46 protein-coding genes and 1 pseudogene (2 of these 47 only partly in view) are annotated in these 57,671 nt (G+C 66.4%); 29 read left to right on the top strand and 18 right to left on the bottom strand.

What is annotated here, in order from left to right; genetic code table 11:
* Positions 1 to 92, bottom strand: partial view of a hypothetical protein gene (locus tag ASF08_RS19150; protein ID WP_018045858.1) — the 5' portion only. 61 nt of this gene lie to the left of the window's left edge; only the first 92 of its 153 coding nucleotides appear in the window; its start codon is at positions 90 to 92; its stop codon lies off the left edge, out of view.
* Between the two features lie 321 nt (positions 93 to 413).
* Here ASF08_RS19150 and ASF08_RS19145 point away from each other — a divergent pair, with 321 nt between their 5' ends.
* From ASF08_RS19145 to ASF08_RS19135, 3 genes are all read left to right on the top strand, one after another.
* Positions 414 to 1,037: a shikimate kinase gene (locus ASF08_RS19145; protein ID WP_018045857.1), complete on the top strand. Its 624-nt coding sequence runs from the start codon at positions 414 to 416 to the stop codon at positions 1,035 to 1,037.
* The gene (gene aroB, locus ASF08_RS19140) at positions 1,034 to 2,152 is read left to right on the top strand and encodes a 3-dehydroquinate synthase (protein ID WP_056148616.1); all 1,119 of its coding nucleotides are present in this window, start codon (positions 1,034 to 1,036) and stop codon (positions 2,150 to 2,152) included. Before ASF08_RS19145 ends, aroB begins: the two co-directional genes overlap by 4 nt.
* Before the next feature lie 199 nt (positions 2,153 to 2,351).
* Positions 2,352 to 3,716 (top strand): HlyC/CorC family transporter, encoded by a 1,365-nt coding sequence (locus ASF08_RS19135; protein WP_056148613.1) that lies wholly within the window; start codon positions 2,352 to 2,354, stop codon positions 3,714 to 3,716.
* Between the two features lie 35 nt (positions 3,717 to 3,751).
* On the opposite strand, the gene ASF08_RS19130 is transcribed toward ASF08_RS19135, so the two are convergent.
* A complete protein-coding gene (locus tag ASF08_RS19130) occupies positions 3,752 to 4,180 on the bottom strand; it encodes a cupin domain-containing protein (protein ID WP_056148611.1) in 429 nt (142 codons plus the stop codon).
* A 25-nt stretch (positions 4,181 to 4,205) separates the two neighbouring features.
* A complete protein-coding gene (locus ASF08_RS19125) occupies positions 4,206 to 4,874 on the bottom strand; it encodes a hypothetical protein (RefSeq protein ID WP_056148608.1) in 669 nt (222 codons plus the stop codon).
* A 502-nt stretch (positions 4,875 to 5,376) separates the two neighbouring features.
* Between ASF08_RS19125 and ASF08_RS19120 the strand changes: the two genes are divergently transcribed.
* Entirely contained in the window at positions 5,377 to 8,268 is a 2,892-nt protein-coding gene (locus ASF08_RS19120) for a phosphoenolpyruvate carboxylase (RefSeq protein ID WP_156629659.1), read from the top strand.
* Between the two features lie 52 nt (positions 8,269 to 8,320).
* Here the strand turns inward: ASF08_RS19120 and ASF08_RS19115 are convergent, their stop codons facing one another.
* Positions 8,321 to 9,040: a YggS family pyridoxal phosphate-dependent enzyme gene (locus tag ASF08_RS19115; RefSeq protein ID WP_056148602.1), complete on the bottom strand. Its 720-nt coding sequence runs from the start codon at positions 9,038 to 9,040 to the stop codon at positions 8,321 to 8,323.
* 192 nt (positions 9,041 to 9,232) lie between these two features.
* On the opposite strand from ASF08_RS19115, the gene leuS reads away from it, so the two are divergent.
* The 7 genes from leuS to ASF08_RS19080 all read left to right on the top strand — a co-directional run bounded on the left by leuS (position 9,233) and on the right by ASF08_RS19080 (position 18,078).
* Positions 9,233 to 11,824 (top strand): leucine--tRNA ligase, encoded by a 2,592-nt coding sequence (leuS, locus tag ASF08_RS19110; protein ID WP_056148600.1) that lies wholly within the window; start codon positions 9,233 to 9,235, stop codon positions 11,822 to 11,824.
* Positions 11,825 to 12,029: 205 nt separating this feature from the next.
* Positions 12,030 to 12,581, top strand: coding sequence for an LPS assembly lipoprotein LptE (gene lptE / locus ASF08_RS19105; RefSeq protein ID WP_056148598.1), 552 nt, complete (start codon positions 12,030 to 12,032; stop codon positions 12,579 to 12,581).
* Positions 12,578 to 13,609 (top strand): DNA polymerase III subunit delta, encoded by a 1,032-nt coding sequence (gene holA, locus ASF08_RS19100; protein WP_056148595.1) that lies wholly within the window; start codon positions 12,578 to 12,580, stop codon positions 13,607 to 13,609. Before lptE ends, holA begins: the two co-directional genes overlap by 4 nt.
* Positions 13,610 to 13,769: 160 nt before the next feature.
* Positions 13,770 to 15,659, top strand: a complete 1,890-nt coding sequence (mnmG, locus tag ASF08_RS19095) for a tRNA uridine-5-carboxymethylaminomethyl(34) synthesis enzyme MnmG (RefSeq protein ID WP_056148592.1) — start codon at positions 13,770 to 13,772, stop codon at positions 15,657 to 15,659.
* Positions 15,649 to 16,290: a 16S rRNA (guanine(527)-N(7))-methyltransferase RsmG gene (rsmG, locus tag ASF08_RS19090; protein ID WP_082473279.1), complete on the top strand. Its 642-nt coding sequence runs from the start codon at positions 15,649 to 15,651 to the stop codon at positions 16,288 to 16,290. The genes mnmG and rsmG overlap by 11 nt, the downstream gene beginning before the upstream one ends.
* The gene (locus ASF08_RS19085) at positions 16,287 to 17,129 is read left to right on the top strand and encodes a ParA family protein (protein WP_018045845.1); all 843 of its coding nucleotides are present in this window, start codon (positions 16,287 to 16,289) and stop codon (positions 17,127 to 17,129) included. The genes rsmG and ASF08_RS19085 overlap by 4 nt, the downstream gene beginning before the upstream one ends.
* Positions 17,130 to 17,184: 55 nt before the next feature.
* On the top strand, positions 17,185 to 18,078 hold the full coding sequence (locus tag ASF08_RS19080) for a ParB/RepB/Spo0J family partition protein (protein ID WP_018045844.1): 894 nt from the start codon (positions 17,185 to 17,187) through the stop codon (positions 18,076 to 18,078).
* A gap of 103 nt (positions 18,079 to 18,181) precedes the next feature.
* Here ASF08_RS19080 and mnmE read toward each other — a convergent pair whose 3' ends face one another.
* The 5 genes from mnmE to ASF08_RS19055 form a co-directional block, all read right to left on the bottom strand.
* Entirely contained in the window at positions 18,182 to 19,489 is a 1,308-nt protein-coding gene (gene mnmE, locus ASF08_RS19075; RefSeq protein WP_056148845.1) for a tRNA uridine-5-carboxymethylaminomethyl(34) synthesis GTPase MnmE, read from the bottom strand.
* Between the two features lie 208 nt (positions 19,490 to 19,697).
* Positions 19,698 to 21,041 carry a transcription termination factor Rho gene (gene rho / locus ASF08_RS19070; RefSeq protein ID WP_056148583.1) on the bottom strand — a complete coding sequence of 448 codons (1,344 nt, stop codon included), beginning with the start codon at positions 21,039 to 21,041 and terminating at the stop codon, positions 19,698 to 19,700.
* Between the two features lie 267 nt (positions 21,042 to 21,308).
* Positions 21,309 to 21,977 (bottom strand): Smr/MutS family protein, encoded by a 669-nt coding sequence (locus ASF08_RS19065; protein ID WP_056148581.1) that lies wholly within the window; start codon positions 21,975 to 21,977, stop codon positions 21,309 to 21,311.
* Positions 21,974 to 23,164, bottom strand: coding sequence for a murein transglycosylase A (gene mltA / locus ASF08_RS19060; RefSeq protein ID WP_200931880.1), 1,191 nt, complete (start codon positions 23,162 to 23,164; stop codon positions 21,974 to 21,976). The genes ASF08_RS19065 and mltA overlap by 4 nt, the downstream gene beginning before the upstream one ends.
* Before the next feature lie 16 nt (positions 23,165 to 23,180).
* Positions 23,181 to 23,906: a Tim44/TimA family putative adaptor protein gene (locus tag ASF08_RS19055; RefSeq protein ID WP_056148841.1), complete on the bottom strand. Its 726-nt coding sequence runs from the start codon at positions 23,904 to 23,906 to the stop codon at positions 23,181 to 23,183.
* Positions 23,907 to 24,342: 436 nt separating this feature from the next.
* On the opposite strand from ASF08_RS19055, the gene secB reads away from it, so the two are divergent.
* The 4 genes from secB (at position 24,343) to ASF08_RS19035 (ending at position 28,060) form a co-directional block, all read left to right on the top strand.
* On the top strand, positions 24,343 to 24,852 hold the full coding sequence (gene secB / locus ASF08_RS19050) for a protein-export chaperone SecB (RefSeq protein ID WP_018045838.1): 510 nt from the start codon (positions 24,343 to 24,345) through the stop codon (positions 24,850 to 24,852).
* Between the two features lie 200 nt (positions 24,853 to 25,052).
* On the top strand, positions 25,053 to 25,538 hold the full coding sequence (locus ASF08_RS19045; RefSeq protein WP_056148578.1) for a DUF3429 domain-containing protein: 486 nt from the start codon (positions 25,053 to 25,055) through the stop codon (positions 25,536 to 25,538).
* Positions 25,539 to 25,637: 99 nt separating this feature from the next.
* Positions 25,638 to 27,176, top strand: coding sequence for a histidine--tRNA ligase (gene hisS, locus ASF08_RS19040; RefSeq protein WP_056148573.1), 1,539 nt, complete (start codon positions 25,638 to 25,640; stop codon positions 27,174 to 27,176).
* Positions 27,177 to 27,463: 287 nt separating this feature from the next.
* Complete coding sequence (locus ASF08_RS19035) at positions 27,464 to 28,060, top strand: HupE/UreJ family protein (protein WP_056148570.1); 597 nt, start codon at positions 27,464 to 27,466, stop codon at positions 28,058 to 28,060.
* Positions 28,061 to 28,070: 10 nt separating this feature from the next.
* Here the strand turns inward: ASF08_RS19035 and ASF08_RS19030 are convergent, their stop codons facing one another.
* Positions 28,071 to 28,694 carry an FMN-dependent NADH-azoreductase gene (locus ASF08_RS19030; RefSeq protein WP_056148566.1) on the bottom strand — a complete coding sequence of 208 codons (624 nt, stop codon included), beginning with the start codon at positions 28,692 to 28,694 and terminating at the stop codon, positions 28,071 to 28,073.
* 154 nt (positions 28,695 to 28,848) lie between these two features.
* Between ASF08_RS19030 and ASF08_RS19025 the strand changes: the two genes are divergently transcribed.
* The 5 genes from ASF08_RS19025 to ASF08_RS19000 all read left to right on the top strand — a co-directional run bounded on the left by ASF08_RS19025 (position 28,849) and on the right by ASF08_RS19000 (position 36,076).
* Positions 28,849 to 29,784: a ring-cleaving dioxygenase gene (locus tag ASF08_RS19025; RefSeq protein WP_056148563.1), complete on the top strand. Its 936-nt coding sequence runs from the start codon at positions 28,849 to 28,851 to the stop codon at positions 29,782 to 29,784.
* A gap of 592 nt (positions 29,785 to 30,376) precedes the next feature.
* Positions 30,377 to 32,029, top strand: coding sequence for a methyl-accepting chemotaxis protein (locus tag ASF08_RS19015; protein WP_373321265.1), 1,653 nt, complete (start codon positions 30,377 to 30,379; stop codon positions 32,027 to 32,029).
* 345 nt (positions 32,030 to 32,374) lie between these two features.
* Positions 32,375 to 33,148, top strand: a complete 774-nt coding sequence (locus tag ASF08_RS19010) for a ferredoxin--NADP reductase (protein ID WP_056148553.1) — start codon at positions 32,375 to 32,377, stop codon at positions 33,146 to 33,148.
* Positions 33,145 to 33,828 carry a dethiobiotin synthase gene (gene bioD / locus ASF08_RS19005; protein ID WP_056148549.1) on the top strand — a complete coding sequence of 228 codons (684 nt, stop codon included), beginning with the start codon at positions 33,145 to 33,147 and terminating at the stop codon, positions 33,826 to 33,828. The genes ASF08_RS19010 and bioD overlap by 4 nt, the downstream gene beginning before the upstream one ends.
* 325 nt (positions 33,829 to 34,153) lie before the next feature.
* Positions 34,154 to 36,076: a potassium transporter Kup gene (locus tag ASF08_RS19000; RefSeq protein ID WP_056148545.1), complete on the top strand. Its 1,923-nt coding sequence runs from the start codon at positions 34,154 to 34,156 to the stop codon at positions 36,074 to 36,076.
* Here the strand turns inward: ASF08_RS19000 and ASF08_RS18995 are convergent, their stop codons facing one another.
* Positions 36,077 to 36,385: a hypothetical protein gene (locus ASF08_RS18995; RefSeq protein WP_056148543.1), complete on the bottom strand. Its 309-nt coding sequence runs from the start codon at positions 36,383 to 36,385 to the stop codon at positions 36,077 to 36,079.
* Positions 36,386 to 36,721: 336 nt separating this feature from the next.
* Between ASF08_RS18995 and ASF08_RS18990 the strand changes: the two genes are divergently transcribed.
* Positions 36,722 to 37,870: a sensor histidine kinase gene (locus tag ASF08_RS18990; protein WP_056148540.1), complete on the top strand. Its 1,149-nt coding sequence runs from the start codon at positions 36,722 to 36,724 to the stop codon at positions 37,868 to 37,870.
* A gap of 131 nt (positions 37,871 to 38,001) precedes the next feature.
* On the opposite strand, the gene ASF08_RS18985 is transcribed toward ASF08_RS18990, so the two are convergent.
* The 4 genes and pseudogenes from ASF08_RS18985 to oxlT all read right to left on the bottom strand — a co-directional run.
* Positions 38,002 to 39,537, bottom strand: coding sequence for an acyl--CoA ligase (locus ASF08_RS18985; RefSeq protein WP_056148537.1), 1,536 nt, complete (start codon positions 39,535 to 39,537; stop codon positions 38,002 to 38,004).
* A gap of 117 nt (positions 39,538 to 39,654) precedes the next feature.
* On the bottom strand, positions 39,655 to 40,665 hold the full coding sequence (locus ASF08_RS18980; RefSeq protein ID WP_056148533.1) for a ketopantoate reductase family protein: 1,011 nt from the start codon (positions 40,663 to 40,665) through the stop codon (positions 39,655 to 39,657).
* A 48-nt stretch (positions 40,666 to 40,713) separates the two neighbouring features.
* Positions 40,714 to 41,490: a fumarylacetoacetate hydrolase family protein gene (locus ASF08_RS18975; RefSeq protein ID WP_056148523.1), complete on the bottom strand. Its 777-nt coding sequence runs from the start codon at positions 41,488 to 41,490 to the stop codon at positions 40,714 to 40,716.
* Positions 41,491 to 41,517: 27 nt separating this feature from the next.
* Positions 41,518 to 42,631: pseudogene (oxlT, locus tag ASF08_RS18970) on the bottom strand (oxalate/formate MFS antiporter); the annotation flags it as partial.
* Positions 42,632 to 43,357: 726 nt separating this feature from the next.
* On the opposite strand from oxlT, the gene ASF08_RS18965 reads away from it, so the two are divergent.
* The 4 genes from ASF08_RS18965 (at position 43,358) to ASF08_RS25410 (ending at position 46,639) form a co-directional block, all read left to right on the top strand.
* Positions 43,358 to 43,780, top strand: coding sequence for a CBS domain-containing protein (locus tag ASF08_RS18965; RefSeq protein WP_056148520.1), 423 nt, complete (start codon positions 43,358 to 43,360; stop codon positions 43,778 to 43,780).
* A gap of 446 nt (positions 43,781 to 44,226) precedes the next feature.
* On the top strand, positions 44,227 to 44,382 hold the full coding sequence (locus tag ASF08_RS25930) for a hypothetical protein (protein ID WP_244474580.1): 156 nt from the start codon (positions 44,227 to 44,229) through the stop codon (positions 44,380 to 44,382).
* Between the two features lie 74 nt (positions 44,383 to 44,456).
* Positions 44,457 to 46,283, top strand: a complete 1,827-nt coding sequence (locus ASF08_RS18955) for a hypothetical protein (RefSeq protein ID WP_056148516.1) — start codon at positions 44,457 to 44,459, stop codon at positions 46,281 to 46,283.
* Between the two features lie 194 nt (positions 46,284 to 46,477).
* Complete coding sequence (locus ASF08_RS25410; protein WP_018044761.1) at positions 46,478 to 46,639, top strand: hypothetical protein; 162 nt, start codon at positions 46,478 to 46,480, stop codon at positions 46,637 to 46,639.
* Between the two features lie 132 nt (positions 46,640 to 46,771).
* Here the strand turns inward: ASF08_RS25410 and frc are convergent, their stop codons facing one another.
* A complete protein-coding gene (gene frc / locus ASF08_RS18950) occupies positions 46,772 to 48,046 on the bottom strand; it encodes a formyl-CoA transferase (protein WP_056148513.1) in 1,275 nt (424 codons plus the stop codon).
* A gap of 91 nt (positions 48,047 to 48,137) precedes the next feature.
* Positions 48,138 to 49,877 carry an oxalyl-CoA decarboxylase gene (gene oxc, locus ASF08_RS18945; protein ID WP_056148510.1) on the bottom strand — a complete coding sequence of 580 codons (1,740 nt, stop codon included), beginning with the start codon at positions 49,875 to 49,877 and terminating at the stop codon, positions 48,138 to 48,140.
* Positions 49,878 to 50,536: 659 nt separating this feature from the next.
* On the opposite strand from oxc, the gene ASF08_RS18940 reads away from it, so the two are divergent.
* On the top strand, positions 50,537 to 51,229 hold the full coding sequence (locus ASF08_RS18940) for a GntR family transcriptional regulator (RefSeq protein ID WP_056148507.1): 693 nt from the start codon (positions 50,537 to 50,539) through the stop codon (positions 51,227 to 51,229).
* Positions 51,230 to 51,645: 416 nt separating this feature from the next.
* Positions 51,646 to 52,383: a transcriptional repressor LexA gene (lexA, locus tag ASF08_RS18935; protein WP_056148504.1), complete on the top strand. Its 738-nt coding sequence runs from the start codon at positions 51,646 to 51,648 to the stop codon at positions 52,381 to 52,383.
* On the opposite strand, the gene ASF08_RS18930 is transcribed toward lexA, so the two are convergent.
* Positions 52,377 to 54,638, bottom strand: a complete 2,262-nt coding sequence (locus tag ASF08_RS18930) for a ComEC/Rec2 family competence protein (protein ID WP_056148501.1) — start codon at positions 54,636 to 54,638, stop codon at positions 52,377 to 52,379. The genes lexA and ASF08_RS18930 overlap by 7 nt on opposite strands.
* 178 nt (positions 54,639 to 54,816) lie before the next feature.
* On the opposite strand from ASF08_RS18930, the gene gltX reads away from it, so the two are divergent.
* Complete coding sequence (gene gltX / locus ASF08_RS18925) at positions 54,817 to 56,244, top strand: glutamate--tRNA ligase (RefSeq protein ID WP_056148496.1); 1,428 nt, start codon at positions 54,817 to 54,819, stop codon at positions 56,242 to 56,244.
* A gap of 229 nt (positions 56,245 to 56,473) precedes the next feature.
* Positions 56,474 to 57,671, top strand: partial view of a citrate synthase gene (gltA, locus tag ASF08_RS18920; RefSeq protein ID WP_027172387.1) — the 5' portion only. It continues 92 nt past the right edge of the window; the window shows 1,198 of its 1,290 coding nt (coding positions 1–1,198); its start codon is at positions 56,474 to 56,476; the stop codon falls past the right edge of the window.

The following is a 57,671-nucleotide window of genomic DNA, read 5'->3' as shown; positions in this document are numbered from 1 at the left end:
GGCTGAACGAAGGTGGCGAGCGAGAACATGCCCGCGAAGACCAGTCCACCGAGGATGGCGAGCGTGGCGAGAAAACGAAACAGGGTCGGCACTCGGACGAACCTCGGTCGGAGGGAACTCTGCGAAAATGAACGGCGTCGGTCGGCCAGCAGATCATTGAGCAGCCAAGCCAAGGGTTTGCACCATGCCGGGCGCGCGATGGCAAGGACTTCGGAGCCACACGGAGCGCCGCAAGGGATTCATGGCCGCCGAGCGGCGATCGGCCTCACCGGTCCGGGAGGCTTCGCGGGAGGAGGAAACCTGCCCGAAAGAAACCCGACCCGGGAAGAATCGCGTCGCGCCTTACGGCCTCGCTTCGCCCGGCGGATGAAACGCGCTAGGATCGCGTGAAGACGTGTATCAAGATTTTAACAATGACCGAGACCGAGACCGAGCCATCGGGAGGCGACATCGCCGCCGATCCCATCGAAGTCAGGCTCCGCCGTGCCCTCGGCGCGCGCTCGATCGTGCTCGTCGGTCTCATGGGCGCCGGCAAGAGCACGGTGGGGCGGCGCTTGGCGACGCGCCTCGGGCTGATGTTCAAGGATGCCGACAACGAGATCGAAGCGGCGGCCCATCTTACGATCCCGGACATCTTCGCCATCTACGGCGAGCCGAGCTTTCGTGAGGGAGAGGAGCGCGTCATCGCCCGGCTCATCCGCGAAGGGCCGCTGGTGCTGGCCACCGGCGGAGGCGCCTTCATGCGCGAGGCGACCCGGGCGCGGATCGCGCAAGGCGGCGTCTCGGTCTGGCTGAAGGCGGAGCTCGACGTGCTGATGCGCCGCGTCCGCAAGCGCGGCAATCGCCCCCTGCTCCAGACCGACGACCCAGAGGAGACGATGCGGCAATTGATGGAGATCCGGCATCCCGTCTATGGCAGTGCCGACGTGATGATCCCCTCGCGCGACGTCTCGCACGACCGCGTGGTGGAGGACGTGATGGAAGCTCTCGATGCCTATCTCAACGGCCCCTCGAACCAAGGCGTCGCCGCGCAGTGAGTGACGGACAGACGGTCCACGTCCCCCTCGACCAAGGCCGGGACTACGACATCCATATCGGCCGCGGCCTCCTCGCCGAGGCAGGCGTCCGCGTGGCCGCCCTCGGCGCCAAAGCCGCCGCCATCGTCACCGACGAGACGGTGTCGGCGCTCTATGGCGAACGCCTGCGCGAGAGCCTGGAGGCGGCGGGCCTGCGCTCCGGCCTCGTCACCGTCGCGCCGGGCGAGGCCTCGAAGAGCTATGCGGTCTACGCCCAGGTCTGCGACGGGCTCCTCGCCCACCGGATCGAGCGCAACGACCTCGTGGTGGCCCTCGGCGGCGGCGTGGTCGGCGATCTCGCGGGCTTTGCGGCGGCGACGCTCCGGCGTGGTGTCCGCTTCGTCCAGGCGCCCACGACCCTGCTCTCGCAGGTCGATTCCTCGGTGGGCGGCAAGACCGGCATCAACTCGCCCCTCGGCAAGAACCTCATCGGCGCCTTCCATCAGCCGCGCCTGGTCCTGGCCGATACCGCCACCCTCGACACCCTGTCCGAGCGCGAGATGCGCGCCGGCTACGCCGAGGTGGCGAAATACGGCCTCATCGCCGATGCGGGCTTCTTCGACTGGTGCGAGGCCAACTGGGCCGGCATCTTCTCCGGCGGCCCGGAGCGTGACGAGGCGGTGGCGATCTGCTGCCGGGCCAAGGCCGGTGTCGTGGTGCGCGACGAGCGCGAGGATGGCGAGCGCGCCCTGCTCAACCTCGGTCACACCTTCGGCCATGCCCTGGAACGGCTCACCGGCTACGAATCCGCCCGCCTCGTCCATGGCGAGGGCGTCGCCATCGGCCTGGCGCTGGCCTTCCGCTTCTCGGCCCGCCTCGGCCTCTGCCCCGGTCAGGATGCCGGCCGCGTGGCCAACCATCTGGCGCTCGCCGGCCTGCCCACCCGGCTCCAGGCCGTCCCCGGCGGATGCGGGGGCGCCGACGCCATCCTCGACGCCATGGCCCAGGACAAGAAGGTCCGCGACGGCGCGCTGACCTTCATCCTCGCCCGCGGGATCGGCCAGAGCTTCATCGCACCGGGCATCGACCGCGCCGAGGTGAAGGCTTTTCTCCAAGACGAGTTACGCGGGGCGTGACCGGATCGCCTCCCTTGCCCTGACCTCGCTTCGGGGACACCACCTGTCTCCGGGCGGCTGGGATCGGGAGCGGCCATGCCGACCTCTCGGCTCAGATCCGGTGCCACGGCATCGCTTCGGTCGCGGGTTGGTATATGAGAGGGGCTCGCCAAGACCGGCACCGTGCCGGTGTGGCACGGCTTGATGCGACGACGGCCTGATGGACACGCATACCGACCTCTGGCTCGCCGCGAGCATCGTGGTGATGTCGCTGCTGCTCTCGGCCTTCTTCGCAGGCGCCGAGACCGCCTTCACCGCGGCGTCGCGGGCGCGGATGCTCTCCCTGGAAGATAGCGGCGACCTGCGGGCACGCGTCGTCAACCGCATCCTCGCCTCGCGCGAGCGGTTCATCGGCGCCATGCTGATCGGCTACAACATCGTCGCCATCGGCGCCTCCGCCTTCACCACCAGCGTGCTGACCACCATCTTCGGCAAGAGCGGGGTGCTCTACGCTACCGGCGTGATGTCGGTCCTCGTCATCGTCTTCGCCGAGGTGCTGCCCAAAACCCTCGCCATCAACAAGCCGGACCAGGCCGCCCTGGTGATGGCGCGGCCCGTCGCCTTCGCGGTGGCGCTCCTCGGCCCGGCGGCCATCGCCATCGAGAAGGTGGTGCGACTGATGCTGCGCCCCTTCGGCATCAGTATCGGGCAGCACCAGTCGATCCTCTCGCCCACCGAGGAAATTCGCGGACAGGTCGCCCTGCTCCACCGCGAGGGCGGCGTCGCCAAGGCCGAGCGCGACATGCTCGGCGGCCTGCTCGACCTTCACGAGTTGTCCGTCTCCGAGGTCATGGTGCACCGCACAAAGATGCGCACCATCAATGCCGATCTCCCCTCGGAGGAGATCGTGCGGGAGGTGCTGTCCTCGCCCTACACCCGCATGCCGCTCTGGCGCGGCACCTCCGAGAACATCATCGGCGTGCTCCACGCCAAGGACCTGTTGCGCGCGCTCGACGCCGCCGGAGGCGACGCCTCCGGTCTCAAGGTCGAGGCCCTGGCCCTCGAGACCTGGTTCGTGCCCGACACGACCAGCCTGCGGGACCAGCTCAAGGCCTTCCTCACCAAGAAGACCCATTTCGCCCTCGTCGTCGACGAGTACGGCGAGGTCATGGGGCTCGTGACCCTGGAGGACATCCTGGAGGAGATCGTCGGCGACATCGCCGACGAGCACGACGTCGCGGTCTCCGGGGTGCGTCCCCAGGGGGACGGCTCGGTGAATGCCGACGGCTCCGTCGCCATCCGCGATCTCAACCGCGCCATGGACTGGAACCTGCCCGACGAGGAGGCGACGACCATCGCCGGCCTCGTCATCCACGAGGCGCGGGCGATCCCCGATACCGGCACCGCCTTCAACTTCCACGGCTTCCGGTTTCAGGTCCTGCGCAAGGCGAAGAACCGCATCACCGCCCTGCGGATCACCCCGAGCGCTCTCCGCCGAAGTGGATGCCGGTTCGGCGAAAAAGAGCGCGGCACAACAAAGGCCTGGAGATGTGCCCCGACCCAACGTGGTCGGGCGCAGCTCTAGGCCCCCGGCAAGGCGAACGGAGAAACGCGCCTTCCTCAGCGGCGCGGCACCGGCCGCCAGCCCGGAGGCGCCATCTCGAACCCTTCGAACCGGAAGGCCGGGGAGACGGTGCAACTCACCAATGTCCACGATCCGAGGCTCGTGGCGGTCTGCCAATGCCCCGCCGGCACCACGATCTGCGGCTGCTGGCCGTGGGCGAGGTCGGGACCGAGATAGGTGGCGGTCGCATCGTGACCGTTCGGACTCGTGGTGATCACCATCGGTGCGCCGGCATGCCAGAACCAGATCTCGGAGGCATCGACCCGATGCCATTCCGAGGTCTCGCCGAGATCGAGCAGGTAGTAGATCGCGCTGCCCACCGAACGGCCATCGACCTCTGTCGGATCGCGAAACGTTTCGCGATAATGGCCGCCCTCCGGGTGGGGTTGAAGCCCCAGCTTGGCGATCACCTCGGCGGCCTTCATGTCGTCCTCCCTCGTCTCGCGATCGTTATTGGCCGGCCGGAATGGCGCCTTGAGGCAATTGAAGGCCGCGAGGAGCCGCGCCCTCCCCTCGCCCAGCTCCCTCGGCGGCGGAGGCCTTGGGCGGGCGCGGTGATTTGGCGACGGGCTTGGGCTTCGCCTTGGCGACGGGCGCCGCCTTCACTTCCGGGGCATCGCCGCAGCGGCGATGATCGAGGCGTGCCAGGACTTCGCCGGCCTCCGAGACGATGTTGAGGAAATCCGGCAGCACCGTGAGCTGCTCGTCCCAGCGGACCGGGCCGCCTATCGTCGCCTCCAGGGCTGCGGGGCTGCCGCCCCGGCGCAGGGCCAGGAGATCGGGGCCGAAGGCGGTGGCGGCCTTGTTGCCGAGGACGACCTGCAGCACGCGCGTCGTCTCCGGCGTCAGCGGGCGAAGCGGGTTGTCGACGGTGATCGTGCCGCTCCGCGTCACCCAGAGCGAGACGGCGCCTTGGCCCTCGTAGAACGCACCCTGGCCGTTGTCGCAGACCACGATGAGCTCGGGCAGTTTCACGGGAGCGAGATTGGCCGCCGGCGTCGGCAGGGGCGCGGCCTGAGGAGCATCGGACGCCTCGGCTGGCTTGGCGACGGGTTTCGGTTTGGGCTTGGGCTTTGGTTTCGGCTTAGGCTTGGGGGCCGGAGCCTCGGCCTCGCCCAATGGCGCGGCGTCCTCTTGTGTGAAACCGGGGGAGACTCCCAGCATCACGCATAAAAGAGCAACGCAGGAGACCAGCGCCAGGCGACTCCCAGTCCGCATCCTCCAAGGCCGAAACGCGGAGTTCGGGTTGCCGGAAGGACAGGACGGGATCGAAGAGATCTGCATGGCTGAGAGGGTTACCCCAGCGAGGGCCGGCTTGCATCCACTTGTGGCGCGCCACAGGAGTGCTTTCGCACAGAGGCAGGCATTGCCGCCCGGGTCGCCCTGGCCGGAACGGTCCTTGCGTCTCGTTTCGGCCCCTTGCGCCGAGGGAACGCGGAGCCGAAACCATGCGGACGGACTAGCCTTGCACGGTGGTGGCGCCGGTTCGCAAAGCGATCCATCGGTGGATGACGGGTCGTCATGCATGCATTGTCGCCGGCGCGACGCCCAACCTGTTCTAAGGCGACTCGGCTTCGGGGCCGTCCTCTTTCTTCTGTCCAGACAAGGTCGATCGATGCGCATGCTTGACCGCAGCCCAGCCAATACGGTGCCCGATCCCGGCAAGCTGGAACAGGATCTCATCGCCCTCATCGAGGATTCTCGCGAACGGTCGAGCGAGGATCCGTTCCGTAATCCCGTCCTGGCGGTGACGCTCGCGATCACCCGCCGCTTCGACCGCGACGAGATCGACGAGGACGACCTCGACGGCCTGTTCACCCGGTTACGCACACAATCCCTGGTAGCCCGGGCCGAGCGCCTGCGCGGCTATGTCGGGCTGGACCGGGACGCGCAGGCATCGGCAGACAGCACGATGCCGGCGCGCCTCGTGGCGGCGATCCCGAAAGGCACAGGGGATTTCGAGACCTTCCGCGATCTCGTGGGCCGTACCGGATTCGCCGTGGTGTTCACCGCCCACCCGACCTTCGGCATGCCGAAGGCCGTGGCGGCCCTCATCGCCGAGGCCGCGTCCCAGGACAGCGAGGCGGCGCGCCGGCCCCTGATGGAGAAGGCCGCCGCCCTCTCGACCCGGCCGGATGCGAAGATCAGCCTGGACGACGAGTTCGAACAGGCCTGCCTCGCGGCCAATCACGGCCGCGCGGCCCTGGACAGCTTCAACGCAGCCCTGCTCGATGCGGCCCGCTCGCGCTGGCCCGACCGCTGGACGGAACTGGTGCTCAAGCCCTTCGCCCTCGCCTCCTGGGTTGGCTGCGACACGGACGGGCGCACCGATATCGGCTGGTGGGACACCCTGCGCTACCGCCTGGAATCGAAGCGCATGCAGCTCGACCGGGTGATGCGCCACCTGCCGAACGTGCCGGCCACCAACGTGGTGCGGGACCTGACGCAGGGCGCGCTGGCGGCCGTCAACCGGCAACTCGCCGTCGCCCCGCGCCTCGGGACCAAGCCTACCCTGGAGGCGGTGCACCGCTTCGCTCTGGCGCTCATCATCGAGCGGGAGCGCGCCCAGACCGATTCCGGGCCGCTCCTGGCGGGCCTCGCCGGAGCCCTGGGCGGCGTCGAGAGCGACGAGGACAAGCGCGCCATCGCTCTCCTGCGCTCCGGCATCGCGACACACGGCCTGTCGAACGCCCTGCCGCATTTCCGGCTCAACGCCAGCCAGATCCACAACGCCGTGCGCCGGGTCATCGACCTCGAAGGGGAGCCGACGGACGCGGCGCAGCGGCGCTCGCACCTCTCGACCATCCACGCCCTCCTCAACGACGTGCATCCGGTGGCCGTGGATTTCGGCGCGCTCGCCGCCGAGCGTGCCTCGGCCGCGCGCCTGATGATGACCATCGCGCAGATCCTGAAGCACGTGGACGGCACCCATCCGGTGCGCTTCCTCATCGCCGAGACGGAGACCGGCTACACCCTTCTCGCCGCCCTCTGGCTCGCCCGGCATTACGGGATCAGCGACAAGGTCGAGATCACGCCGCTGTTCGAGACGGCGAGTGCCCTGGAACAGGGCATCCGCGTCCTCGACGATGCCCTGCGCAACCCGCATTGGCGCGCCTATCTCAAGCGCATCGGCCGGCTGACGGTGCAGTTCGGCTACTCGGATTCGGGCCGCTATGTCGGCCAGCTCGCCGCGAGTTTCTGGATCGAGCGCCTGCGCCTGCGCATCACCGACCTGATGACGCAGAACGGCCTGTCCGGCATCGAACTCGCGATCTTCGATACCCATGGCGAATCGATCGGCCGCGGCGCCCATCCGACCTCCCTGCGGGACCGCCTCGCCTATCTCGCGCCGGAGGATTCACGGCACCGGAACCGCAAGGCCGGCATCAAGGTGCGGCTGGAATCCAGCTTCCAGGGCTCGGACGGTTACCTGATGTTCGGCACGCAAGCGCTCGCCCGCGCCACGGTGGAGCGGATCGCCGAGCACCTCTTCGCCTTCGACATCGCCGACGACGATTCCTTCGCCGACTATGTCCTTTCCGACGCGCCGGGCGCCGACGAGACCGACGACCCGATCTATGGCGAGGCGGATTTCGCCGCCGAGTTCTTCACCGTCGCCCGCCAGGACATGGAAGCCCTGGTGGACGACCCTGGCTACGCCGCATTGCTGGGCACGTTCGGCCCTAGCCTCCTCGACCGCACCGGCTCGCGTCCGGTGGCCCGCCAGACCGATAGCGGCGGCCCCAGCATGATCACCCATCCCCGCCAGATGCGGGCGATTCCCAACAACGCGATCCTGCACCAACTGGGGTACCTCGCGAATTCGCTCCACGGCCTCGGCCGGGCGGCGAGCCGCGCACCGGATCTGTTCCGCGACATGCGCCGCGATTCGGTCCGGTTCTCCCGCGCGTTCCGCCTCGCCCAGCATGCCTCGGCGGTGGGCGACCTCGATGTGCTGCGCGCCTATATCGATACGCTCGACCCGGCCATGTGGCTGGAACGGGCACGGCGCACGCAGCGCGACGACCGGCGCGACGAACTTCTCGTCATCGCCACCGCCCTCGACCGTCTGCGCCTCGCCCCCGACCTGCGCCGCCTGTTCGGTCGCCTCACCAGCGACTGGCTGAGTTTGCAATCCGCCGCCCCGGACCTCGGCAAGATGTCGGTGAGGCTGACGATGCTCCACGCCCTGCGCCTCGCCCTGATCCACCGGATCTGGTTCCTGGCCGTGCACATTCCCGGCTTCCGCCCGCAATCGGGCATCACCCGCGAGCAGCTGATCGAGCGCTTCCTCCGCCTCGACATCGACGGCTGCCTCGCCATGCTCGACGAGATCTTCCCGATCACGCCGGACCCGACCCTCGGCCTCAATTTCGGCGAGCCCGCCGGACCGCGCGATGTCGGCACCTACGAATCGGAGCACAAGACGATCTTCGGCCCGATCCGCCAGTCCTTCGCCCGCGTCCGCGAGCTGTCGGGCATGATCCAGCACGAGGTGGGAGCGTTCGGGTAGGGCACCGTGGATCCCGGGTTCCGCTGCGCGGCCCCGGGACGAGCGGTGCCGCTCAGGCCCCTGCGGCGCGGGGGCGCTCCCCGAAGATCGCTGTGCCGACGCGGATATGGGTGGCGCCCATCTGGATCGCCGCCGGGTAATCCGCGCTCATGCCCATGGAAAGGATGGGCAGGTTGTGGCGCTCGGCGATGCGGGCCAGGAGGGCGAAATGCGCCGATGGCGGGGCTTCGGCCGGCGGGATGCACATGAGCCCGTTGATCGCCAGACCATGGGTCTCACGACACTCGCTGAGGAGGACGTCCACCTGCGAGGGCGAGACCCCGGCCTTCTGCGGCTCGTCACCGGTATTGACCTGGACGAGCAGCTTCGGCGTGCGCCCCGTGCGCTCGATCTCCTTGGCCAGGGCCGCCGCCAGTGACAGCCGGTCGAGGGCATGGATCACATCGAACAATTCCACCGCCTCGCGGGCCTTGTTCGATTGGAGCGGCCCGACGAGATGAAGCTCGACATCGGGAAAGCGCTCGCGCAAAGCCGGCCACTTCGCCTTCGATTCCTGAACGTAGTTCTCGCCGAAAACCCTATGCCCTGCCTCAAGAGCCGGGACGATGCCGTCCGCATCGATGAGCTTCGAGACCGCCACCAGCGAGATCGTGGCCGGGTCCCGCTCGGAATCCTGAGCCGCCTGGACGATCTTATCGCGCACGGCTTCAAGCCCGGCGACGACGGCGGCGGCGTCAGGATGGGCGTATCTCGGCGTGGTGGAGTCGGGCATGATGTCTCGCGGGCGAAGGAGGGGGCGGGTTACGCCTGACCTATCATCCGCAACGCCGGCCGCAAGCGCCGGGCTCCACCGGTGACGGCTCTGTTGACCGGCAAACAAGCCGTGTTAGTCCGGCATCCAACCGTTCCGGCGCCGCGTGAGGCGCCTCGCCAGGCCGTCCTGGCCGTAGTCAGAGCCCGCACCATGACTTCCTCCCCCATGCCCGTTCCAGAGCGCTACAACGCCAAGGATGCCGAGCCGCGCTGGCAGGAGGCCTGGGCCGCCCAGGGTATCTACGCCACGAAGAACGACGACCCGCGCGCGAAATACTACGTGCTCGAGATGTTCCCCTACCCGTCGGGGCGCATTCATATGGGCCACGTCCGCAACTACGCCATGGGCGACGTGGTGGCCCGCTACAAGCGCGCCAAGGGCTTCGCGGTGCTGCACCCTATGGGCTGGGACGCCTTCGGCCTGCCGGCCGAGAACGCGGCGATGGAGCGCAAGGTCAACCCGCGCGACTGGACCTACGCCAACATCGCCACCATGCGCGGCCAGTTGCAGAGCATGGGCCTGTCACTGGACTGGAGCCGGGAGATCGCAACCTGCGATCCCGACTACTACAAGCACCAGCAGCGTATGTTCCTCGACTTCCTCGACAAGGGACTCGTCACCCGCCGCACGGCCAAGGTGAACTGGGACCCGGTGGACCATACCGTGCTGGCCAACGAGCAGGTCATCGACGGGCGCGGCTGGCGCTCGGGCGCGCTGGTGGAGCAGCGCGAGCTGACCCAGTGGTTCTTCAAGATCACCGATTTCGCGCAGGATCTCTACGACGCACTCGACGGCCTGGAGCGTTGGCCGGAGAAGGTCAGGGTCATGCAGAAGAACTGGATCGGCCGCTCGGAAGGGCTTGAGGTCCGCTTCGCCTTCGATTCGCGTGACGGCGAGATCAAGGTCTACACGACCCGTCCCGACACCCTGTTCGGCGCGAAGTTCCTGGCCATTGCCGCCGACCACCCGGTCGCGGCGTCCGTGGCCGTCACGCGTCCCGAACTCCAGACCTTCATCGAGGAATGCCGTCGCACCGGCACGGCGCAGGCCGCGATCGACACGGCGGAGAAGCTCGGCTTCGACACGGGGTTGCGGGTGCGCCACCCCCTCGACCCGTCCTGGCTGCTGCCCGTCTACGTGGCGAATTTCGTCCTGATGGATTACGGCACCGGCGCCGTGTTCGGCTGCCCCGCCCACGACCAGCGCGACCTCGACTTCTCGAACAAATACGGCCTCGGCAATACGCCCGTCGTCTGTCCGGAAGGGCAGGACGCGGCGAGCTTCGTCGTCACCGACACCGCCTATGACGGCGATGGCCGCATGATCAATTCGCGCTTCCTCGACGACATGACGACGGACGAGGCCTTCCACGCCGTGGCGAACCGGCTCGAGGCCGAGATTTTGGACGGGGAGGCGGTGGCGGCGCGCAAGGTCCAGTTCCGTCTGCGAGACTGGGGCGTCTCGCGCCAGCGCTACTGGGGTTGTCCGATCCCGATCATCCATTGCGATGCCTGCGGGCCGGTCTCCGTCCCGGTCGCCGACCTTCCGGTGAAGCTGCCCGACGAGGTCTCCTTCGATACCCCCGGCAATCCGCTGGAGCGTGATCATGCCTGGCGCAACGTGCCCTGCCCGCGTTGCGGCGCTGCGGCCCGGCGTGAGACCGACACGATGGACACCTTCGTGGATTCGTCCTGGTACTACGCCCGCTTCACCGCTCCCTGGCTGCAGGACGCGCCGACCGACCGTTCGGCGGTGGATCACTGGCTGGCCGTGGACCAGTATATCGGCGGTATCGAACACGCGATCCTGCACCTGCTCTATGCCCGCTTCTTCACGCGAGCGATGCAGGCGACGGGCTGGTCCGGGGTTTCCGAGCCTTTTGCCGGGCTCTTCACGCAGGGGATGGTGGTCCACGAGACCTACAAGGACGCAGCGGGTGCATGGGTTCAGCCCGCCGATATCCGCATCGCCGCCGAGGGCGGCGGGCGTCAGGCGTTTCACGTGAAAACAGATGCACCGATCTCGATCGGCTCCATCGAAAAGATGTCGAAGTCCAAGAAGAACGTGGTGGACCCGGACGACATCATCGCGAGCTACGGCGCCGATACGGCTCGCTGGTTCATGCTGTCCGATTCGCCGCCCGAGCGTGACGTGATCTGGACGGAGGATGGCGTCCAGGGCGCGGCCCGCTTCGTTCAGCGGGTCTGGCGCCTGGTCTCTCTCGCTGTGGGCGTGCCGGCAGCGAGCGGAGCGTCGGACGCTGCGCTTCGCAAGGCCGCCCACAAGGCTCTCGCCGCGGTGGAAGAGGATGTGGAGCGCCTCCGCTTCAACCGTTGCGTCGCCCATATCTACACGCTGTCGAACGCTCTCGATGAGGCGATCCGCACGGCCACCGTATCGCGCGACGCGGCGACGGAAGCGGCGGGCATCCTCACGCAGCTCGTTGCGCCGATGATGCCGCATCTGGCCGAAGAATGCTGGTCGGCCCTCGGACGGCAGGGATTGGTCGCTCAGGCCGCGTGGCCGGTGGTCGATCGCGCGCTACTGGTGGAGGACGAGATCACCCTCCCCGTTCAGCTCAACGGCAAGAAGCGTGCGGATGTCACGGTGCCGCGCACGGCCGATACCGCGACAGTGGAAGCTCTCATCCTCGCCGATGAGGCGGTGCAGAAGGCACTCGAAGGCCGTCTCCCCCGCAAGGTCATCGTGGTGCCCGGGCGAATCGTGAATCTCGTGGTGTGAGAGCATCGAGCCTCTCTTGCCGGCCCCGCGTTCCATCGTCAGGAGGCCCATCGGCCCCCGCATTTCAGGATGCGGGGGAATGGTAGGAGGAGGAGCGACGACCATCGTCCCGCCGCAGAGGAATCGTAAAGCTTGCTGCTTATACAGGTGACGCAAGGGGCGGGATCGCCGTAAAGAGCGAGACCGGACGGAGAGCATTGCTGCGATGATGATGCATGGGCTGAGACAGGCGGTACGGTCCCGCGCGGTGAAGGTCGCGTTGGTCTCCCTCATGGCCGTCAACCTGTCGGCCTGCTTTCGTCCGCTCTACGGACCGACCGCGTCCGGCGAGCCCATGGCCGCCCTCCTTGCCTCGGTACAGGTGGACGACGTCTCCACGGCCGCGGGCCAGGAGCGGCTCGGCCATTACCTGCGCAGTGAACTCATCTTCGATCTCGACGGTTCGGGCCAGCCGTCTCCGAAACGCTACCGCCTGAAGATGCAGGGCAGCGAGTCGGTGAAGACCCCCATCGTGTCATCTCAGACCGGACGTGCCGAAGCAGGCACCCTGGTGGGGACCATCCGCTTCTCCCTCGAATCCCTGGACGGAGCGAAGATCATCACCGAGGGTGTGGCGGTGGCCACGACCACCTACGATCGCTCGATCCAGCGCTTCGCCTCCCTGCGTGCGGCCCGCGATGCGGAGATCCGTCTGGCCAAGACCCTGGCCGATCAGATCAAGACGCGGATCGCTTCCGTTCTGGTGACCAAGCCCTGACCGCCGTCAAGGCTGGCGATATCGAGGCGCTGCTGCGGCGCGGACCGGCGTCGCAGATCGCGGTCATCCTCGTCTACGGGCCGGATACCGGCCTCGTTTTCGAACGAGCCAAGCGTCTGGCCGAGAGTTTCGTCACTGACCCGTCCGACCCCTTCGCCCTGGTCAAGATCGACGGCGATGTCCTCGCGTCCGATGCGGGACGCCTCGTGGACGAAGCCGGCACGGTTGGCCTGTTCGGCGGCCAGCGCAGCATTTGGGTAAGGCCAGGAAGCCGCAACTACGCTCCGGCCGTGGACGCGGCGCTTAAGGCCGAGATCGCCGGTGCACGCATCGTGGTGGAGGCGGGAGACCTCGCCAAGAGCGCGCCCCTACGGACGCTCTGCGAAAAGTCGACTCGGGCGCTTGCCCTGCCCTGCTACGCCGATGACGAACGGGCCTTGGCCGAGCTCATCGACCGCACCCTCCAGGAGAATGGCCAGCGCATCGCCCGTGAGGCACGCGATATCCTGGCGATGAGTCTGGGCGGCGACCGGCGAGCGAGCCTGTCCGAGATCGAGAAACTGGCGCTCTATGCCAGGGGCCAGACCGAAATCACCCTGGACGATGTGGAGGCCGTGATCAGCGACGTCGCTGGCAGCGTCCTCAATACGCTGATCGATGCCGCCTTCGTCGGCCGCGGTGAAGAGGTCGAGCGGGATTATCGCCGCTTCCGCCACGAGGGTATGGACCCGTCGATGATGCTCGGCTCGGCCCTGCGCCACGCCCTGACACTCCTCTCCACGCGGATCACGGGGGAGGGGCAAAGTCCGAGCATGATGGTGGGCAATTGGCGCGGCCTGCACTTCCGCCGCAAGGCCATCGTCGAGGCCCAGCTAGGGCGCTGGTCTCCCGTCGCCCTCCGCCATGCGGTTCAGCTGCTCCAGGAGGCCGTGCTCGCCTGCCGCCGCGCCCAGCCCGACCTCGCCCATGCTCATGCTTCGGCGACGCTTCTGCGCATCGCCACGGAGGCCGCCCGTCGGCGCGGCTGATAATCTGCCATCCTGCGCGCGCTTGCCCGCCCATGTCCCATCGCTCGTCAGAGGCGGATCCGAGTTTCGGGAGGTCCATCGCGAAAATCGGATGCGATGGAACGTCGATGGTCGTCGCTCTCCTCGTTGACGACTCGCTCCGGTCGCGCCTAATCACCCTATGTCCCAGACGAGCTCTTCTTTCGACGTGGTCGTGGTTGGCGGCGGCCATGCCGGCGTGGAAGCGGCCGCCGCCGCCGCCCGCACCGGAGCCCGCACCGCCCTGGTCACTCACTCGGCCTCCACGATCGGCGCGATGTCGTGCAATCCGGCCATCGGCGGTCTTGGTAAGGGACATCTCGTCCGTGAGGTCGACGCCCTCGACGGATTGATGGGCCGGGTCGCCGATGCGGCCGGTATCCAGTTTCGTCTGCTCAACCGGCGCAAGGGTCCCGCCGTGCGAGGCCCCCGCACACAGGCCGACCGTAAGCTCTACGCTCGGGCGATGCAGGAGGCGGTGGCCGAGACCGCCAATCTCGTGGTGGTGGAGGGGGAGGTCGCGGATATCCTCGTCGACGCCGCACGGGTGGAAGGCGTGATCCTGGCAGACGGCCAAACCCTGGCCTGCCCGGCGGTCGTATTGACCACCGGCACGTTCTTGCGCGGACTGATCCATATGGGCGAGGTGCAGATCCCCGCCGGGCGTGTAGGGGAGGGGCCGTCCGTCGGCCTCGCTCAGACCCTGGACCGGCTGGGCTTTGCCCTGGGGCGGCTCAAGACCGGTACACCTGCCCGCCTCGATGGCCGCACCATCGACTGGTCCGGGCTCGAGATGCAGTCGGCGGATGACGATCCTGTGCCGTTCTCGACGCTGACGGACCGGATCACCACGCCCCAGATCCAATGCGGAATCACCCGCACCACCCGTGCCGTGCACGATCTCATCCGCGCCAATCTCCACCGCTCCCCGATGTATTCCGGTGGGATCAGCAGCCGTGGTCCGCGCTATTGTCCATCCATCGAGGACAAAGTAGTGCGTTTCGGAGATCGTGAGGGGCACCAGATCTTCCTGGAGCCGGAGGGGCTCGACGACCCGACGGTGTATCCCAACGGGATTTCGACCGCCTTGCCGGAGAGCGTGCAGCGCGATTTGATCGCCCTGATTCCCGGCCTCGAACATGCAACGATCGTGCGTCCGGGCTACGCCATCGAATACGATTACGTCGACCCGCGCGAACTCGACACCGGCCTTCAAGCCAAGCGCCTGTCCGGCCTTTTTCTCGCGGGGCAGATCAACGGCACCACCGGTTACGAAGAAGCGGCGGGGCAGGGGCTGGTGGCCGGGATCAATGCGGCCCGTCTGGCGGGCGGATCGCCCCTCGCCAGTTTCGACCGGGCGGAATCGTATCTCGGCGTGATGATCGACGATCTCGTGACCCATGGGGTCAGTGAGCCCTACCGCATGTTCACGTCGCGCTCGGAATATCGGTTGTCTCTCCGCGTGGACAATGCCGACGAGCGCCTGACCCCACGCGGCGCTGCCCTCGGCTGTGTCGGCTCGGTGAGGGCCGAGCATTTTGCCCGCTCCCAGGGCGAACTCGAAGCGGCGAGAGCACGGCTCGACGGCCTCAGTCTGACACCGGCGGCAGCGGCTCGGCACGGCATCGCCCTCAATCAGGACGGCATCCGCCGCAGTGCCTACCAATTGCTGTCCTATCCCGAGATCGGTTGGGACCGTCTCACCAAGGTCTGGCCCGAACTTCGGAGCGTGTCCCCCCGAGTGGCGGACCGTCTGCGAACGGACGCGACCTATGCCGTCTATCTCGACCGGCAAAGTGCCGATATCGCGGCCTTTCGACGGGACGAGGCCGTGGCCTTGCCGATCAAGCTCGACTATGGGGCGATTCCCGGCCTGTCCAATGAGATGCAGGCCAAGCTCGAAGCGGTCCGTCCCGGCACGCTCGGTCAGGCGGCGCGGATCGAGGGCGTGACCCCCGCTGCCCTCACCCTCCTTGCGGCGCATGCTCGCCGTGCCGACCGCTCCGGCTTGGCCATCGTCCATGGCCGTTAAGCAGGACGACCGGGCTCGGGTGCTCGCCCAGGCAAATGTTTCACGTGAAACAGCCGCGGCGTTGGACATCTATGTCGAGCAATTGCGCCGGTGGCAGAACGTCAAGAATCTCGTCGGACCGGCTACCCTCGCGGAGGTCTGGACACGCCATATTGCCGATGCACTACAACTCCTCGATCTGGCTCCGACCGCCACCACATGGCTCGATCTCGGTTCGGGGGCGGGCATTCCCGGCCTCATCCTCGCCATCGCGGGGCGCGAACGGCCGGGCTTTCAGGTGGATCTGATCGAGAGCAATGCGCGCAAATGTGCCTTCCTCACTGAGGCTGCGCGCCTCATGAAAGCCCCGGCGCGGGTGCGTAACCTTCGCATCGAAGACGCGGTTGCCGACCACGTCGGAATCGATGTCGTCTGCGCCCGCGCTCTGGCCCCGCTTCACCAGCTGCTGGACTGGACCGAACCGCTGTTGACAACCGGCACCACCGCCCTGTTTCCGAAGGGCCGTGATGCACAAGCGGAATTGACCGCTGCAGCGCAACGGTGGAGATTCGTTTACGATCTGGTGACGAGCCGTACTGAGTCGGAAGCGCGGATCGTCCGCGTCACCGCCCTCTCCCGCGTGGATTCATGACCATCGAACCCTCTTCCGCCTCCAGGGCAGTGCCCGAGCGGCCGCTACGCATCCTCGCCTTGGCCAACCAGAAGGGCGGCGTCGGCAAGACGACGACGGCCATTAACCTCGGTACCGCCCTCGCTGCCATTGGCGAACGCGTGCTGGTGATCGACCTCGATCCGCAGGGCAACGCCTCCACAGGACTCGGCATCGATCGTCGCTCGCGCAAGGTTTCGACCTATCACGTGCTCGCCGGGGACTCGTCCCTGGCTCAGGCCGTGGTGCCCACCGCCGTGCCTCGCCTGCTGCTCGCCCCCTCCACGATGGATCTGCTCGGCCTCGAACTCGAGATGGCGAGCTCATCGGACCGCGCCCATCGCCTCCGCAACGCCATGAGCGATATCGGCAAGGCCGGTGCGACGGAGGGCGTCACCTATGTCCTGATCGATTGCCCGCCGTCGCTGAACTTGCTGACGATCAATGCCCTCGCGGCCGCCGATGCGGTGCTCGTGCCGATGCAATGCGAGTTCTTCGCCCTCGAAGGGTTGAGCCAGCTTCTGCGTACCGTGGAGCAGGTACGTACGGCGTTGAACCCCCGGCTGACGATCCAGGGTGTGGTGCTGACCATGGTGGATCCGCGCAACAACCTTTCGAACCAGGTCGCCGCCGACGTGCGGAGCTTTCTTGGCGATAAGGTCTACGAGACCACGATTCCCCGGAACGTGCGTGTGTCGGAGGCCCCGTCGCATGGCAAGCCGGTATTGCTCTACGACCTGAAATGCGCCGGCTCGCAGGCCTATCTGCGCCTGGCTTCGGAGGTGATCCAGCGCGAAGGCCGGCTGCCGGTCGCGGCCTAGGTCTCTCGTTCTTTCCTGTAAATGCGTAGCGTGTCGGAGTTGGAAGCAGGTGGCGATGGCGGATGATGTGGCGCGGCCCCGGCTCGGGCGTGGGCTTGCGGCCCTGATCGGTGACTTCGGCGACGACAACGGCGATGCGGGCAAACCGCAGGCACAGCGTAAGGTCGCCGTCGAGTTTCTCCGTCCCAACCCACGCAATCCGCGCCGACGCTTCCATGACGCCGAACTGGACGAACTCGCCGCGTCCATCAAGCTGCGCGGCATCATCCAACCCATCGTCGTGCGGGCACTTGCGGGCGTCCCGGATACTTTCGAGATCGTCGCCGGTGAGCGCCGCTGGCGCGCGGCGCAGCGCGCCGGTTTGCACGAAGCCCCCATCGTCGTCGTCGAAATCGACGACCGGACGTCCCTCGAATACGCCATTCTCGAGAACGTCCAGCGCAGCGACCTCAACGCCATCGAAGAGGCGGCCGGTTACGAGCGGCTGATGAGCGAATTCCGCTACAGCCAGACGGAGCTCGCCGAGATCATCGGCAAGAGCCGCAGCCATCTCGCCAATACCCTGCGGCTATTGCAATTATCCAGCGCGATCCAGGACCGGGTCGTCGCGGGCGAGATCACGGCCGGTCATGCCCGCGCCTTGCTCGCGGTGAGGGACCCGGAAGGGGTCGCCCGGCGCATCGTCACAGAGGGCCTGTCCGTGCGTGAGGTCGAGGCCCTCGCCTCGGCGGAAGTGCCGGAGGGCGACGCACCCCGCCCAGGACGCCCTCGCAAGCCCGAGCGCGATATTCAGGTGCGCAGCCTCGAACAGGCCATGGCTCGCGCGCTCGGCGTCTCGGTCTCCCTGAAGGCCAAGGGTCAGGCCAGTGGCGAGATCCGAATCCGCTACGAGACGGCGGAGGAACTCGATGCCCTATGCAAGCGGTTCGAGGTATCCGATGGAGCGTGAAGCTCGTTCGGCACCGTCATCCACACCTTCGCGGAACGCTTGATGCATCGGCACAAGGCGATTTCGGACGGGAAAGGAATCCCGGCTCGGTCTGTCTGCATCCCTATTTGCCGATACAGAATCCTGAGAACAGGCGGTCGAGCATGTCCTCGACGCCAACCCGGCCGGCAACCTCGCCCAGGGCGCGAACGGCGAGGCGTAGATCCTCGGCCAGAAGTTCCGGAAGGGCAGGGCCCGACAATACCCTGTCCAGGTGATCGCGGCAGCGGGTCAGCCCGTCGCGGTGGCGTTCGCGGGTGACGAGGGCATCGCCACCGCCGAGGGCGGCCTCCGCCCGTGCCTCGATGAGGTCGAGCAGGCGATCGATGCCCTGCCCGGTCAGCGCCGAGACTGCTATGTCGCCGCCCCCATCGCTTCCGAGATCCGCTTTCGTGCTCACGAGAATGCTGCGATCGGGTAGGGGGAGCGCTTCATCGGTCGAATAGTCGCCTGCGCGGAGAGCGAGGACGAGGTCGGCCTGCTCCATCCGCTTACGGGTGCGGCGAATGCCTTCGGATTCCACGGGATCGGCGGTGTCACGCAGTCCCGCCGTATCGACGATGATGACCGGCAATCCGCCGAGATCGCAGCGGATCTCGATGAGGTCCCGCGTCGTGCCGGGAATCGCCGAGACGATGGCGGCATCGCGTCGGCTCAGGGCGTTGAGCAGGGTCGATTTGCCAGCATTCGGCGGGCCGGACAGCACCACCACGAAACCTTCCCTCAGGCGCTCTCCCCGCCGGGCATCGGCAAGAGCCACGTCGATCTCGTCGCGGATCGCGCGGGCCTTCACATGCAGCGCAGCGTCGAGCGCCGCTTCATCGACATCGCCTTCATCGGAGAAATCGAGGGCGGCCTCGGCTCCGGCCAGGAGATCGATCAGGCGGTCCCGCCAATCGGCGACCTTGCGACCAAGGACGCCGTCGAGTTGGCGCAGGGCCTGGCGCCGTTGGGAATCGGTTTCCGCGTCGATCAGGTCTGCTGCGCCCTCGGCGGCGGTGAGATCCATCCGCCCGTTCTCCACTGCACGGCGGCTGAAGGCCCCCGGTTCGGCGAGGCGGCATCCGGCCTGTGCGGCGAGGGAAGCCAGGACGGCGGACCGAACGGCGAGACCGCCATGGAGGTGGAGTTCGGCCATGTCCTCGCCGGTGAACGTGGCGGGTCCTGGCATCCAAACGATGAGGGCTGAGTCGAGCACGTCACCGCTTGCAGGGTCGCGCAGCGTGCGGAGCGACAACCGTCGGGGCGGCGGCAGGCGCCCGGCCATCGCCCCAAGGAGAAACGAGGAAGCCGGACCGCTGATGCGGATCACGGCAACAGCGGCCCGGCCGAAGCCGCTTGCCGGCGCGAAGATAGTAGTGCCGTCGCTCATGGCCGACATGCTGCCAAGTCTCGATGCAGCGGGGCGAATGCCCCCACTCGACGACTACATTCGCCGCCCGTCATGTTGTGTTCTCCGTGATCGACCTCTCTCCAAGCTCCCGGCAGGAGATGACACGAGGTCGAGAACAAGCATCCTCCCTCGCCAGGAAACACCCGTCGTCTATCGACGGGCGTCCGAGCTGGAGGGAGGACCGTTCTCAGGTGTTCATGGAATCGAAGAAGTCATTGTTGCTCTTGGTCTGGCGCAGCTTGTCCATGAGGAACTCGATCGCGTCGGTGACGCCCATCGGGTTGAGGATGCGGCGCAGCACGTAGGTCTTCTTGAGCGAATCCGGCGGGACCAGGAGCTCTTCCTTGCGGGTGCCCGAGCGGGTGATGTCGATGGCCGGGAAGATCCGCTTGTCCGAGACCTTGCGGTCGAGAATGATCTCGGAGTTGCCGGTGCCCTTGAACTCCTCGAAGATCACCTCGTCCATGCGCGAGCCGGTGTCGATGAGGGCGGTGGCGATGATCGAGAGCGAGCCGCCTTCCTCGATGTTGCGCGCCGCGCCGAAGAAGCGCTTGGGGCGCTGGAGCGCGTTGGCGTCGACACCGCCGGTGAGTACCTTGCCGGAAGACGGCACCACGGTGTTGTAGGCGCGTCCGAGGCGGGTGATCGAATCGAGCAGGATGACCACGTCCCGGCCATGCTCCACGAGGCGCTTGGCCTTCTCGATCACCATTTCGGCGACCTGAACGTGGCGGGTGGCGGGCTCGTCGAAGGTAGAGGCGATGACCTCGCCCTTCACCGAGCGAATCATGTCGGTGACTTCCTCGGGGCGCTCGTCGATGAGCAGCACGATGAGGTAGCATTCCGGGTGGTTGATGGTGATGGACTGCGCGATGTTCTGCATCAGCACGGTCTTGCCGGTGCGCGGCGGCGCCACGATCAGGGCGCGCTGGCCCTTACCGATGGGGGCCACGATGTCGATGATGCGCGGGCTGAAGTCCTTCTTCGGCGGCGCATCGAGTTCGAGCTTGAAGCGCTGGGTCGGAAACAGCGGCGTCAGATTGTCGAAATGGACCTTGTGCTTGATCTTCTCCGGGTTCTCGAAGTTGATCGTGTTCACCTTGAGCAGGGCGAAGTAGCGTTCACCGTCCTTGGGACCGCGGATCGGTCCCTCGACGGTATCGCCGGTCCGCAGGCCGAAACGGCGGATCTGAGTGGGTGAAATATAGATGTCGTCGGGGCCCGGCAGGTAGTTCGATTCCGAAGAGCGAAGGAAGCCGAACCCATCCTGCAGCACTTCCACCGTGCCGGCGCCGATGATCTCGACCTCCTTGGCAGCGAGCTGCTTCAGGATGGAGAACATCAGCTCCTGCTTGCGCATGGTGGAGGCGTTCTCGACCTCGACCTCCTCCGCGAAGGCGATCAGGTCGGTGGGGGTCTTCGACTTCAGATCCTGAAGCTTGACCTCGCGATGCTGACTGAGATCGGCCGCGACCAACCCGACTTCGGCCGGCGGATCAACGGGAATGAGGGAGTCGTTCTGTGACGTCATGGGAGAATGAGAACCGACGATGGACGAGGGTTGATCGGGCGGGACAGTCGGAGAAGCGCCGGATGCCTTGTCGGCACCTATGTCGAAGCGTCGGTAAAGACCGGCTCCGCGCATCGTCTTGAGGGAGCCTGTGGCTCTCGGATGCAACACGGCGTAAAAGGAGGGACTTCCCGCATATCGCGTTTTCGCATCCGGCTCAAGTCCCACTCGCGCGAGCGCAGGGCGAGCCGGCTGTGGCCTTCGCGAGACGCGGTGGGGACAGACGCCTCAGCGACGCCTCAGACGCACATACAGCGCGCCCGCGCCACCGTGGTGGCGTGCCGCCTCCTCGAAGCCGATGACGATGCTGCGCAGTTCCGGCGAGCGCAGCCAGTGGGGAACCTGACGGCGCAGGACGCCGCGCTCCGAGAACGCCTCGTCATAGCCCGCCCCGCCTCCCTTGCCGGTGACGACGAGGACATGGGCGTGGCCCGCCGAGCGGCAGCGCATGAGGAAGCCGACCAGGGCGCCATGAGCCTCGGCCTGATACATTCCGTGAAGGTCGATCCGCGCCTCGACCTTGAGCGATCCGCGCCGCAAGGCGAGGCGCGCCTTGCGTTCGAGACCGGGCAGAGGCGGCGCCGTGACGACGGTCGCCGGGGCCGCGACCGGGGAGGGCGCGGGGATCGGCTTCACGATGCGTTTCGCCGGGGCCTGCCGGCCGCTGGGCGAGGCGGTCTTATCCGTGACCGGCTTCGTCACGGGTTTGGCGGCGAGCCCCGGCGCTTCCGGCCTCTTCTTCGGAAGAGGCGGACCTCCCGCAGCCGGAACCTCGGACATCGGAGTCTTGGCCATCGGCACGGCACGGCCGCGCAGCGGGGTGATCAGCCGCGCGATCTCGCCCCAGAGGAACGCATCCTCGCCCGACAGGCCGCGGGGTCTGCGCGGCAACCTCATGGAACGGGCGCCATACGCGGCTTGGGCAGCAGGACCACGAAGCCGACCGCATCGCGCAGGTTGCCGGCGGCGACCCCCGCCGCTTCGCCCGTGCCGAGATAGAGGTCGCCCCGCGCGGGACCGACGATGGCCGAGCCGGTATCGGCGGCGACCACCAGACGCCCCGGCGCATCCTCCCCCGCGATCCGTCCCTCGAGCCAGAACGGCGTTCCATAGCGCCACAGGGTGGAATCGACCGCGAGGCTGCGGCCCGGAGTCAACGGTACGCCGGCCGCTCCGGGAGGACCGAGGCCGGCATCCTCCACCTCGGCGAGGCGGAAGAAGATGTAGGAGGCATTGGCCTGCATCAACGGCTTGGCGAGGGCCGGATGGGCGCGGAGCCAGCCGGTCCAGCGGGCCAGCGTCAGGCCTTCGAGGGGCAGGTGTCCTGCCTGGACGATGAGCTTGGCCACCGAGGTGTAGGGACGGCCGTTGCGGCCGTCATAGAGCACGCGCACGGCCCGCCCATCGGGAAGACGCACGCGTCCCGAACCCTGGACCTGGAGCACGAAGAGGTCGACCGGATCGCGCAGGTAGAGGAGCGGTCGGGCCCGCTCCCCGATCCCGCCCGCCTCGATGGACGCCCGGTCGGGATAGGGCTCGAACCCGGTCCCCGTCGCCCGTGCCGCCCGCAAGGCCGGGTCGAGGCCGGGCTTCGTCTCGCCGGGGGCGAGACTCACGAGATCGTCCGGCCGGGCGAGGGCAGGGGTGGTGAAGCCGGGACGGGCGACGAGGGCGCCGGTGAGTTCAGGCTCGAAATAGCCGGTGAGGAAGCCCGTCCGGCGCGGCGGACCACCCGCCTCGCCCGGCCTGACGATGCGATAGGCATCGAAATTCCGCGCGAAGAAGGCCCCGGCCTCCTGAGGCTCGACCGACGCGGCACGGCTGCAGGCGGCGGCGAGATCTTCCGCCGCGCCGGCGACGGTCGAGGCGATTTCCACCGGGGGGGCGGCGCAGGTCCGGCGGAACGCGTCGAGGGAGGCGACCGGGTCGGGGCCGGGAAATCCCGGCAGCGTCACGAGGTCCACCGGCTCCAGAATCGCCTCTCCCACGCGAAGCGGCCCGGCCGCGAGAGCGACCGGGCCGGGGAGACAGCCAGCGACGAGAGCCAGGGCGACGGCGGACGCCCGATTGAAAAACCCACTCACGACAAACCCTGGATCCTCAGGCGCCGGCTTCCGTGGCCACCAGCTGCCAGTTCGGATCGCGGCTGCCCAGCGTGCGGGCGAAGGTCCACACGTCCGGCACTTCGGCCACGGCCTCGGCATTGCCGTCGATGACCTGACCTTCGGCGTTGCGGGTGGCGGTGATGAGGTGTGAGAGGAACCGCACCGTCACCTGCGCCACCTTGTTGCGGACGTCCACGGCGACGATCTCCGCCTTGTCGAGGGAGACGAAGGTGGTCTCGACCGTCTCACGGCGCGATTCGCGGGCGGTGATCTCGCGCTCGAACCCTTCGCAGACCTCCCGCGAGAGCAGGCTACGGAGGGTCTTGCGGTCGCCCTTGGCGAAGGCGATCACGATGGCTTCATAGGCGCCCTTCGCGCCCTCCACGAAGGCACGGGGGTCGAAGCTCGGCTCCGCCTGGACGATGGCTTCGAGCCCTTGGGCGACGGCCGAGCCGGGCTCGGCGATGCCCCGCCAGTCACGGACCTCGGCGATTGCGGCGGGTGCCGAATCGCTCTGCGGCTGGCCGCGGTCCGCGCCCGGCAGGCGCACCACGTTGTCGCCGTCCGACCGCGCCGGCGGCGGATTGCGGCTCCGGTCCACCGGTTTGAACGGCGAGCGCTCGGTTCCGGTCTTCTGCCCGAGCACCGACCGGAGCCGCCAGATGACGAACACCGCGAGCGCCAAAAAGATCAGGGTCGTCAAATCGAAGGAATCCTGCATCACCGATCCGATCGTGGCCGTCGCACGATATGTGTGTTCGAGGGGGCTCCCGAAAATCCCACCGCTACGCCCTTTATCGGAGCGCCGCGCAAGGATCGAGCCGGAGAATCCAAGGATCCCGCCCTGGATGAGGAGGACGCGACCCACGATCTCAGCCCGCATATGGGACTCGCCGCGCGCCGTATCCAGCCAAGGAGTGGCCATGCCGGAGGGTTCAGGGTCAAGTGCGGATCGCCGAGTTCGGAGACGGCTTCGTTTCACGGGCCGAACTCCCGGCACTCGCGCCTCGCCTGCTCCTGCCGCTCGTCTTGTCCGAGGTGGCCCATCGTGTTAGCGCGCTGTCGCTCGGACCCGGCCCTGCGACGATCAGACGATACGCCGCGCAGCGGATCGCCGAGGTGCCCCGAAAGACCCCGCGAAAGAGGACGAGAACGCCATGGCCGACACCCCGGCACCGAACGGCAACGGCGCGGCTCCCGCCGAAGACCAGTCGCCCGCCATCAACGCCCTGGCGCAATACGCCAAGGATCTCTCCTTCGAGAACCCGAACGCGCCGCGCTCGCTCCAGCCGCAGGAAAGCGGCCCGCAGATCAACATTCAGGTCAACGTCAATGCCAAGCAGTTGGCCGAGGCCGATTTCGAGGTCGAGCTGACCCTGGAAGGCGATGCCAAGATCAACAACGAAGTGCTGTTCGCCTTCGAGTTGAACTATGCCGGCATCTTCCGCATGCGCAACATCCCGCAGGATCAGCTGCATCCGGCCGTGATGATCGAGTGCCCGCGCCTGCTCTTCCCCTTCGCGCGCCAGATCATCGCCGAGGCCGTGCGCAACGGTGGCTTCCCGCCCCTGTATATCGACCCGATCGATTTCGTCGGCCTCTACCGCCAGAAGGCCTTCGAGGCCCAGAACCAGCAGGCCGGGCAGACCGGACCGCTGGCTTCCTGATTCGGCGAGACATCGTCGATCCCGGAAACGCCTCGGCCGCTCTGCGCGTCGGGGCGTTTTCCGTTTCGGGATGCGAGCTGCGTGTTGCACGTGAAAACAGCCGCGCTTGGACTCCGACGCCGATCGATGCGCAGTGCATGCCGGAACCCCGCTCCGGTGGGAGGGTTGCCCGGCGAAGCACAGCGAGAAGCGGTGACGGAATGGGTCGGGACGACAAGCGTACGTTCACCGTGAGCGAACCCCGTGCCGTGCCCTGGCTCGGCATCGTCTTCGGTTACGGCCCGATGCTGCCCTTTACCATCGGCGCGGCACTGGCTTGGTGGCGGCGCGACGATCTCGGGGATGCGATCCTCTACCTCACCATCCTCTGGGGCTGCGCCATCCTGCTGTTCCTGTCGGGCGTGCGACGCGGCGTCAGCTTCCGCACCGAGGGCGGCCCCACCTTCATCCAGATCGCCACCATGCTCGGACTGTTCGGCCTCGGCTTCGTCGCCCTGGTCTCCGCTTCCCTCGGCCTGACGGTGGTGGCCATCGCCCTCCTGATTGCCGGCTTCACCACCGTGGCGATCCTCGATCCCATCGCCGCCCGCACCGGGGAGGCGCCGCTTTTCTTCGCACGCCTGCGCCCGACGCAGATCCCCATCGCCATCCTCAGCCTGTGTGCGCTGCTGGCCCTGAAGCTCTGACGACGACATCCCTTGCCACGCCCGACGCGCTTGCCGCTCGGGAGCGCGCGGGATAGAGCCCGGCTGACACCGACAGACCGAACGCAAAGCGAAGACACCATGGCCAAGGCCGATCCCAAGAAGGCCGATTCCACGAAGGCCGACACGCTGAAGGCGCGCCTGCCGCGCGGCTTCGTGGACCGCCGCGCCGACGAGATCGCCGCGCAGCACCGGATGCTGGAGACGATCCGCCAGAGCTTCGAGCTCTACGGGTTCGAGGCGCTGGAGACCCCCTTCGTCGAATACACCGAGTCCCTCGGCAAGTTCCTGCCCGATCTCGACCGCCCCAACGAGGGCGTGTTCTCGTTCCAGGACGACGATGAATCCTGGCTGTCCCTTCGCTACGATCTCACCGCGCCGCTCGCCCGCCACGTGGCCGAGCATTTCGACGCGATCCCCAAACCCTATCGCAGCTTCCGCGCCGGCTACGTCTTCCGCAACGAGAAGCCGGGCCCGGGCCGCTTCCGCCAGTTCATGCAATGCGATGCCGACATCGTCGGCGCGGGCTCCGTCGCGGCGGATGCCGAGATCTGCATGCTGATGGCCGACACGCTCGAAAAACTCGGCCTGTCTGGCCGGTACGTCATCAAGGTCAACAACCGGAAGGTGCTCGACGGCGTCATGGAGGCGATCGGCCTCTCGGGCGAGGACAAGGCCGGGCAGCGCCTCACCGTATTGCGCGCCATCGACAAGCTCGACCGCCTGGGCGTCGAGGGCGTGCGCCAACTCCTCGGCGAGGGGCGCAAGGACGAGAGCGGTGATTTCGCGAAGGGGGCAGGGCTCGCGCCCGACGCCATCGAGCGAATCCTCGCCTACGTCTCGTTCCAGGCCGCTCCCGACGCAGAGGGCGACCGGATGGCGTTCTGGGAGCAGTTCTTCGGCTCCTGGAGCGATGTGGTCGGCTCGTCCGAGACCGGCCGCGAAGGCATCGCCGAACTGCACGCCATCATGCGCCTCTGTGCGGCGGCGGGCTATGGCCACGACCGCATCCGGGCCGACCCCTCGGTGGTGCGCGGCCTCGAATACTATACCGGCCCGGTCTACGAGGCCGAGCTGACCTTCCCGGTCACCAACGAAGACGGCCAGACCGTGCGCTTCGGATCGGTGGCGGGCGGCGGTCGCTATGACGGCCTCGTCGGGCGCTTCCGCGCCGAGCCCGTGCCGGCCACCGGCTTCTCCATCGGCGTGTCGCGGCTGTTCTCGGCGCTACAGCTCACCGGAAGCCCGCTTCTCGAAGGCACCGCGAAGCCCGGCCCGGTGGTGGTGCTGGTCCTCGACCGCGACAACATCGCCGATTACCAGCGCCTCGTGGCGCGCCTGCGTGAGGCCGGCATCCGCGCCGAACTCTATCTCGGCGGCTCGGGCATGAAGGCGCAGATGAAATACGCCGACCGGCGCGGCAGCCCCTGCGCGATCATCCAGGGCTCCAACGAGCGCGAGGCCGGCGAAGTGCAGGTCAAGGATCTGATCGAGGGCGCCAAGGCGGCGGGTGCCATCGCCAGCAACGCCGAATGGAAGGCGGCGCGCCCGGCCCAGTTCTCGGTGAAGGAAGACGAGATGGTCGAGCGCGTCCGCGAGGTGCTGGCGCGGCATTTCTGAGGACGGCTCCGCCCGATCTTTGCGCTCGTTCCCGGCGACCTTCCGCTTCGCTGCAGGTGGCCGGGAAAGGGGCGGGGTCATCCGCCCCGTCGCTGCGATGGGACAGGCCGTGCCGGGCTCGCCATCCCTCGGCCCTCTGTCTTTCCTGGCCGCTTGGACCACAACGGAAGGCGAGCCGGGACCCGCGGAAGAAGGCCCTCGCCATCGTCGGCACGACCGTTGCCAGGACCGGTCACGTCCGGCATTCAGGGCGCGTGACGGCCTCTAGGGCTTCGGGGAGAGTGGGAATGAGACGCTGCGTTCGAATTCTGCCGGGTCTGGCGCTCGGTCTCATGGCCGGTCCTGCCCTCGCCCATACCGGGCAGGGCGATGCGTCGGGCCTCGCCCATGGGTTCCTGCATCCCCTGACCGGTCTCGACCACATGCTCGCCATGGTGGCGGTGGGCCTCGTCGCCGCGCAGGTCGGCGGCCGGGCGATGGTCCTCGTCCCGCTGTCGTTCATCGGCATGATGATGGTGGGCGGCGCTCTCGGCGCGGCCGGCGTGGCGCTCCCGCATGTGGAGACCGCCATCGCCCTGTCCGTGGCCGTGCTCGGTGCCGCCGTCGCCCTGCGGCTGACGATGCCGGTCGCGGCGGCCATGGCCCTCGTGGGTGTCTTTGCGGTGTTCCACGGCCATGCGCACGGCGCCGAAATGCCGGAGGCGGCCTCCGGTCTCGCCTATGGCGCCGGCTTCGTGGCCGCCACCGCCCTGCTTCACGCCGCGGGCCTCGGTCTCGGCCTCGGCATGGGGCGTCTCGGTGAGGGGAATGGGCGTCCGGCCCTGCGTGTCGCCGGCGCCGCTTTCGCCGCCGCCGGCCTCGGTCTCCTGGCCGGCGCTTTCTGAAGCCGGGGCCCTACAGCGTTCGCGCCAGGGCTCCGGCCTCGGCGCGGGCCTGCTCGCGGGATTCCCGGTCGAGATCGGCTCCCATCAGACCCTTCTCCACCGCGATCTGGTGGACATCGGTGATGCCGACCATGCGCAGCCAGGTCGCCATGTAGGTCGATTGGTGATCGTAGATCTCGGCGGGGAAATCCTCGCCGATGGCGACGCCCCGCGCATTGACGACGACCGCCTTCGCCTCGAGCATTCCGTTCTGGCCGCGCTCGTCGAAGGTGAAGAGCAGGTCCTTCTGGGAGACCAGATCGAACAGGTGCTTGAGCTTGTAGGGGATGGTGTAGTTCCACATCGGCACCGCGAACAGGATCAGGTCGGCGGCCTGGAACCTGGCCGCCAGGGCGCGGATGGCGACCCAGGCCTCCTCCTGCGCCGGGCTCAGGACGTCACCCGCCAGCGCCGCGTATTTGCCGGCCAGCGCCTCCCCGTCGAAATCCGGAAGCGGTGTGGTCCAGACGTCGAGTACGTCCACAGTGCCCTCCGGATGCGTCTCTCCCCAGGCATCCAGGAAGGCGCGGGCGACTTCGATCGACGCCGAGCGCTCCTTGCGCGGTGACGCTTCGACGTAGAGCAGATGGGGCATGCACAGGGCTCCAATGGCGGTGAGCGGAGGGATGTATCGCGCATCCCGCTCCGGCCCAGGGGCGGGCCGCTTTCCCGGATGATGCGTGGGGCCATCGCATTCCGTGGACGGACGACCCATGTCAGCGGGACATCGTCATTCGCAGGACAGGCCGATGCACCTCACCGGACTTCACCACCTCACCGCCATCACCGCGCGCGCCGCCGACAACGCGGCCTTCTACACGCGGATTCTCGGGCTGCGTCTCGTGAAGAAGACGGTGAACCAGGACGACGTCTCGGCCTACCACCTGTTCTACGCCGACGGCATCGCCGCGCCCGGCACCGACATGACGTTCTTCGACTGGCCGGCGCCCCCCGAGCGCCGCGGCACCGACAGTATCGTCCGGACGGCGTTCCGCGTCTCGGGCGAGGGGACGATCGCCTGGTGGCACGAGCATCTCGCCCGCGAGGGGGTGACCCACGAAGAGCCGATCCTGCGCGACGGCCGCCTCACCTTGGATTTCGAGGATGCGGAGGGCCAGCGTCTGATGCTGGTGGATGACGGCGGCGCAGGCGAAGCCCATCCCTGGCCCGCCGGCCCGGTGCCGGTGGAGCGCCAGATCCGGGGCCTCGGACCGATCCGCCTCAGCCTCGCGCGGATCGGGGCGACGGAGGCCGTGCTCGCCGAGGTGCTCGGCATGAGCCACGCCCGGAGCTATGACATGCTGGAGGGCGAGGTTCGCGTCTGGCAGATGGGCGAGGGGGGCGCGGGGGCTGAGCTCCACCTCTTGGAAGAACCCGGCCTGCCGCCCGCGCGGCAGGGAGCGGGGGCGGTCCACCACGTCGCCTTCCGCATCCCCGATGCGGATTACGGCAGTTGGGCCGACCGGCTGAGGCAGCGCCGCATGCCTTCCAGCGGGCCGGTGGACCGCTATTACTTCCGCAGCCTCTATTTTCGCGAACCCAACGGCATCCTGTTCGAGATCGCCACCGACGGTCCCGGCTTCACCGCCGACGAGCCATTGGAGACTCTGGGCGAGCGCTTGTCCCTGCCGCCCTTCCTCGAAGGTCGACGCGCCGAGATCGAAGCGGGTCTGAAGCCCCTGTGATCGCAAGGTCACCGGACCAGGCAGGTTTCACGAGATGACGAGCGCCGACCCGGATCGGCTGCGGCGGAGCGGCCGATGGAACGGGAGGCGGGCGCTCGGGCCGCCATCACCTGCCTCGTCGGCGCGATGTCGCTCGAACGAAGCCGCGAACGGGCCATTCGACGCGCCCGCTGCATTCCAAAGGAAAGCATCGCCCCGATGGGCGATGATCCCCTCGTCTGCATGCAGCCCCTGGCAGGTAGATCGGGCCGGCTCTGCCGGTGATCGTGCCCACCCCCAGACAACTGCACCATGCTAGCGATACGATCTTACTCCCCTATAGCGGCTGATTCTGAAGATGGTGGAGCCGGGATTCGGACAGGAAGAGAATTGGACTAGAATATAGCTTGAATCTTACAGATTACACTATTGAATGTAGTTTTCACTCGAAATCGATTCCAATTAACGAATGTTTAGTTTGTATTCGTGATAATGGACAACGGAGGCGAAACCTCCCGTCGGCAAGAGCAGTAAACAGGCCCCCGACACCCTCCCGTCCTATCGAAATCCAGGCTGAACGATGTCGAAGTTATCGATCGCAAAGAAGTTGGGATTGTTCTCAGGTCTCGGAATTCTACTGGCGGTTGGATTGGTCGCCAACCAGTGGATGGGCAACCAAAGGATCACTCAATCGATCGAAGCCGTCAGTCGGGAGCAGACGATCCTCGACGGCATCAAGAACGCGCAGCTCGCCTTGTCCCAGATCCAGGTCGCCGTCCGCGACGCGCGCCTGTCCGAAGCGGAGGAGACCTACAAGGAGGCCGTCGGCCGGATCCGGACGAGCTTCGATTCAGCCCATGAGGGACTCAAGGCACCGATCCGTATCGCCCTGAAGCCCGACGTCCTCAAGGACATCGATGCCGGGCTGGCGCAGTTCACGGAACTCGCCCTCAAGTCGGCGGCCACCATCACGTACGACCAGGGTCGCAAGAGGATCGACGAGGCGGCCCTGGCGGTGGCGGGGGAACAGCGGAATGGCGCCCGCAGGAAGGCGCTCCTCGCCATCGAACAATCGCTGTCCAATGCGCAGCGCTTCACGGACGAGGCTCGGCTGTCGTCGATGGGCGCCGTGGAAACCGCGAGCGTGCTGGGCCTCGTGATCGGAGCCGTGGCGATCCTCCTTCAGGGCGGGTCGGCCCTCTTCTCCATGCTGACGGTCGCCCGTCCGATCCGCGGAATGACGGACGCTATGAACCGGCTCGCCGCTGGCGATGTCGAAGTCTCGATCCCGGACCGGACACGCACGGACGAACTCGGTGCCATGGCGGGCGCGGTGCAGGTGTTCAAGGACGGCATGATCCGCAACCGCGCCCTCGAGATCGAAACCGAGCGCCTGCGCCTCGCCGCGGAGACGGAACGCAAGGTCGGCATGCATACCCTGGCCGACGAGTTCGAGGCGGCGGTCGGTGGGATCGTGAGCATGGTGTCCGCGGCGGCCACCGAGATGCAGGCCACGGCCTCGCAGCTGACGGCCTCCGCCGAGGAGACGTCGGCGCAGTCCAGCGCGGTCCTGACGGCAGCGGAGGAAGCCTCGGCCAACGTCACCGCCGTGGCCGGTTCGGCCGAGGAGCTCGGTGCCTCTGTGGCGGAGATCGGCCGACAGGTCGCACGTTCGGCGGAGATGACGGCCGCCGCCGTCCGCGAGGCGGAGCAGACCGCACTTGCGGTCGCGGAGCTCCGTGAAGTCGCCGCCAGCATCGGCGACGTCGTGAACCTCATCTCCAACCTCGCCGGCCAGACAAACCTCCTCGCTCTCAATGCGACGATCGAGGCGGCGCGGGCCGGAGAGGCGGGCCGGGGCTTCGCGGTGGTCGCCTCAGAGGTGAAGGAACTCGCCAACCAGACCGCCAAGGCGACGACGGAAATCTCCGCGAAGATCGCGGCGATCCAATCCTCGACCCGCCAGGCGACCAGCGCCATCGACGGGATCTCCTCGACGATCCACGGGATCGACGAGACGGCCGCCGTCATCTCCGCATCGGTCTCGCAGCAGGGTGCCGCGACCCGGGAGATCGCGGGCTCGGTGGCGCAAGCCTCCATCGGCACCGGCGAGGTCAGCGCCAACATCACCGGCGTCGCCCGAGCGGCGCAGGAGACTGGCGCCAGCGCCGGCCAGGTGTTCTCCGCCTCATCGGAACTGGCACGGCAGGCCGAACGCCTGAGCTTGGAGGTGCAGAAGTTCCTCCACACGGTCCGCGCCGCCTGAGCCGAAGCCCATCGCACCTGCCCCGTCCGGAGCCATGAGCGCCGCCCGCCTCGCGTTGAGGCGGGCGGCGTCACCCTGGCCGGCCCCCGACCGCTCCATCCCGGCGGACGCTCACCGGAATGCGCGCCGAACCCCACTTCCTGCGTTTCTTGCCGCATCGTCACGAGCCAGAATCGGCACGAGGTCGCATCCCCCGTGGCGGCGATGCCTCAAGTCAGAGCGATTCCAGACAGTTGGCGGTTTCGCTGCCTGCGCGCCTGCTATGCCTTGACGGGCGCGCCGCAGGTGCGAGAAGACCCGGCTGAAAGCCGAGATTCGCAAGCGAAGTTTGAGACGGACCCGTCGATGAGCAAGTTCAACGAGGAGCGTGTGTTGAGCGTCCACCATTGGACCGACACGCTGTTCTCCTTCCGCACGACCCGCGATCCCGCGTTCCGCTTCCGCAACGGCGAGTTCGTGATGATGGGCATCGAAGTCGAGGGCCGGCCCCTCCTTCGCGCCTACAGCGTGGTCTCGGCCAATTACGAGGAGGAACTCGAGTTCTTCTCGATCAAGGTCGAGAACGGTCCGCTCACCTCGCGGCTGCAGCACCTCAAGGTCGGCGATCCGATCATGGTCGGCAAGAAGCCCACCGGCACTCTGGTGCTCGACAACCTCCTGCCGGGCAAGAACCTCTACCTTCTCGGCACCGGCACGGGCCTGGCCCCGTTCATGTCGATCATCAAGGACCCGGAGACCTACGAGCGTTTCGAGAAGGTCGTCCTCGTCCATGGCTGCCGCCAGGTCTCCGAGCTCGCCTATGGCGAGACGATCACGCAGGACCTGCCGAATCACGAGTTCCTCGGCGAGGTCATCACAGCCGGCCTGATCTATTACCCCACCGTCACCCGCGAGCCCTTCCGCAACCGAGGCCGGATCACCGACCTGATGACCTCCGGCAAGCTGTTCGAGGATATCGGTCTGCCGCCGATGTCCGTCGAGAACGACCGCTTCATGCTGTGCGGCTCGCCGGACATGATCCGCGACACCCGCCAGCTCCTCACCGATGGGGGCTACGAGGAGGGTAATCACGGCGAGGCCGGCCACTACGTCATCGAGAAGGCCTTCGTCGAGAAGTGAGCACGCGTGCCCGCGCCGTCTTCGTCGCCGGCGCCGGGACCGAGATCGGCAAGACCTACGTCACCGCTTCCCTGACGCGCGCCCTGAGCCGCCGGGGGAACGACGTTTCGACCCTGAAGCCGCTGGCGAGCGGTGTGCCGCCTTTCGGCGAACCGTCGTTTCGCGAGAGCGACACGGCGATCCTTCTGGAAGCCCAGGGATTGCCGGTGACGCCCGAGACGGTGGAGGCCTGCTCGCCCTGGCGCTTTCTCGCACCGCTCGGCCCCGATCTCGCCGCCGCGCGCGAAGGGCGGAGCCTGCACCTCTGCGACCTCGTCGGCTGGTGCGAGGACCGGATCCAGGATGCCGATCCGGAGACGATCCTCGTCTTCGAGGGCGTCGGCGGCCTGATGAGCCCGGTGACGGCGGCAGCGACCGGTCTCGACTGGCTCAGGGCCCTGGCCCTGCCGACGATCCTCGTCTCCGGCAGCTATCTCGGGGCGATCAGCCACGCGCTCACAGCGGCGGAGACCCTGCGCTGTCACGGGCAGACGCTGCTCGGTGTCGTCGTCTGCGAAAGCCTCGGCGCGCCGACGTCGCCAGAGACGGTGGCGGCCGCCATCGCCCGTCATGTGCCGGCTCCGGTCCACTGCATCGCCCGCGACGGCGAATGCCCGGAGGCCTTGGTGCGGCTGGTCTAGGCCTTACGACAGGACGCAGCGAGAGAAACCTCGATGACGAATCCGGCCATCGACGTCTCCTAAAAATCTGGAATTCCCGCCGATCGTGACGATCGAACAAGGCGTTCATCGCCAAGACGTTGTACGGAGTTCGGTCTCACCTTTGCCGATCTCTGTTGCCGATATGGCAGGCGAGCGGGCAGGCGTCATCGATGCGAGGGGGCAAGGCTTCCTCACCTCTCCGTGACTCATGAAATCCCTCCCTGGACGGTGGAGCCGCCACCGCTAGGTTCGGTCAGGCGGTGACCCGAGCGCATCCGGGCTGCCCGTGGAAGGAAACGCCCCTTTGGCCCAACACGTATCCGCCCATGGGGCTTCGGCGGAGCGCCCGGATCCTCCGCGCGCCGGCCTGCCTCTTCTCCTCGGGGCGCTCGGCATCGTCTATGGCGATATCGGCACCAGCCCGCTCTACGCCTTCAAGGAAGCCGTGCGGGCGGCCTCCGGCGGCGGCCCGCCCCAGGCCATCGCCGTGGTCGGTGCGGTGTCGCTGATCTTCTGGGCCCTGATCCTCATCGTCTCGCTGAAATACGCGGTGCTGATCCTGCGTGCCGACAACAGGGGCGAGGGCGGCATCGTCGCCATGCTGGCACTGCTCGGCGCCCGTCATGCCAGGCCCGGCACGCGTCAGGCCGCGCTCCTCGTGGTCGGCCTCGTCGGCGCGGCCCTGCTCTACGGCGACGGCGCGATCACCCCGGCGATCTCGGTTTTGAGCGCGGTGGAGGGGCTCAAGGTGGCGGCCCCCGGCCTCGACCATGCCGTCCTGCCCATCACCATCGCCATCCTGGTCGGGCTGTTTCTGGTGCAGAGCAAGGGTGTCGCCTTCATCGGCCGCATCTTCGGCCCGGTGATGGTGGTGTGGTTCGTCGTCCTGGCGCTCCTTGGCCTCGGTGGCATCTGGCACGCGCCTCAGATCCTGGGTGCCCTCAACCCCTGGCGCGCGGTGGATTTCCTGGTCCATGCCGGCTGGCACGTGAGCTTCGCCATGCTGGGCGCGGCCTTCCTCGCGGTCACCGGGGGCGAGGCGATGTATGCCGATCTCGGCCATTTCGGCGCCAGACCCATCCGCCTCGCCTGGTTCGGCCTCGTCCTGCCGGCCCTCGTCATCCACTATTTCGGCCAGGGCGGCCTGCTGCTGGTGGAGCCCGACGCGATCGAGAACCCGTTCTACCGCCTCAGCCCGGACTGGGCCTATTACCCGCTGATCGCTCTCGCGACGCTGGCCACCGTCATCGCCTCTCAGGCCATCGTGTCGGGCGTGTTCTCGCTCACCCAGCAATCGATCCAGCTCGGCTTCCTGCCGCCCATGCGGGTGATCCACACGGCGCGCGAGGAGCGTGGGCAGATCTACGTGCCGGTGATCAACTGGCTGATGGCGGCCGCGACTCTCACGGCCGTCCTCACCTTCGGTTCCTCCGACAAGCTGGCCGGCGCCTATGGCATCGCCGTGTCGTCGCTCATGGCGATCACCACCCTGCTCGCCGCCCTGGTGGCGTTGAAATGGGGCTACAACCCCGTCGCGGTCTTCGCGGTCAACGGCTTCTTCCTCGCCATCGATCTCGTCTTCCTCGGCGCCAACAGCGTGAAGCTGTTCGAGGGCGGCTGGTTTCCCCTGGTGCTGGCCGGCTTCGTCGCCTTCCTGATGCTCACCTGGCGCAAGGGCAACCTCCTGGTGGAGGAGGCCCGCGCGTCGTTGCGGCAGCCCGAGGCGGAGTTCATCGAGCAACTGCGCCGCGCGCCGCCGATCACCCTGCCGGGCAACGCGGCCTTCCTGTCCTCGGCCACGAGCGGCATTCCGCTCCACCTGTCGCGTTTCGTCGAGCGCAGCCGTGCCCTGCACAAGCGCATCCTGCTCGTCACCGCGCTCTACGAGGAGGCGCCGAGCGTGCCTCGGACCGAGCGCGCCGAGGTGACCGAGATCACCCCGGACATCTTCCGCCTCGTCCTGCATTACGGCTTCATGGAGGACGCCTCGATCCCCGACGGACTGCGATGCGCCGTCGAATGCGGGACCCTGCCGAAGGAGTTCCTCGACGACCTGACGATCTTCATCGGCCACGAGACCATCATCCCGAAGAGCGACGACCGGGGCATGGCGACATGGCGTGAGACCATCTTCGCCTTCCTCCTACGCAACGCCGAGACCACCGGCGCGCAATTCTGCATCCCCACTCGCCAGCTCGTGGAGGTCGGCACCGAGATCGAGATCTGACTATTCGGCGTCCGGGCTGCGCGGTATCCGCGCGGCCACGCATTCGCGCATGGCGTCCTCGATCCTGGCGGCCTTGGCGTTGCCGTAGGCGGCCACGTCATCGATGCATTTCAGGAAGTAGCCGGCGGTGAAACTCTCGCTAAGGCTGTTGAACGACTTGCCGAGACGCGAGGCGATCTGCATGCGGTCCATGGCCGTGCCCTTGGTCCATTCCGTGAGCGGGTCGTTCATCGACAGGGCCTGTGCCGGGGCGGATGCCAGGAGCGTCGTCGCCACGAGGACGGCACGGGCAGCTCTCTCGTCGATCATCTCGTATCCTTACCCCCGATCACGCCGGCTGATCCGCCGATCCTTCGCCTCCGGCTTGCCGGGGAATAGCGAAAGCTTCGCGATCAGGCAATAATCTCAAGTCACTGACGCGTTTTGTCGCGTTTTTCATTATAATTACTTATTATGTAATCTATCGTCCGCCCCTGATATTCTCCTCCCGCTTGGGCTGTTGCTGGAGCGTCGCCGCCGATCCGGTCCGCCCCGTGCCGTCCTCAGGCACGTTGCGCTCGTCACCCTTGCATCCGGCCTCCCGGCACCGCACAGACGCAGACGGCGTCCTTCTCATCTATCCAGCCGGTCGCAGGACCATTTTCCATGACCGACGTCTCACCCGCCCTGGCCTTGCGTCTGCGTCAGCAGGCCCTGCTCTCGGATTTCGGCGTCGAGGCCCTGCGTGCCACCGAGCTGCTGCCCCTGCTGCATCGTGCCGTAGAACTCTGCGCGGAAGGCATGAAGGCTCAGTTCTGCAAGGCGCTGGAATATTCCAGAGAGCAGGACTGCCTGCTGATCTGCGCCGGTGTGGGCTGGAAGGACGATGTCGTCGGCAAGGCCATCATAGGGGCCGATCTCGCGTCCCCGGCGGGCTTTGCCCTCAAGACCGGCCAGCCGGTGATCTCCAATCACCTTCAGGTGGAGACCCGGTTTCGCACGCCGCAGATCATGGCCGACCACGGCATCAAGCGGGCCATCAACGTGCTCATCGCCAACCGCGACGGGCATTACGGCGTGCTCGAAGTGGACGACACCCGCGAGGGCAAGTTCGAGGAGGCGGACATTGCCTTCATGCAGGGCTTCGCCAATCTCCTCGGCGGCGCCATCGAGCGTCAGCGCGGCGAGGCGCGGCTGAAGGCGGCGCTGGAACGGCAGGACCTCCTCTCCCGCGAGATGAGCCACCGGGTCAAGAACAGCCTCGCGGTGGTCGCCGGGTTCCTGGCCCTCCAGGCTCGCGGCTCTGACGACGAGAAGGTGAGGGAGGCCCTGGTCGATGCGCGCACCCGCGTCGAGGCCGTGGCCGCGGTCCACGATCAGCTCTGGCGCCAGCCGACCCTCGGTGCCATCGATGTCTCGGGCTTCCTGGAAGCGCTCTGCGGCAAGCTTCAGGAAAGCGCCCGGCGCAACGTCATTCGCTGCGAGGCGGTCCGTCTCGACATTCCGGCCGATCTCGCGATTCCGCTCGGGCTCTTCGTCAACGAGCTCGTCACCAACGCGATCAAATACGCCTATCCCGACGGCGAGGGTGAAATCCGGGTCACCGCCCGTCCGCATGAGGAGGGGGGCCTCGTCATCGGCGTCGCCGACGATGGCGCAGGCCTGCCGGACGGGTTCGACCCGACCCAGGCCCGGAGTACGAGCCTCGGCATGCGCATCATCAACAATCTCGGCCGCCAGCTCGGCGGCCCGCTCACCGTGGCGCCCGACGTGAAGGGCGCGCATTTCTCGCTGAGGATGCTCCTGCCCTCATAGCGGAACGCGAACGACGCCCGTCCACTCGAAGCGCCGTTACGATCGATGGAAACGGGCCATGTGAGGCAAGGCCGTCCCCGGATCTGCTTCCGAGGACGTCTTTCCCAGTGCGGGCGCGAATGCCCCCGCTGTCACGCCAGTCCGAGTTTCTGGGCGAGGCCGATGCGCTGGAGCTTGCCGGTGGCGCCCTTCGGGATCTCCTCGAGGAAGATGATCTTGGCCGGCACCTTGAAGGGTGCGAGGCGCTCCGAGGCGAAGCCGCGCAGCTCCTTCTCCGACAGGGCGTCGTGGCCCTCGCGCAGGACGATGGCCGCCACCACGTCCTCGCCGAGCTTGTCGTGCGGCATCGCGAAGGTGATGCACTGGGACACGGCCGGGTGATCCATCAGGATTTCGTCCACCTCGCGCGGGGAGATCTTCTCGCCGCCGCGGTTGATGATCTCCTTCAGGCGCCCGGTGATCGAAAGGTAGCCCTCCGGGGTCAGCGTGCCCTGGTCGCCGGTGCGGAACCAGCCCTGCTTGGTGAAGGCTTCGGCATTGGCCTTCTCGTTGTTCTCGTAACCGGTCATCACGTTGTCGCCGCGGATCACGATCTCGCCGGTCTCGCCGGCGGGCAGGGGCTCGCCGTCATGGTCGACGATGGCGATCTCGGGGCCGGCGGCGAGGCCCACCGAGCCGGCGTAATGCGGCCGGGGCGGCAGCGGGTTCGAGGCCATCTGATGGGCGGCCTCGGTCATGCCGTAGGCTTCCAGCAGCGGCGCGCCGAACACCTCCTCGATCTCCTTCATCACCTGCGGCGGCATGGAGGAGGAGGACGAGCGGATGAAGCGCAGCGGGTTGGCGGCGATGACCTCCTTGTTGCGGGCGGCGCGGCCCAGGATCGCCTGGTGCATGGTCGGCACCGCCGTGTACCAGGTCGGGCGGACCTCCCCCATCCAGCCGAAGAACTTCAGGGCGTTGAAGCCCGGCGTGCAGCAGACCTGCCCGCCCGCCGAGAGCGGCGCCAGAATGCCGGCGATCAGGCCGTGGATGTGGAACAGCGGCATGATGTTGAGCCCGCGATCCTCGTCCGTGAAGGCGAGGGTGGTGCGGATGTTGCGGGCCGAGGCGCAGACGTTCGACTGTTTCAGCGGGACGATCTTCGGACGCGACGTGGTGCCCGACGTGTGGAGCACGAGGCCGATATCGTCGGGATGGGCCGGGCCGGAATTGGCGGCCGGCGTCACGGTTCCGGCGGGGAAGGCGAGGGTGAAGCTGCCCGCGCCCTGCTCGGGCGTCGGGGTCAGGCGCACCACCGGCACCCCGAGCTTCTCGGCCACCGCCACCGCCGGGCTCTGCGAGCCTTCCGCCGCCACCAGCAGCTTGGCGTTGAGATCGGTCAGGTAGAATTCGAACTCGTCGGCCTTGTAGGCGGGGTTCAGCGGCGCCGAGGTGGTGCCCGCCGCGATGGCGATGAAGGCGGCGGCCATTTCCGGGCCGTTGTCGAGCACGATGGCGACCCGGTCGCCACGGCCGATACCCTGCGCGTTGAGGGAAGCGATGGTGCTCTCCGTGAGCGCCCGCAGGGTCCCGAAGGTCAGGGGAACGCCGCCGGGGCTCGACAGGGCGGTGGCCTCGTCGGCGCCCGCCTGGATCAGGGCGTGCAGGGTGGTTGCGGTCTCGGCCATGGTAGCTGTGTCCTCATCGTCAGTTGCCTTCGGGGAGGAGAAGGCGGTCCGCCGCATGGGGAGCGGCACATGTTCATGCGGATCGGCGGTCGCGGGCGACCGCCGGGGAAACGGTGGTCAGGCCGTCGCGATGGACAGGCGCCCCTGCGCCCGTTCGAGGCTCTGGGACAGCAGCCGCATCAGGGCATAGACGGTGCCGATATGCGGGGTCGGGGTGTCGGTGAGGCGACCGAGTTCGATGATCGAGCCGACGAGGGCTTCGAGTTCGATCGGCCGCCCGGCCTCCACGTCCTGTAGCATCGAGGTCTTGTGCGCGCCGACCTTCTCGGCCCCGGCGATGCGCCGCTCGATCCCGAGCTTGAAGGTGATGCCGAGCTTGTTCGCGATGGTCTCCGCCTCGCGCATCATGTCGGCGGCGAGCGCCCGCGTCTCCGGGAACTGGCAGATATCCACCAGGGTGGCGTGCGCGAGCGCCGAGATCGGGTTGAAGCTGAGATTGCCCCAGAGCTTGAGCCAGATCTCCGCGCGGATGTCGCTGGTGACGGGTGCACGGAAACCTGCCTTGATGAGGAGCTGAGCCAGGGCCTGGACCCGCGGGCTCATGCTGCCGTCGAGTTCGCCGAGACCGAAACGGTGGCCCTCGATCACCTGGACCACGCCGGGTTCGGTGAGAACGGCCGCCGGATAGACCACCGAGCCGATCACATGCTTCGGGTCCAGATACTCCGCGATGAGCCGGCCCGGATCGGCGGTTTCCAGGTGCGTCCCGGCGAGTTCGCCGCCATGGCCACCCGAAAAATACCACCACGGGATGCCGTTCTGCATGGTCACGACGATGGTGTCGGGGCCGATGAGGTGGTGCAGGTCGGCCGCGATCGGCCCGACCTGATGCGCCTTCACGGTGAGGAGCACCACGTCGTGGACGCCGGCCTCCTCCATGGACTTGGTGGCCGTGAGGTTCTTCACGTGGATCTCGGAGCCGTTCTCCTCGATCAGGCGCATGCCGTTGGAGCGGATGGCATCGAGATTGGCCCCGCGTGCGATGAAGGTGACGTCCTCGCCGATATTCGCGAGGCGAACCCCCAGAAATCCGCCGATGGCGCCTGCGCCGACGATCGCGATGCTCATGCTGGTATCCTCATTGTCCGGATGTCGTGTCGGTCTGGTCTGTACGGCTCAGGAGAAGCGGTTCGACAGGATTCCGATCCCCTCGATCTCCACCTCGACGGTGGCGCCTTTCGGGATCGGGCCGGAACCGTTGGAGGTGCCGCAGGCGATGACGTCGCCGGGCTCCAGCGTCATGCCCCGCGAGATCATGGCGACGATCTCGTGCGGGCGGAAGATCATGTCCGAGAGGGGATAGGTCTGGCGCTCGCGCCCGTTCACCCGCACCTTCACCGAGAGCGCCTCGGGGTCGAGATCGGTGGCGATGGCCGGGCCGAAGGGACCGAACCCGTCCAGTCCCTTGGAGCGCGTCCATTGGGCGAAGCTCGGATCGGCCTTCAAGATTTCCAGCGCGGTCACGTCGTTGACGCAGGTGTAACCGAAGATGTGGCCGGCCGCCTCCTCCGGTGTGAGGTCGCGCGCGCTTCGGCCCGCCACCTTGCCGATGACGATGCCGAGCTCGCCCTCGAACAGGATACGACCGGCGCAATCCGGCACCGCGATCTCGGCGCCGCTCGGGCGATAGGTATTGGCCGGCTTCAAGAGGAACAGCGGGGCGACGGGCGGGGTCAGCCCCTGCTTCTCGGCCATGGCGGAGAAGTTGTTCCACAGCGCGATGACCTTGCTCGGCCGGCAGGGCAGGTCGAGGACCACCTCGGCGAGGGGCAGGATCTCTCCCGTCGCCCGGGGCGCGTCGAACAGGTCGCCCTCGTGGACAGTGACCTGCTCTCCGTCGAGGCGGCCGAAACCGGCGCGTCCGTCGTGGGTGTATCCGATCCAGCGGGCCATGGTTCAGATGCTCCGGGCAACGATATTTGTGGCCTGCTGGAGGTAGTTGGCCACGGGCACGAGAAGCGCGGCGGTGCCCTTGGCGGTGTAGAGCAGGCCGGCATTGGTGGCGGCGAACTTGGTGCCGAAGGTGTCGGTGCAGGTGGAGGGGAAGAGGGAGTAGATCTCGCCCCAGGCGAAGAACACGAACCCTGAGAGCAGGACGAACCACAGGGGATCGTGGCCCCAGAGGTAGAGCATGTAGATGCCGAAGCCTTCCATGGCGAAGGCGATGAACATGGTGTTCTCGCGGCCGATCTTGTCGGAGACCCATCCGAAGAAGGGGCGGGTCAGGCCGTTGAGGACGCGGTCGATGGTGGCCGCGAAGGTGATGGCCACCATGGTGATGCCCATGATGGTGACSGGCACCTTGTCGACGCCGATRTCGGAGGCGATGGGCTTGAGGTTGGCGGTGATCATCAGGCCGCCGGCGCCGACGATGACGAACATGAAGTACATGAGCCAGAAGATCGGCTGGCGGGCGACTTCGCCGGGGGTGTAGTTGCGCCGGGTCTGGATGATGTTGGCGTTGGCSACGACCTCCGGSACCTGGCCCTTCTTGGGCGAGGTGAAGAAGAAGGCGAGCGCGCAGACGACGAGGCCCTGGCCGATGCCGAAGTTGAAGAAGGCGGCCTGGAAGCCRTGGTCGGCGATCATCCACTGGATCGGGGCGACGGTCAGGGCGGAGCCGGCGCCGAAGCCGGCGGCGATGATGCCGGCGGCSAGCCCGCGCTTGTCGGGGAACCACTTCAGGGCCGAGCCGACGCAGGTGCCGTAGACGGCGCCGGCGCCGATGCCGGCCACGACCTGGCCGAGATAGAACATGTTGAGCGAGGCGGCGTAGGAGTTGATGACCCAGCCGATGCCGCAGAGCGCGCCGCCGAACAGCACGACCACGCGCGGGCCGTACTTGTCCACGAACCAGCCCTCGATCGGGACCAGCCAGGTCTCGAACAGCACGAACAGGGTGAAGGCCCACTGGATCGCCGCCCGGTCGAAGCCGAACTTCTTCTGGATGTCGGGGACGAAGAACGTCCAGCCGTATTGCAGGTTGGCGATCATCACCATGCAGATCACGCCGATCACCAGCTGACCCCAGCGCNGAACTTCTTCTGGATGTCGGGGACGAAGAACGTCCAGCCGTATTGCAGGTTGGCGATCATCACCATGCAGATCACGCCGATCACCAGCTGACCCCAGCGGTATCCATCGGATACTCGCCCGGTCGTTGTTTCCGCCCTCGTCATCGCGTCCTCCACGTTGTTCTATTGTGCATCATTCGAGGCATTGGAGCCGGTTGACCGGCATCCGATCCAAAAGAAAGCCGGCCATTGGCGCTGCCGACATTCTGGTATGTGGAATACCAGCCTCTCTCGGACGTGTCGGCTCGTCAAGAGCGAGATACAGAAAAATCGATTCCGCAACGCAGCAAACAGGGATTATTTTCAAGATGTCATCAAATCGAACAAAGTTCGATGTGAGCCATGCAATAGAAACAACACTAATGGTCGAACACCAATTCGCCATGCTCGTTCGTGCATATTACGTTACACGCGAACGGAAACCGCCCGGATCTCAAATCGGAGACAGGCAGACACGTCATTAGCTGGAAACGACGATCCGTGCGGTGGGTCCGTCCGTACGCCTAGATCCTGCCCCTGGGGATTCCCCACGCCACGGTCATCAGGCGACACCCATCGGTGGAATCGAGGGTGGCGCTCTTCCCGGTCCAGGCACCGGCACCATAGTTCTATTTCTTTCATTGACAATAGGTATTCTGCATACCAGAGTCTTCCTCCAACAAGCGATCCCTGAGGGAGGCGACGCCATGGAAGCCAGCCAGTGGACCGGCAATGGCGCGGCCCGACTCCAGTATATCCGCATGGATCGGTCGGCGAGGGACGCATTGCGGTTGCTGCGCAGTCCTGGGGTCGAGGCCCTCGTCGTGATCGACGGTGATCGTCCGACAGATGGAGCCATCATCGGGATCGTCACCGAGCGTGAGATCTTCCGCGCCATGGCGGCGCGCGGTCTCGAAGCGCTGGACAACCTCGTTTGGATGCTGGCGAAAGAGGATTTCACCTCCGTCGACGTCGGAATGTCCCGTGCCGACAGGCTGAAGCAGTTCTGCGCCCACAAAACCGATCATCTCGCGGTGACGGATGGTTTCGTCCTCACAGAGGTCCAGAGCATCTGGAACTGCGTCGATGAGATGTCCGCAGGCGGTGGACCGGCCGAGGCCGGAGCATGAACGCGTATTCAGTGCCGGGATCGTAACCAACCCACAATTGTAGCCCCTGGTGCCGCAGACTAGGTTATGCGCAATCGATCTTCGCATTGTAGTATTGCAGCGCAAAACAAACGTATCGCAACCGCAGGACAAGATATCCTGCGCATGATCATTGACCCACACCCGTTTTGCATTCAAAATTTATCCAAGGTGCCCAGGCATTTCGGCCTTCGAACGAGGCGCGATTCAGACTGGGTATCGAGGCAGGGAGACGCTACGGGATCGTGCCGGTCGGCAACAGACCGGCCCTGCGCATCTCGTGGACAACAGGGTTAGCAGCGATGCGTTACTTGGCCATTCTTGAATGTCCCGTCATCTTCGGTGGTGAATCTCCCAATGGGATGACCAGCATGGACATGTGTCCCTCGGCTGGCATCACACGCGGTCTTATCAGCCGACATGTTAAAGTGATCGATTCCAGGGTCATCGCCGTCTGTATCTGGCAGAGCGAGTTCTGCGCCAAGCTGTTCTTCGACGCGGATTGGTACGAGAAGGCGGGAGTCCTCTGGGGGGACCGCTATCAGCTGCGTCTCGAGGCCATTGACGAGGCAGCTGTCGCGTAAGTTCAGGCGAGCTGGATTTCTTGACGACGACGCCCGACCGCCAGCGAAGGTGCTGAATCTCGGAGCGGTCGGTCATGTCCATCCCGGAGAGCAGAATCGCGGATCTGGCTGAGCCAAGGTCACGGGAAGAAGACGGCCCTTGGAATCCGGGTCTCGAATCGAACCTGCCCAGGGCGTTCCTCGCCCTGGAGACGATCTACCGGCCCGACAATGTCGAGACCACCCTCGCGGACGCTCGCGAGATGATGGACGTTAGCGGGCTTCCGCTGATGCAACTGGTCCGGTTCCGGGCAGAGCGCCTCGTCGTCCACGAAGTTCTCATCCGTGTCATGGCCGACCTGTCGGTTCCGGTCGGCCGGACCTATGGCGATCTCGGAGTGAATTTCCGCGCCATGGTCGGCACCATCCTGCGCGACGGAATCGCGTCCCATGAGGATGAGATCTCCGACCTGCTCGACCGCGTTCGAAGCGATGCGACGCAGATCCTCGAGCGGGAACTCTCCGCGATGTTCCTGTCGAAAGGTCCAGAGAAACCGGTCAGGACACGGGCATCCTTGTGGCAGACGATCCTCGGCTCGTCCGGACATGCAGGGTGCCGGGGAGTAACTCTCACACCGGAGCAGTCTGCACTCCTGCATCTCGACGCATGGCAAGCCCGATGTGCGGCAGCGCCTGAACCCATCGAGGCGGCGACCTGCACGGCATTGCGTCAGGTGGTGACGAGTATCATCAGCCGGCGCGGTTTCCTTATCCGCGACAAGGCGCTTCTCTCACGTCTCGCCTGCACGCTCGTTTCGAACCAGCATGGCAGCACGCGGATCGGACAGCTGATCGAGCCATGGGTTCGCGATGTCGTCGCCAGCCAAAGCTACCATGTGTTGAAGGCCCAGATCCGGCCGGTAGTCATGAACGTCAAGGGTGCCTCGGCATCGGGCAAGAGCACGATCCGGCCCTATCAGCGGGCGCTTGCCGGGCGACTCGGGCTCGATGAATCGGATTTCGCGGTGATCACGCCCGACGTCTGGCGCAAGTTCCTGCTCGATTACGAAAGCCTCGGCCCGGCCCGGCGCTATGCCGGGACCCTGACAGGGCGAGAGGTCGAGATCATCGATCGCAAGCTCGACCGGCATATGGCGGTGAAGGCCGCCGAAGGCCGCATCTCGCATCTCCTCATCGACCGCTTTCGTTTCGACAGCTTCACCGTCGATGCCGGCGCCGAGAGCGGCAGCCAGCTCCTCACCCGCTTCGGTCACAGCGTCTACATGCAGTTCATGATCACGCCGCCGGAGGCGACGGTGGAGCGGGCTTGGAAGCGCGGCGAGCAGTTCGGCCGCTACAAGGCGGTGGAGGATCTGCTCGCCCACAATGTCGAAGCCTATACCGGCATGCCGCGCCTGTTTTTCACCTGGGCGCTGAGAACGGACAAGCAGGTCCATTTCGAGTTCCTCGACAACAGCGTGCCGGAGGGTGAGCGGCCGAGAACGGTTGCCTTCGGCATCAACGGCGCGATGACAATCCTCGACCTGAAACTTATTTTCGACATCGATAGGTACCGCAAGATCGATGTCTCCGCGCGGTCGGCCGACGAGGTCTATGCCGCCGCCGGCTCGATGGAAGCTCAACAGAACATGAGCTTCCTGCGCGACTGCGTTCGCCGGATGACGACGATCCGATTCGCCGATCACGGAACGGGGCGGGTCTATGCGCGGCTCGAAAGCAGCCGCCTGTCCCATCTCTCCGCGGACGCCGTCTCACGCGCGGCCGAGGACCCTGACCTGCACGCGGCCTTGGCCCTTATGGGCGTAGCGGACCAGTGTCCGGCCATCGCGGAACCAGGAGAATGGCTTCGACCGGAGGACACCCACACGCTGGGCCGATGGGGCGACGCGGCCAGGTCCTGACTGTCGGCCGGCGAATGCCTCTCAGTCCCGGGATCACATGAGAAAGTGCCTTTCGCGGATGCGCCCGACGCCGGCTCCCGGCTGCAACCAACTTCCGCATGCGTCTGAGACATGCCTGGTCGAAGGAATGTGATATATCAGCTTGCGCTGCACCATGGCATCACGATGTTGCAACGCGCCATCGGGAGCCCACTATGCTCGTCACTATCTTCGCCGCCGTTCTCTGCATGATCGCTCTTCAGGTCGTTCTCGTGGTGAAAGCCGCCGATCTCCTGTCGGTGCGCCCCGACAAGACCGGTTCCGAGAGCCGCGGTTACGTGGGCGGTTCGGCCGGACGCTTCACCGGCATTGCCTGATCGACTGCCCCTGAACGAAAGAGCGCGGCATCGGACCCGAGGCCTACACCGCGCTGAGTCGGGAGGAGTTTCACGTCGTGCACGCGAGCCGGGATGTTGAGACAATCGGCTCGCGCTTCGTTCAGGAGCGGATCATTCGGCGGCGATCCTCTGGACTGCGCCGATCGCCCCTGATTCCGAGATCTTGAGCCGATCGTTCTCGGAATAGCCGAGGACGTCGCGCAGGATCTCGTCGGTATGCTCGCCCAGCAGGGGCGAGCGCTTGACCTCGACCTGACTCGCCGAAAGTCGGATCGGGTTTCCCACGGTCAAGTATTTCCCGCGCTCCGGATGGTCGACCTCGACCACGGTGCCGGATTTTCGCAGCGACTCGTCCTCCGCGATCTCCTTCATCGAAAGGATTGGGCCGCAGGGGACGTGCAGCGCGTTGAGCGTTTCCATCGCCTCGAACTTGGTCTTCGACATCGTCCAGGCTTCGACCCGCGTGAAGATTTCGTTCAGATGCGGCAGGCGCGCTTTCGGTGTCGCGTAATCGGGATGCGTCTTCCAGGTCGGCTCGCCGATGACGTCGCAGATCGGCTCCCAGACCGCGCCTTGCGCGATGAAATAGATGTAGGCGTTGGGATCGGTCTCCCAGCCCTTGCACTTCAGGATGCGACCCGGCTGGCCGCCACCGGAATCGTTACCCGCGCGCGGCACGGAATCGCCGAAACCGATGCCCTCCCCGTACTGGCTGTATTCCTCGAGCGGCCCGCGCTCCAGCCGCTGCTGGTCGCGCAGCTTGACCCGGCAGAGGTTGAGGACGCCATCCTGCATGGCGCAATCGACCTTCTGTCCAAGGCCTGAATGGGTCCGTTGGTAGAGCGCCGTGACGATGCCGAGGGCCAGATGAAGGCCGGTGCCGGAATCTCCTATCTGAGCGCCGGACACCATCGGGATATCCGTGCGGAACCCCGTGGTGGAGGCGGCACCTCCCACGCATTGGGCGACGTTCTCGTAGACCTTGCAATTCTCGTAGGCGCCCGGTCCGAACCCCTTCACCGAGGCGAGGATCATGCGCGGGTTGGCTTCATGAATCGCCTCCCAGGTCAGGCCCATCCGGGCGAGAGCGCCCGGCGCGAAGTTCTCTACGAGAACGTCGCACTCCTTCACCAGACGCCACATCACCTCGATCCCCTTGGGGTTCTTGGTGTCGAGGGTGATCGACCGCTTGTTGTGGTTCAGCATCGTGAAATAGAGGCTGTCCACATCGGGAATGTCCTGAAGCTGCTGGCGTGTCGCGTCGCCAACGCCCGGACGCTCGACCTTGATCACGTCCGCGCCGAACCAGGCCAGGAGCTGGGTACAGGTCGGGCCGGATTGGACATGGGTGAAGTCGAGGATCTTCACGCCTTCGAGGGCATTCATAGGACTCTTCCGCGTTGAAGGGCGTTCGGCGGATATGGGCGCCGGCCGCTCCTGCATCGCTGACGCGGGAGCGGCCGGACGGACCGACGGCCTACTTCTTCTTTTTCACTGCGCTTTGCGGGTTGAGGCTGCCGATATTGCCGCTCTCGGTGCCGGCCTGGGGGTCGATCACTGCGTTGATGAGCGTCGGGCGACCCGAATCCATGGCTGCGTTGACGGCCTGGGAGAGCTCGTCCGGCGTCGTCGCGTTGGCGCCCACGCCGCCGAAGGCCTCCATCATTTTATCGTAACGGGAATCCCGGACGAAGACCGTCGTTCCCGGATCGCGGCCGGTCGGGTCCGTATCGGTGCCGCGATAGATGCCGTTGTTGTTGAACACGACGATGCAGACCGGCAGGTTGTAACGGCAGATGGTCTCCACCTCCATGCCGGAGAAGCCGAAGGCGCTGTCGCCCTCGACGGCGAGGACGGGCTTGCCCGTTTCCACGGCGGCGGCGATGGCGAAGCCCATGCCGATCCCCATGATGCCCCAGGTGCCGACATCGAGACGCTTGCGCGGCTGGTACATGTCGATGATGCCACGCGCCAGATCGAGGGTGTTGGCGCCCTCGTTGACCAGGATCGCGTCGGGCCGCTCGGCGATGATGGTCTTCAGTGCGCCGAGCGCGCCGTGGAAGTCCATCGGCGTCGAGTTCTTGCGCAGCTTCGACGCCATTTTGCCGAGGTTCTCCTCCTTCTTGGCGGAGATGGCATCGGTCCAGGATGTCGGCGGGGCCTGCCAGTCTCCCTTCATGCCGTCGAGGAGCGCTGAGACGCAGGAGCCGATATCACCGACGATGGGGGCCACGATCTCGACATTGGAGTCCATCTCTTTCGGCTCGATGTCGATCTGGATGAACTTCTTGGAGCCGGGGGCGCCCCAGGTCTTGCCCTTGCCGTGCGAGAGCAGCCAGTTGAGGCGCGCGCCCAACAGCAGGACGACGTCGGCCTCCTTGAGGACGAGCGAACGGGCGGCACCCGCCGATTGCGGATGGGTGTCGGGCAGGAGGCCCTTGGCCATGCTCATGGGCACGTAGGGGATGCCACTGGTTTCCACGAGAGCCCGGACCTCGTCATCGGCCTGCGCATAAGCCGCGCCCTTGCCGAGAACGATGAGGGGGCGTTTGGCGCTCTTCAGGACATCGAGTGCGCGCTTGATCGCGGAGGGGGCCGGCAGCTGGGCCGGGGCCGCATCGATGACCTTGACCAGGGATTTGGCGCCGGCCTCGGCCTCCATAACCTGGGAGAAGAGCTTGGCGGGCAGGTCGAGATAGACACCGCCCGGGCGGCCGGACACCGCCGCGCGGATGGCACGGGCGACGGCGATGCCGATATCGGCGGCATGAAGCACGCGGAAGGCCGCTTTGCAGAGGGGCTTGGCGATGGCGAGCTGGTCCATCTCTTCGTAATCGCCCTGCTGCAGGTCGACGATCTCGCGCTCGGACGAGCCGGAGATGAGGATCATCGGGAAGCAATTGGTGGTTGCGTTGGCGAGCGCCGTCAGACCGTTGAGGAAGCCGGGGGCCGAAACCGTGAGGCAGATGCCGGGCTTCTTCGTGAGGAAGCCCGCGATGGCGGCCGCATTGCCGGCATGCTGCTCATGGCGGAAGGAGATGACACGCATGCCCGCAGCCTGGGCGAGACGACCGAGATCGGTGATCGGAATACCGGGAACACCGTAGATCGTATGAATATCGTTGAGCTTCAACGCATCGATGACGAGATGAAAGCCATCGGTGAGCTCAGGCTCCGCCGATACGTCGACATCGATTCTCTGGGCCAAAGCGGACATCGTGTTCTCTCCCTGGTTCTTTGCTGTTTTGTTATGATTTGTGACCCGCTGGGCAGGCGAGCCGATGAGGTGACGTCCCCATCGTGGGGCGGCGGGGGCGTCCACGGCCGCACGTCTCGGCGAACCCGTATTTTTCTTAAGTCAGACCGAAAAAATTATGACCTCCTCAAGCAAACAGCTCATGCTTATCTTGAAGACCGTCCGTAAACCTCCCGACCGAAGGGCTACGGAACGTAATGCGTTATAATGCGTGTCCCTACGTCGACAGCGTGCTGTGATGCCACCGCCAATCCGCCGAAGCCTCATCACGACCGCGCTCAGGCCGCGTTACAGTCGGATAACCCTCCGCATCTCTCGACAATTGGTGGCATACCAAATACCAACTGTCAAACGGTTTTGCATGATCTTGCCGGTTTGGTCGGGCTTCAGCGAATGCGCGGCACTGAAACGAACGAGACGATGGCGAGTGCGGCATCGACGCGGCTCCAACGACCGAATGCATGTCCTCCGGATTGCTAGGACAAGAGATGCCACTATTCTTGTGTTGAAGGATTTCTTTGCCCCGAAGCGTTCCTTGTATTTTGAACGCGGGTTTGGCATGCTTCACACCAAGTGTGCTCGACCCTGTGTGCGAGTTGAAATCATTCTAGGTGTCGAAAATGGTTAAGACGGATACGTTTCAAGTAAAGCCCATCGTTGCGACTTCGAGCTTGCGTGCATTGGCCTACGACGCGCTCAAGGAAGCAATCACGAATATGAACATCTATAATCAGCGCGAGGAGGTGAGGCTCGACGAGAGGAAGCTGTCTCTCAACCTGGGAGTGAGCCGCACCCCGGTGCGCGAAGCGCTGACGGTACTCGAGCAGGAAGGTTTCGTACGGTTCGAGGCCCGGCGCGGCGTCTTCGTGATCAAGAAGTCGAAGAAGGAGATCGTCAGCATGATCCAGGCCTGGTCGGCCCTGGAGAGCATGGCCGCTCGCCTCGCCTGCGAGCGAGCCACAGACGAGCAGTTACACTGCCTGCGCGAGCATTTCCCGGAATTTTACGAGGGTCGTCCGTCGGATCATCTCGACGAGTATTCGGAAGCCAATATCCGCTTCCACCAGAAGATCATTTCGCTGGGCCAGTGCGACGTCATCAAGGATATCACCAGCAATCTGCTCATGCACGTTCGCGGCATCCGCAACACGGCCATGCGCCAGGGCGACCGTGCCGCCAACTCGATCAAGGAACACGTGGCGATCATCAAGGCGCTGGAGGCGCGCGACGCGGAACTTGCCGAACGCCTGGTGCGCGAGCACGGCCTCGGCCTGGCCAACCATGTCGAGAAGTACGGCGACTATCTCGACTGAACGGCATCGTCGCCGGTTTCCGGTCGCTGCGACCGCCAATGTCGGCGAACGAGACGAGACAGCCGGCTTCGGTCGGATCGAAGCGTCTGTATCGGCTCGCCGATCCGTCACAGTGATCGAAACGAATCCCCGATTCTGCGGCGAAGCCAGCGACCGGTAGCACCGTCGCTATTGAACGACCACGCCGAGGCGATCGGCCCTCGGGGTGGGATGTCGTCGGGATGGAGCCGACTTGCGAGGCGCGAACCGCCAGCCGGGCTCCGGCGCCGGGATGCCGGCGAATGTCCGCCCAGGAACAAACTCTACCACCGCGTTAACGGAACCCTTGCAGAACACTTCCAGAACGTCTACCGTGTTCGTGTTTTGTTTCAGCGGCGTTAGTCGCGGCCATTGGCTTCAGTGGAAGAGTGATCTGTATGTTGACGCGTAAGCAGCTGGATCTTCTCCAATTCATTCAGCAACGGATGCAGGGGAGTGGTGTCCCGCCCTCGTTCGACGAGATGAAGGACGCGCTCGATCTCAAGTCGAAATCGGGCATCCACCGGCTGATCACGGCCCTTGAAGAGCGCGGGTTCCTGCGGCGCCTGCCGAATAGGGCCAGGGCGATCGAGGTGATCCGGATGCCCGAAAGCCTGACCGGCGCCCCCGCGCCGAAGCCGGCTCCCGCCGGCGAAGTCCGCCGCTTTACGCCCAGCGTCGTCGAAGGCGGACGGTCCAAGGCGACGCCATCCATGCGCCCGCCGACGACCCAGGCTCAGGACGAGAGCGGACGGGCCATCACCATCCCGGTCATGGGTCGGATCGCGGCCGGTACGCCGATCTCGGCGATCCAGAACCAAAGTCACTCGGTCACGTTGTCTCCCGACTTCCTGTCGGGGGGCGAGCATTATGCCCTCGAGGTGCGCGGCGATTCGATGATCGAAGCGGGTATTCTCGATGGCGATCTGGTGGTGATCAAGAAGCAGGACACCGCGAATACGGGGGACATCATCGTGGCCCTCATCGACGATGAGGAAGCCACCCTGAAACGCCTGCGTCGTCGCGGTTCCTCCATCGCCCTGGAGGCCGCCAACCCCGCCTATGAGACGAGGGTGCTGGGTCCCGACCGTGTACAGATCCAGGGTCGCCTGGTCAGCCTCGTCCGCCGCTACTGAGGCCGGTCCGAGGGTGTGTCCGGCAATGGATCGCCTTCGTCGATCTCGGGATCCTGTAGTTTCGCGGTCTCGGCCGGTGTCGAGTGCACAGGCGAGGCCTCGGCCATGACCCGCCGCCACGGAGGCCGGACGTTCGGCGAGCGTGCCGATGTCGCGACAGGACCGTCCGGCCCGAAGCGAACTGCTGTCGCCCCCCGCTCCGCCAGGAACGCCCGATCGACGATGAGGCCGACGCGGCATCCTTTGGGAGCGTCGCGGCGGGCTATGATGATGCTTGCCCTCTCACAATCCTCGGTAAAGGCTCGCTTGTCCTTGACGAGCGCCACGATGCGCCGTGTCTCCGTCCCTGCGGTGCAGCCGACCGCATCGCAACGGCCTTTCGTGGAGACGGATACGGCACCGGCCTTCCGAGAATCGCCGTCCGCCTTGAGCCATTGTTCGAGGACGAAGGCGGGCGGGTTTCCGAGGATTGCGAGCCGGCCGTCTGGGTCGCGCAGGGCCGCGCCCCCACCCTCCCGGTCGATATAGAGGTCGTAGCGAGGTGGCGTGGCGGCGAGCGCGATGCCGAGGGCGGCCGGAGCGAGGCCGATCCAGCGCAGCCCCGACACGGGGAGCGTCAGCAGGAGCAGGGCGAGGGCCAGCAGGCAGAGGGCCGTGCTGCCATAGGCCGGCACGACGAGGGTGGCGTGGCCAAACCCGCTGATCCACCCGGAGATCGTGAGCATCCCCCGTACCGCGAGCCCCATCGCCCACCAGACCGGCTGATCGAGGGCAAAGGGATAGGCGAGGATTCCGAGCACCGCCGCCGGCATCACCGCCAGAGATACGAGGGGCAAGGTCAGCGCGTTGCCGACGATGCCGAACGGCTGGACGGTCTGGAAATGATAGGTCGCGAACGGCGCCGTCGCGATCTGGGCGACCATGGTCGTCGCCAAGGTGCCGAGGACCGCGACGGTGAGGAACCGCCATGCGCGGGCCAAGAGACTGGCGCCTTCGCGTGGCGGCATCCAACGATTGAGCGTGCCCGCGCAGGCGATGAGGCCGGCCACCGCGCCGAAGGACATTTGGAAGCTCGGGCCGAGTAGCCCGTCGGGCTCGCGCGCGAGGGCGATCAGCGCGGCCAGGGCGAGGTTGCGCATGCTGAGCGCGGGACGATCTACGAGGATCGCGCCCAGCATCACGAGGGTCATGATGAGCGATCGCTCGGCGGCGATGTCCCAGCCCGAGAAGACGCAATAGGCGGTGACGCCGACCATGGCGAAACCGGCGGCGATCTTCTTGATCGGCCAGATGAGGGCGAGGCCCGGGACGAGGGCGAGGAGCGCGCGAACGAGCCAGAACACCACTCCGGCGGCGAGTACCATGTGGAGCCCGGAAATCGAGACCACGTGGTAGATCCCCGCCGCGCGCAGGACATCGTTGGTCTCGGCATTGATGAGGCCGCGCTTGCCCGTCACCAGGGCCGCGGCCACCGCGCCGGCCTGCCCGCCATTGGCATCGGTGATCCGCCGGGTCAGCGCGTTGCGCGCATCGTCCACGGCAGCGGCGAGCGAGACCTGCCAGGGCAAGGGTCTCGGCGGAGGCTTCACCTCGATCTTGCCCACGAGAGAGCCGACGGCGCCGATCCCGCGAAAGTAGGCATCGCGCGCGAAATCGTATCCGCCGGGCCGGGCCGCCTCGGGCGGGGGCAGGAGCCGCGCCGTCGCCGAGATGTAATCGCCGGGCTTCAGGGTGAGCGCCTTTTTGTAGGACACGCGAACCCGCGTCGGCCGGCGATCCGGCGTCAGGGTGCCGAAACTCTCCACGAGGACGATGAGCCGCGCACCGACCTCCCGCTCGTCGAGGGCTTCCACAAGGCCTGTGAGCGGCGCGATGGTCGTCCGGGCCAGGACGGGCGCCGCCACGATCCGCAGGCGCAACACAGCGGCCGAGAAGCCGAGGAAGGACGCGGCGAGTCCGAGAACCAGAGCGAGGGCGACGGGCCTTGAACCGAGGAACGGTACGGCGGCCGAGAGGGCGAGCGCCACGAGGAGCGGTGCCGCCAGCGATGGCTCGCCGTTGGTGGCGGTGAAACAGACGAGAATGCCGAGGCCGAATGCGACGGCGAGCCACGGAAACAGGCGGCGCTGTTCGGATTCCTCCGCGAGCCCGCCGGCGAACCAGCGTTTTGCCGCCTCTACCATAGCCGACGGGGATCGCGGACGGGCCAGGCCCGAAAACGTCGCGCCCTTTGCTCGCGCGCTGGCCTGGGCCATCTGCCGCTGCGTCTCCCTCAGGGCTCACCCTTTTGGAGAGAGCCCGCACGAGCGGCACCGCCTCCGCCTCGCGACTCGGCGCCACGTTTTCTTAACGTCACCGCAAACGCATGCTACATGCGCCGATCCGGGCCGGTCGATCCGCCCTCCCACCTTCACGCACAAGTTTAGCCGCCCGATGTCGTCACCCGTCGTTACGCGTTTTGCCCCCTCCCCCACGGGGTACCTGCATATCGGGGGAGCGCGCACGGCGCTCTTCAACTGGCTCTATGCCCGCCATTTCGGCGGTCGCATGCTGCTGAGGATCGAGGATACCGACCGGGAGCGCTCCACCCAGGGCGCCATCGACGCGATCCTCGAAGGGTTGCGCTGGCTCGGCCTGGATTGGAACGGAGACGTCGTATACCAGTTCGCCCGCGCGGATCGGCACCGCCAGGTCGCGGAAAGCCTGCTCGCCTCGGGCAACGCCTATCACTGCTATGCGACGCCGGACGAGCTCACCGCCATGCGCGAGGCCGCGCGCGCCGAAGGCCGCCCGATGCGTTACGATGGCCGCTGGCGCGACCGCGATCCGGCCGAGGCACCGGCCGGTGTTAAGCCGGTGATCCGCCTGCGCGCTCCGTCCGACGGCGAAACGGTGGTGGAAGATCAGGTCCAGGGCCGCGTGACCTGGGCCAACAAGGATCTCGACGATCTCGTCCTGCTGCGCTCCGACGGTAACCCCACCTACATGCTCGCCGTCGTCGTCGACGATCACGACATGGGCGTGACCCACGTGATTCGCGGTGACGACCACCTCACCAACGCCGCCCGGCAGGGACAGATCTACGACGCGCTCGGCTGGTCCGCGCCGATCATGGCGCATATCCCGCTGATCCACGGGGCTGACGGCGCCAAACTGTCGAAGCGTCACGGAGCACTCGGTGTCGACGCCTATCGCGACCTTGGCTACCTGCCTTCGGCCTTACGCAACTACCTCGTCCGCCTGGGCTGGAGCCATGGCGATCAGGAGGTGTTCTCGACCGAGGAGATGATCGCCGCCTTCGACCTGAAGTCGATCGGCCGCTCGGCTGCCCGATTCGATTTCGCGAAGCTCGAGAATCTCAACGGGCTCTACATTCGCGGGGCGGACGATGCCGTGCTGATCGATGCGATCGAGACGATCCTTCCGGTGCTCGCTCCCGATCGCGGATTGCCCACCGCTTTGTCGCCCGAGCTTCGTGCCAAGCTCGGCGCGGCGATGCCCGGTCTCAAGGAGCGCGCCAAGACCCTCGTGGACCTCCTCGACAGCGCCTATTACCTCACCGCGTCGCGTCCCCTCGGCCTCGACGACAAGGCGAAGGCCCTCCTGAGCGAGGAAGCTCGCCAGCGTCTCGCGGCGATCCTGCCGGCCCTCGCCGACCTGCCGGAATGGAACGCGGCCAGCACGGAGGGCGCGGTGCGCCGCTTTGCCGAGGAAAACGCGCTAAAGCTCGGCCTGATCGCCCAGCCATTGCGGGCCGCGCTCACGGGGCGCGCGACCTCTCCGCCGGTCTTCGACGTCATGGCCGTGCTCGGACGCGAGGAGTGTCTGGGGCGCCTCGGAGATCAGGCATCCTCGACCTGATCACAGACGCTCGACGGGTGACAGATCGGCCCGGTTTTCGCTTGCGCGGCCGAGTGGCGAGGGGGATCGGTTGTAGGCGGTGTGCCGATCCGCTAACCCGATAGGTGTGTGAGCACCTGCAGCAAAAGCCTGTTCGTGCGCGCCGGTCCGAAGTGGCGGATGTCGCCATTCGGGCCGGCGCTACCCTCTGCCAAGGTCTGCCTTCTGCCAAGAAAGGGTCCACGTCTCCATGAGCGCCACCAGCACGATCTCCGTGGGCGACAACCAAGTCGATCTTCCGATCAAGACCGGTACGATCGGACCCGACGTCATCGACATCGGCAAGCTCCACGCCAAGACCGGCATGTTCACCTTCGATCCCGGGTTCACCTCCACCGCGTCCTGCGAATCGAAGATCACCTATATCGACGGCGACGCCGGCGTCCTCCTGTATCGCGGCTATCCCATCGAGCAGATCGCCGAGCAGGGCGACTTCCTCGAGACGTGCTACCTGATGCTGTTCGGTGAATTGCCGACGCCCGCCCAGAAGGCGGATTTCGACTACCGGGTCACGCGCCACACCATGGTGCACGACCAGATGAACCGCTTCTTCCAGGGATTCCGCCGCGACGCCCACCCGATGGCGATCATGGTCGCCTGCGTCGGCGCGCTGTCGGCGTTTTACCACGACTCGACCGACATCTCGGACGACAAGCAGCGCATGATCGCCAGCTTGCGCATGATCGCCAAGATGCCGACGCTCGCGGCGATGGCTTACAAGTATTCAATCGGTCAGCCCTTCGTCTACCCGAAGAACGACCTCGATTACACCTCGAACTTTCTGCGGATGTGCTTCGCGGTTCCGTGCGAGGAGTTCGTCGTCAACCCGATCTACGCACGCGCGCTGGACCGGATCTTCATCCTCCACGCCGATCACGAGCAGAACGCCTCGACCTCCACCGTACGTCTGGCCGGCTCGTCGGGCGCCAACCCCTTCGCCTGTATCGCCGCCGGCATCGCCTGCCTGTGGGGGCCTGCGCATGGCGGCGCCAACGAGGCGGCGCTCAAGATGCTGGAAGAGATCGGCACGCCCGACAACGTGGCGAAATACGTTGCCAAGGCCAAGGACAAGAACGATCCGTTCCGTCTGATGGGCTTCGGTCACCGGGTCTACAAGAACTACGATCCGCGCGCCCGCATCATGCAGAAGACGACGCATGAGGTTCTCAGCCAGCTCGGCATCAAGGACGATCCGCTGCTGGAAGTCGCCGTACAGCTCGAGCAGATCGCCCTGAAGGACGAGTACTTCATCGAGAAGAAGCTCTACCCGAACATCGATTTTTATTCCGGCATCACCCTCAAGGCGATGGGCTTCCCGACCTCGATGTTCACCGTGCTGTTCGCGCTCGCCCGCACCACGGGCTGGATCGCCCAATGGGCCGAGATGA

The organism is Methylobacterium sp. Leaf85 (assembly GCF_001422125.1).
Taxonomy (GTDB): domain Bacteria; phylum Pseudomonadota; class Alphaproteobacteria; order Rhizobiales; family Beijerinckiaceae; genus Methylobacterium; species Methylobacterium bullatum.
Note: the sequence above shows the minus strand (reverse complement) of the source record. Positions and strands in the feature narration are given on the sequence as shown.

Excerpts from the sequence above, each read along its gene's own strand:
- rho (WP_056148583.1), bottom strand. The coding sequence starts at position 21,041 with ATGACGTCACAGAACGACTCCCTCATTCCCGTTGATCCGCCGGCCGAA.
- ASF08_RS18940 (WP_056148507.1), top strand. The coding sequence starts at position 50,537 with ATGGTTAAGACGGATACGTTTCAAGTAAAGCCCATCGTTGCGACTTCG.
- ASF08_RS18975 (WP_056148523.1), bottom strand. The coding sequence starts at position 41,490 with ATGGCCCGCTGGATCGGATACACCCACGACGGACGCGCCGGTTTCGGC.
- ASF08_RS18990 (WP_056148540.1), top strand. The coding sequence starts at position 36,722 with ATGACCGACGTCTCACCCGCCCTGGCCTTGCGTCTGCGTCAGCAGGCC.
- ASF08_RS18955 (WP_056148516.1), top strand. The coding sequence starts at position 44,457 with ATGTCCATCCCGGAGAGCAGAATCGCGGATCTGGCTGAGCCAAGGTCA.
- ASF08_RS19085 (WP_018045845.1), top strand. The coding sequence starts at position 16,287 with ATGACCATCGAACCCTCTTCCGCCTCCAGGGCAGTGCCCGAGCGGCCG.
- lptE (WP_056148598.1), top strand. The coding sequence starts at position 12,030 with ATGATGATGCATGGGCTGAGACAGGCGGTACGGTCCCGCGCGGTGAAG.
- ASF08_RS19145 (WP_018045857.1), top strand. The coding sequence starts at position 414 with ATGACCGAGACCGAGACCGAGCCATCGGGAGGCGACATCGCCGCCGAT.
- ASF08_RS25410 (WP_018044761.1), top strand. The coding sequence starts at position 46,478 with ATGCTCGTCACTATCTTCGCCGCCGTTCTCTGCATGATCGCTCTTCAG.
- ASF08_RS19065 (WP_056148581.1), bottom strand. The coding sequence starts at position 21,977 with ATGAGGTTGCCGCGCAGACCCCGCGGCCTGTCGGGCGAGGATGCGTTC.
- hisS (WP_056148573.1), top strand. The coding sequence starts at position 25,638 with ATGGCCAAGGCCGATCCCAAGAAGGCCGATTCCACGAAGGCCGACACG.
- ASF08_RS18980 (WP_056148533.1), bottom strand. The coding sequence starts at position 40,665 with ATGAGCATCGCGATCGTCGGCGCAGGCGCCATCGGCGGATTTCTGGGG.
- ASF08_RS19035 (WP_056148570.1), top strand. The coding sequence starts at position 27,464 with ATGAGACGCTGCGTTCGAATTCTGCCGGGTCTGGCGCTCGGTCTCATG.
- ASF08_RS19135 (WP_056148613.1), top strand. The coding sequence starts at position 2,352 with ATGGACACGCATACCGACCTCTGGCTCGCCGCGAGCATCGTGGTGATG.
- rsmG (WP_082473279.1), top strand. The coding sequence starts at position 15,649 with ATGGCCGTTAAGCAGGACGACCGGGCTCGGGTGCTCGCCCAGGCAAAT.
- ASF08_RS19120 (WP_156629659.1), top strand. The coding sequence starts at position 5,377 with ATGCTTGACCGCAGCCCAGCCAATACGGTGCCCGATCCCGGCAAGCTG.
- ASF08_RS18965 (WP_056148520.1), top strand. The coding sequence starts at position 43,358 with ATGGAAGCCAGCCAGTGGACCGGCAATGGCGCGGCCCGACTCCAGTAT.
- ASF08_RS19080 (WP_018045844.1), top strand. The coding sequence starts at position 17,185 with ATGGCGGATGATGTGGCGCGGCCCCGGCTCGGGCGTGGGCTTGCGGCC.
- ASF08_RS19115 (WP_056148602.1), bottom strand. The coding sequence starts at position 9,040 with ATGCCCGACTCCACCACGCCGAGATACGCCCATCCTGACGCCGCCGCC.
- ASF08_RS18930 (WP_056148501.1), bottom strand. The coding sequence starts at position 54,638 with ATGGCCCAGGCCAGCGCGCGAGCAAAGGGCGCGACGTTTTCGGGCCTG.
- mnmG (WP_056148592.1), top strand. The coding sequence starts at position 13,770 with ATGTCCCAGACGAGCTCTTCTTTCGACGTGGTCGTGGTTGGCGGCGGC.
- ASF08_RS19025 (WP_056148563.1), top strand. The coding sequence starts at position 28,849 with ATGCACCTCACCGGACTTCACCACCTCACCGCCATCACCGCGCGCGCC.
- ASF08_RS19030 (WP_056148566.1), bottom strand. The coding sequence starts at position 28,694 with ATGCCCCATCTGCTCTACGTCGAAGCGTCACCGCGCAAGGAGCGCTCG.
- ASF08_RS18995 (WP_056148543.1), bottom strand. The coding sequence starts at position 36,385 with ATGATCGACGAGAGAGCTGCCCGTGCCGTCCTCGTGGCGACGACGCTC.
- oxc (WP_056148510.1), bottom strand. The coding sequence starts at position 49,877 with ATGTCCGCTTTGGCCCAGAGAATCGATGTCGACGTATCGGCGGAGCCT.
- gltX (WP_056148496.1), top strand. The coding sequence starts at position 54,817 with ATGTCGTCACCCGTCGTTACGCGTTTTGCCCCCTCCCCCACGGGGTAC.
- mnmE (WP_056148845.1), bottom strand. The coding sequence starts at position 19,489 with ATGAGCGACGGCACTACTATCTTCGCGCCGGCAAGCGGCTTCGGCCGG.
- ASF08_RS19055 (WP_056148841.1), bottom strand. The coding sequence starts at position 23,906 with ATGCAGGATTCCTTCGATTTGACGACCCTGATCTTTTTGGCGCTCGCG.
- secB (WP_018045838.1), top strand. The coding sequence starts at position 24,343 with ATGGCCGACACCCCGGCACCGAACGGCAACGGCGCGGCTCCCGCCGAA.
- ASF08_RS19010 (WP_056148553.1), top strand. The coding sequence starts at position 32,375 with ATGAGCAAGTTCAACGAGGAGCGTGTGTTGAGCGTCCACCATTGGACC.
- leuS (WP_056148600.1), top strand. The coding sequence starts at position 9,233 with ATGACTTCCTCCCCCATGCCCGTTCCAGAGCGCTACAACGCCAAGGAT.
- ASF08_RS19130 (WP_056148611.1), bottom strand. The coding sequence starts at position 4,180 with ATGAAGGCCGCCGAGGTGATCGCCAAGCTGGGGCTTCAACCCCACCCG.
- ASF08_RS18985 (WP_056148537.1), bottom strand. The coding sequence starts at position 39,537 with ATGGCCGAGACCGCAACCACCCTGCACGCCCTGATCCAGGCGGGCGCC.
- lexA (WP_056148504.1), top strand. The coding sequence starts at position 51,646 with ATGTTGACGCGTAAGCAGCTGGATCTTCTCCAATTCATTCAGCAACGG.
- ASF08_RS19045 (WP_056148578.1), top strand. The coding sequence starts at position 25,053 with ATGGGTCGGGACGACAAGCGTACGTTCACCGTGAGCGAACCCCGTGCC.
- frc (WP_056148513.1), bottom strand. The coding sequence starts at position 48,046 with ATGAATGCCCTCGAAGGCGTGAAGATCCTCGACTTCACCCATGTCCAA.